The organism is Blautia sp. MSK20_18 (assembly GCF_020553125.1).
Classification (GTDB): Bacteria; Bacillota; Clostridia; order Lachnospirales; family Lachnospiraceae; genus Blautia_A; species Blautia_A fusiformis.
In genome coordinates, this window is sequence record NZ_JAJCGR010000015.1 from 1 (window position 1) to 57,671 (window position 57,671).

Consider the following 57,671-nt stretch of genomic DNA (forward strand, 5'->3'; position numbering starts at 1 on the left):
GCGGATTCGGGACTTGCCCCCGTTAGAAACGTGCGCCGCCGGGCGCACACAAAAAGAAGAAGTGTGCTGACCCATCCAGCACACTTCTTCTTTTTCTGTTTTTTATATCTTTGTTCTTCCTCTGATCAATTTTTATCCTCGATGGCATTCTCCTCTTTCTTTCTGGGATCCCAGTTTGAAAGGAAGATATTCAGACCGAAGCCTACAGCCAGGGCCCATGCGGATGCCCATGCAGTTCCCTGGGTTGCAAGCACAGCTGCCATAACACCTGCGATCATCTTGTCACGGTCTGTTCTGCAGTAATCCATACCGATCCTTGCACAGACAAAGGCCTGGAACATCAGAGTAATGGAGGAACCGACTCCGAAGATCGGACGGAAGAAGCTTACAACCGGAATGATCAGCACACTTAAAAACGTTGCAATACGGAAGGATGCCATACCGCCGATCAGAGACTTCATAGCTTTCTTTCCCTCTTTGTAACGAATGGAAACAGATACTGTCATTCCAACCCATAACGGACCGGAAAGCGGCGGGAACGGGGCAATGACGGAAAGGATCAGGTTCCTGATGCCGCTGACCAGGTTGGAGCGGCTGGAATTGAAATCAATGTACTCATCATCTCTGGACTGGCGTGCCTCTGTAACCAGTGTCTCTGTGGTAACAAAATCACCAAATGCGATAACATAGCATACAAGTGCCAGAGGAAGCGCTTTGACAAACATGGAGACCGGCGGGATTCCCACACCAAAGATACTTACCTGTGAGATGATCTCTTTGAACTGTGGGATCTTGATAAAGGTTCCCAGCTCCAAACCAGGCGCATCCAGTTCTCCTACAAGAAGACCTACCACCATGGCGATCAGATACGGGAAAAGGTTTCCATACCTGGCAACAAGATCCAGGAATTTGTTGTTCTTTCTCTTCTCCTGATATTTATCTGAAAAGCTGATCAGGATCAGAAGGCCTACACCGGCAACGATCGCCAGCGGATACTTATGCATGTTGCCGCCCTCTCCCAGCTGTCCTGCCATAACCGTCACCGGCGCAGCAAGAAGGATACCACCCTTAACAGAATTTGGTACTGCATGGACAAATTTATCCGCAAGCTTGGTGATGCCCATAAATATGAACACGAGACCAACCAGCATCTGCAGGGCGATCATTGCCTGGATACGTTCTTTTCCCATAGGGAAGCCTTCCAGGAATACGATCGTCAGCGGAAGGGTCGGTGTGATCCATCCCGGTACAACCGGATCACCAAGTAAGCTGTGTAGCATATACAGCATGGTCTCTATGATCACACAGCTCCATGCCAGCTCATAAGGCAATCCCAGATATTGTTCCAGATAAGGAACCGCCGCCAGTGCCGTAACCCCGAGGATCAGGCCCTGGATAAACTCTACGGACTCAATTTTATAGTGAATAAACGGAAAACGAATCTGAAATGGCCCAAACGGAATGTAGGGCAGTTCGTTTTCTCTTCGCTGTCTTGCTGCACGTGCCATAACGATTCTCCTTTATCGTTTTTTTTGATAATACATATATAGTATCTTTTATTTTGTAAGTTTGTTAATTAACAAACATTTTCAAAAACGGTAAAGTCCAATCCGGGAATTGTTCCCGAATTGGAACTTTGTTTTGCACAGATTCAGTCATCTTTGTCTGTATCCATACAATGATTCACTTTTTTTACTGTAGTCAAACGGATATTCACCCCAAGGGATTTCCTTGATTCAGTCAAGCCTCTTTTCCACGGTTCATCTTAACGAACAGTGCAAGAAGGATTCCTATGAATGTCACTGCCATATTGAGAAGCAGGATCATTCTCGGAGCACTGGTTCCGGCAGTCTTTGTAATGTAGCCGGCCAGTGTCAGAATGGTGTAGTTCGCAACGCTGGATGCGATCATGACCATGGATGTTGCAGTTCCCTTGTTTTCCGGGAAGAACTCCGCAGTTGTGGAAACAGCCAGCTGAAGCACACCGCCTGCGCCTGCAAAACCGATCACAAATCCACCGATAAGACAGATTGTCGGATTCTGGATAAAGTAGCAAAGTCCCAGCATGATGAAAGAGATCAGTGGATAAATGATCAGGATATTGATCTCCTTCAGTCCTTTTTTGATAAATACAGAGGAACACAGGATTGCTGCAAAGGTTCCTACTGCATAGAATGACTGGATTTTGGAAGGATCACTTAAGTTATAAAGCTTTCCGAGCTCCTGGTTACAGTTCAGCCACAGCATGAATGTAGAAGAGCTTGTAAATCCGATGAGGATTGCTGCAAGAGCTGCAGGAGTGATCTTTAATTTTGCTTTTTCTTTCTTTACTGTACCTGCTGTATTTCTCTCCGGGAATGGCAGGAACAGAATCAGGATTCCATCGATAAAGATCGCAGCACCTGCAACAATAAAAATGGTTCTGTAGGACATATTCGCCGCTGCTACAAATCCGATGAGGAAAGGAAGCAGAAACTGGCTGATACACATGGAGAATTTTGTAAACAGGTTCGCTACAGAAGGATTGTTTACATAAATCTCCATACATGTCGGGCTTACGCAGGTGTCCAGGAAGGAGTTTGCGATACCGCCTACAATGGCAAAGGCGTAGGCAACTCCCATAGACGGAGCAAATGCGATTCCCATAAAGTATGCTGCATAACAGATCACGCCGATGATTCCGCTTAATCTGCGTCCGAATTTGTCGGACAGGGGACCGGAAAACGGAAGAGAGATCAGTCTTCCAAGTCCAAGTGCGGCAATTACAGATACTACCATGCTGACATCCATAGTTCCATCACTTAAAGCCTTTGCTCCCCAGTGAGCCGCAAGCTCCGGCTTGTACTGACCCATGATGGAAGCTCCGATTCCATGGATGAAATATGTAAAATACAGCGCGATAGAAGTAATCACTAAATTTTTCTTACCTGTCTGGCTCATTTTTCTTATTTCCCTTCGTTCTCAGCCTGAAATTTCTGGTACTCATCTGTCGGCATCTCAAGACCTGTGTAAAGCTTGTAAGATGCTGCACCCTGCCACAGAAGCATTCCTTTTCCGCCTACAGCAAGCTTCACGCCTGCTTCTTTTGCTTCTTTTACCATCTTTGTCTCTGCCGGATTGTATACGCAGTCAGCAACAACAAGATCCTTATGGAACATGGATTTATCAACCAGTGTGATGTCATCATGTGGTTTCATTCCTGCAAGTGTTCCGTTCGCGAGGATATCTGCGTTTGCGATCTCTTCTCTCAGTTTGTCCTGGTCGTCAAGGCAATATACGCTTACTTTGCAGTCCGGTACTTCTTTTGCAAGCTTCTCAGCAGTTCCTTTTGCTCTGTCAAGGAATGGATCGTCAGGATTGAAGATCGCGATGGATGCAGCTCCGTCAAGGGCACACTGTACAGTAAGGGCTGTAGCTGCACCGCCTGCTCCGAGGACTACCATCTTTTTACCCTTTACATCAACACCGTGCTCTTTCAGATTGCGGACAAATCCGATACCGTCTGTGATATGTCCAACAAGTTTTCCATCCTCATTTACGATGGTGTTTACAGCGCCGATGATCTTTGCTGCCGGTGAAAGCTCGTCTACACACTGAGCTACTTTGTTCTTGCAAGGCATGGTTACATTGCAGCCTCTCATTTTGAACAGACGCATTGCATCAAGAGCTGCCGGAACCTGATCCTCTTTGATATCAAATGCCATGTAAGCATAGTCCAGGTTATGGTACTGGAAGCTGAAGTTGTACATAGCCGGGGATCCGGAATGTCCTACAGGGCTTCCGATCAGTGCAAGTAAACCAGTTGTTCCTTTAATTCTCTGTTCCATTTCTTTTTACCTCCTGCATTTTCCCCTGTCAGACACCGGATATATTTTTTCCGGTGTCTGACAGGGCATCTTTTTAATTTTTGTACTGTCCGGTTTATTGGATAGATTGGCAGATCAGATCCTGGAAGCTACCTCATAAGCCTCTTTTGTTGCATCCAGTGCACGTCTTGCACGGATAGCATCTCCGATCACATGTGTCTCAGGTACAAGGTCTTTGATCTTCTCTTCCAGAGGATTGTAGTTGCGGAATCCCATGGAAAGGATCACAGAATCATATCCTCTTGACTCGTGACGTACTCCGTCAGCAGTCTCATATTCTACCCCGTCTTCATAGAATTTGCATACCTTTGCTCCGGTGATCTCCTTGATTCCGTAGTCCTCGAAATCCTTCATCAGATATACTCTGTGCTCGTGGATCACGTCTGCACCTACGGTATCACGGAACTCGATAACAGTTACATCATGCTCCTGCTCGCCTAAAAATGCAGCTGTCTCGCATCCAACCATTCCACCGCCGACAACGAGAACCTTTTTGCCTGCTGCTCTCTTGCCATCCAGAAGGTCAGAGCCGTGGATGATAGCCGGATTGTCGATTCCCTCGATCGGAAGGATCAGAGTCTTGGAACCGGTGGCAATGATCACGCTGTCCGGCTTCTCTTCTTTGATAAGCTCCGGAGTTACCTCACAGTTCATCACGATCTTAACGCCATCCTTCTGGCAGCGATGGATGTAGCTGCGGATCATGTTTGTGATGTCACCTTTTCCCGGCGGATATGCAGCAAGTCTCATGTTTCCGCCGAGAACATCTCCTGCCTCATAAAGCGTTACCTCATGTCCTCTCTCTTTTGCGATAAATGCAGCAGAAAGTCCTGCAACACCGCCACCGATAACCATAACCTTCTTCGGCTCTTCCGCTTTCTCAAGCGGCTCTGCCTCATGACCCAGGAATGGGTTTGTCAGACAGCATACCGGATTTCCTGCATACATGTTTGCAACACAGCCCTGAAGACAGGCGATACAAGGAGTCATATCCTCAAGACGCTCTTCCTGTGCTTTCTTCGGCATAGCCGGATCTGCAAGGCTCTGACGTCCGAATGCTACAAGGTCTGCTCTTCCTTCTTTTACCATCAGTTCTGCGAACTGTGGCTCTGTATAACGTCCAACTGTGATCACCGGGATATTTACCGCACGTTTGATCTCCTCAACCTCTGCTGCAGAGAATCCACCGTGGATAACAGTCGGTGCCCACATAAACTCATCCTTGATATGAACGGCACGGGATACATGGAGTCCGTCCAGTCCGCAGCTTTCCAGATATGCTGCGATTGCTGCACTGTCGTGGACATCAAGTCCGCCCGGAACCTCATCTGCACAGTTGATTCTTGCAAGAACTGCAATTTTTCCCTGTGTTGCTTTTTTAACTTCCTCGATGATCAGACGGGAGAAACGCATACGGTTCTCAAAGCATCCGCCAAACTCATCCACTCTCTTGTTTGTTCTCGGAGAAAGGAAGGTACTTACCAGATAACCGTGTGCCATATGGATCTCAACAGCATCTGCTCCTGCTTCCATTGCTCTTCTTGCTGCCTCACCGTAGCCTTTGATCAGCTCATAAACTTCCTCAGTTGTAAGCTGCTTCGGAATATCACGGCCGCACACTGACGGGATACTGGTTGCTGCTGTGATCGGTGCTCCTGCGTTCTTTGCATTTCCTTCCGGACCTGCGTTCTGAAGCTGGATGGACACCTTTGCTCCTTCTGCATGACATCCGTCGATAACCTTGCGGAAGCTCTCGATTGTAGAGTCGTCATAAAGACATGGTTTACGCGGGCCGCCCTTTGCGCCCTTGTGAACTACAGTAGCCTCGATGGTGATCAGACCAAATCCGCCTTTTGCTCTTTCTCTGTAATATGCAGCGGACTGCTCACTCATTGTTCCGTCTGTGTTTGCAAAGTTATTTCCCATTGGCGGAACAACAAAACGATTCTTTACTGTCATAGGACCGATCTCGATCGGCTGAAACATCGCATTGAATTTCATATGCGTTCTCCTTTCCTTTGAAACAATCTTTTTGTTTCTTTCACGGTAACGCCCTGTCACCGGTATGACGTCGGAAACAGGGGCCCGTCTGAAATATTAGTTTCTTATATTAATTACAGTACTTCCGGCCAAGCCTCTTCCAGTACCTTCTTTGTGTTCTCATATGTATGTTTTGCAGCATACTCGATACCTTTTTCAAGGTTTGCATCGCTGATAACCTCTACGCCGATGGCATTTGGTCTGATGCCTTTTTCTTTGATCATTTTTACGAACGGTACTGTTGTTCCGATTCCTGTTCCAGGAGCAAGACGGTCATGCATGGACTCATCTCTTAAGATCGTTGTTGCATATGGTCTTTCCCATACATCGTTGATCTGGATGGATACGATCTTGTCTGCCGGGATTCCCTCAAGTACGGAAAGCTCGATCGGCTGGTTTGCTCTTACCCAGTGCCATGTATCAAGGATCAGTTTCGCATTCTCGCAGTCAGCAGCTTTTACAACAGCCCAGCCCTTTTTCACATCCGGGATTCCGCTGTATGGCATTGGCTCAACACCGATGATGTATTTGCCTGCTCTGTGGCAAAGCTCACGAAGCTTCTGTGCTGTGTACTCTACGGAATAGTTCTCCATCAGTCCGCAGTTGATCTGTTTTACGTTAAATAATTCACACATATGGAAGCAGAGCTGTTCTTTGTATTTCTGCTCATAGGAACGATGCTCCTCTGCCCACTGCACGATGTACTCAACCTCTGTTACCTTCATGTCATATTTATCCAGGATTGCCAGGATATCCTCGTCGAAAAGTCCCTCATTCAGGGCATCTACGTAGGTTTCTGCTCTCAGGCCGATCCCCTCATAGCCAGCCTCTTTGGCAGCTTTTACACGGTCCTCAAATTTGCACTGATCTCCCAGTGTCCAGGAACTGATTGTGATTGGAAATTCTTTTGACATGATAATTCCTCCTGAAAATTTAAATAATTTTATTTGTTTTTTTTAAATTATTTTGTATCTTTTTTCTATAAGCATTATATAACTTTGTTAAATACAAAACAAATTGATTGTACCAGGAGAATCCATAGATTTTATCAATATATCATGTTATACTATATAAAACATATTCAGCCGTATTGCCGCCGTCACTGCATACGGCCCGGCAAATCTCTTATGTCTGTCAGACTTACCGGGGATCTGTTCGAAGTAAAACATTCAGATAAACTTACGAAAGGAGTATTGAAAAATGAATCTGTATCATCTTCGCTATTTCGTGACACTGGCTCATCTGGAACATTATACAAAAGCTGCGGATGTTCTGGCCATCACACAGCCCAGCCTAAGTCACGCGATCTCTTCTCTGGAGGAAGAGCTTGGAGTGAAATTATTTGAAAAAAACGGACGGAATGTTTCTCTCACCAAATATGGCAAGTCTTTTCTGGAGGATGTGGAACAAACCCTGAACCGGCTGGATTCCTCCGTAAACGGTCTCCAGCTTGCAGGAAAGGGAGAAGGACAGATCGATGTGGCTTTTCTCAGAACTCTGGGTGTTGACTTTATGCCAAAGATCATCCGCAGCTTTCTTAATGCCAATAAGGGAAAACAGATCCATTTCAATCTGTTCTGCGATAAGGTGCTTACCGGCGATATCCTCACCGGACTGAAAGAAAAGAAATACGATATCGGCTTCTGTTCCAAATTTGACGACGAACCACTGATCGAATTTATTCCGGTTGCCAAGCAGGATCTGGTCGTCATCGTTCCGCCGGAACATCCTCTTGCTGAGAAATCCGAGATTCATCTGGAGGAAACGCTTCCATACAAGCAGATCATCTTCAAGAAGAGAAGCGGTCTCCGCCAGATCATTGACCAGTTATTTAAGAGCATCGGTCAGTACCCGGATGTGGCTTTTGAAATCGATGAGGATCAGGTTGCCGCAGGATTTGTTGCCAATGATTTCGGCATCTGCATTGCACCGGATATCCCGATCCTTCACTCTCTGAACCTTAAGATCCTGCCCCTTGTCTCTCCAAGCTGGCAGCGGAATTTCTACATGGCCATGCTGAAGGATGTATACCATCCGCCGGTCGTGGAAGCCTTTAAAAAATTTGTGATCGAGGAAACCTCGAGGGAGATTTTTTATAAGACCAATTAAACGATCTGTTCATCTGCAAATATATGGTCCGGATCTTTTATATCATAAAGGACAGCTGCCCGATCTCCGTTCTGTTTCTGTACGGTTTATCGGACAGCTGTCCCTTTTATATGTAAAACTATTCTGTTTTATGATCAGCAGTTATTTATTTGCCTCTGCCTCACGAAGTCTGTGGATCAGCTCCTCGCAGATCTCAAGCTCACTCTTTCCGTCTGTCTCAACAACTATATCTGCTGCTGCCTCATATTTCGCGCGACGTTTTTCCAACAGATCAGCGATAAATGAAACATTTTTGTTGTTCTCAAGTAAAGGACGGTCATGATTATCCTTTACACGTTCCAGAATAGTTTCCGGCTTTGCAGTCAGAAGTACAACACGGCCATTTTTTTTCATCTCGGTAACATTGCGCTCCCGCATCGGAACACCACCGCCACAGGATACTACAACATTAGATCTGGACTGCATCTCGATCAGAAGATTTGTCTCAAGCTCACGGAAATACTCTTCACCGTAAGTCTCAAAGATATCGGAAATGCTCATTCCCTGTCTCTCCACGATACACTGATCCATCTCCACAACATCCATGGCAAGAACATTCTTCAGATAATCGGAGATCGTAGATTTACCAGCTCCCATAAATCCGATCAGGAAGATATTATAATTGAAAAGATTTCTGGACTGGATCCTTTTACTGTTCTGTGTGATGCTTGCAAAAACATCATTGACCTCTTTCTTATGACGTCTGCCTTCCATTCTGGCTTCCAGCCATCCTTTCTGCTTCGCCTCCTGTTCCGGCTGAAGTACCGGAAGATCGTTAGCTTCCTTGTATACCATGATGTCCTCTACGATCCTGTTTCTCATAAGGAGTGCGTCCAGGATGATCTCATCGCACTGTCCAAGGCTTTCTCTTAATACTTCTAACTGGTTCATAATATCTCCTTTACTTCGTTCATTTTATTACGGATTTCCGTCATCACTTTATCACTTTAAATCAAGTATCTGTCCTTATTATACCAACTGGTCATTTTTATCTCAACCCAAATTTTCATTGAATTTACGCATGTGATCTATAGATTATTTTTATAATTTTTAGGCACGGCAAAGATATCCGACGCCGGACTTCACGCTATGATGGACTGAATTGTTTGCAGTAATTTATGGAATTGCTATAGTATTCACGCCAGGATCTGTGTCAAAAAAATCTCCGCCCTTTTACAGAAGCAGAGATTTTTTACAGAAATTTTATCACCAAGATTCTACTGTATCACTTCATAGATCCGGTAATGCTTGTATATATAATCCCGGAACTGCTCCACAAGCGCACTTGGGTACCGGTTTTTCATCATTCCCATGTATATGTAACGACGGCAGTGCAGATTCTCAATATTTAAGATTTTCACAGGAAGTGTATGGATCACCGGTACATCCGGCACAATGCCTACACCAAATTCCTCCGCCACCATACCTGCCAGTGCACCATCCTCTTCTACCTCAAAGGCCGTCTCCGGTGAAAGTCCTTCCTTTTCGAAAAGCTCCCGGATCACAAAATACAGTCCGCTTGCAGGGGTAAAGGTCACCTGCGGATACTGCCCCAGCTCTTTTATGGTCACTGAATTTCGGTCTGCAAGAGCATGGTTCTCAGGCACTACAGCCACCAGCTTTTCTTCTGACACCGGCACAAAGCTGATCTCCTTCTCGCCCTCTGCCCGGGAACAGAAGATCACGTCGAATTTCTCTTCCTTCAGACCCCGGATCAGACTTCCGGTAGCTGCATTCTGAAAACGGAAATCAATCTTCTTCCCCTCCTGTTCATTAAGGAACCCCCGGACAAGCTCCGGGATAAATCTGCGTCCCTGGGTATGGATATACCCGATGGAAATACTTCCTCCCGGAATCCTTGCCGCTTCCTGTATCCTCTCCACACCAAGATTCAGGATATGTAAGGAGTCCTGCACATATTTCAGAAACATTTCCCCGTATTTGGTCATGGTCACATTTCTTCCGTGACGCTCAAAAAGTGGAACCTGCAGTTCCTTTTCAAGGTTGGAGATCGCATGGCTCAGGCTTGGCTGGGTTATATCCAGCCTCTTGGCTGCTCTGGTATAATTTTCGATCTGGGCAAGAGTCACAAAATATGTGAGCTGATTTAAGTTCATATGTCAAAAAATCCTTTCTTTCCTCCGCGCGAGAGACTTTCAGGCAGGTAAGCTCAGACACCTCGCTGCCTGGTCTGTTTCACACTCCAAGGCTCAGGAGTTCTTTTCCCGCCGCAAGTCTCTCATAAAACTGCTCATAAAAATCCCGCTTCTCATCATAAGGCTTCCTGTAAAACTGGTTCACCACATACATGTTCAGGTTTCGGATCAGATCACTGTCCTCGCTCTCATAGAGAACCGCCTGGACATCCAGAAGAAAATAATGCCAGTCACAGACAAATTTTTCGTAATTTTGAAAATCCGGAGTATCTACCCATTTCCGGACCTTGATCTTACTGCGGCTGGTCTTTTTGCACTCGTGGATCTGAAGGATGTATTTAAAACTCCCGTCCTCATAGTATCTTCCCAGCGGGAACAAACGGCAGAAGCCCGGACGAAAGCTGTGGATGGAGCATCTTCCGTTGCTATTCAGAAATACGCATCGTTCCTCTGCCCCTGTCATCCTAAGATGCGGCAGAATATTTCCGTCTGTGACGCCAAGCTCTATTTTTCCGGCAAGCAGCTGGTCCACACTTAAGTGAAGTCCCTGACTTAACCGCCATACATCCAGCGGATCCAGTACAACAGAATCTCCCATTCCCGTACAGCAGTCAAAACAGCCCTTACAGTCCTGACAGTCTGCCTTTACCATGTCATTTGCCTCGTATAAACGACCGTCGGAAATTTCCTCCAGTGTAACCTCCCGCCGCATCAGACAAGTGCCTCCAGTCCTGTAACTCCCCAGTCCTCAGCCAGGCTTTTCAACCCGTCCAGGATCTCCTCCCTGGAATAATCGTGATCATCCAGGTAATCTACGTCCATATCATTGAGATGCAGATAAAAGGTAAGGGCAAGCTCCAGATAATCTGGATCATCTTCCTCCATGTTCATAAGAAGCTCATTTTCCGCTCCGTTGATATCACCCTCATCAGCAAGTCCGATAACCTTCTTAAAAAGCTGGTCTGCCTCTGTATAATCTGCCTCTGCTGCAGGAAGTGTATACTGCGGCATATCTCCCTTAAGAAGAAGTCTTGTGATCAGTCTTGCGATATCCTGAATATTTCCTGACATTCTGTCATCCTGTAATCCCAAATCGTTTTCCTCTCTTTCTGCTGTCCTGTTCTGCCAGACACATTTCTCCGACCGACGTATCTGCATCCGGTCCTCCGCTCATCCGAACCCCGGATATCTGGACAGGCAATTTATTTAATCCAGTTTAATTCCTGACAACGCCTGTGCAAATGCATTGTTCACCGGCTCATTGGCCTCTTTCTGCTGTTTCTTAAGATAACGCTGCACATCACGCTTATTCACACCTGCACCCTCTTTGGCTCGTCTTGCCTGGAAGGATGAAAGCTTTTCTTTATAGCCGCACTGACATACAAAGGTCTCTTCTTTTCCCTTCAGAAGCATCTCCATACGCTTATGGCATTTCGGACAGCGCGCATTGGTGGTCCTGGATACTGTCTCTCTGTATCCGCATTCCCGGTCCTCGCACACCAGCATTTTGGCATTCTTTCCGTTGACTGCCAGAAGATGTTTGCCGCAGTTAGGGCACTTCTTGTTTGTCATATTGTCATGGCGGAATGTTCCCTGTCCGCCTTTGATCTCATCTACGATCTCACAGGCATATTTACGGATCCCTGTGAGGAATTTATCCTGACGGAGCTTTCCGTTTGCAATATCACTGAGCTTCATCTCCCAGTCTGCGGTAAGCTCCGGCTTTTTCAATTCTTCCGGAACCAGCTCCAGAAGCTGTTTCGCCTTGGAGGTAATGTAGATCTCATTGCCTCTTTTTTCCATCATAAAGCTGTTGAAAAGCTTCTCGATGATGTCCGCTCTTGTGGCTACCGTTCCAAGTCCACCGGTCTCACCAAGGGTTTTTGCCGCTTTTTTGTCGTGGCTTTCCATAAAATGAACCGGATTTTCCATGGCACCAAGAAGTGTGGCCTCTGTAAATCTGGCCGGTGGTTTTGTTTTGCCTGCTGTAAGAGCTGCTCCTTCCACAGTAAGTATCTGACCTTCCGTAAGCTCCGGAAGCTTCTGGTCTTTCAGCTTATCACCGGATTCCTCTTCATCCTCATCCTGCCAGCCGCCTTCATAAACCTCTCTCCACCCTGCACTTTTTACAATACGTCCGCTTGCAGCGAAAGTTTCTCCTGCTGCAGTTCCTTCCATGCTTACCAGCTCATATACAGCCGGCGGATACAGCACGCTCAGGAAACGGCGTACTACCATATCGTAAATCTTCCGTTCCTCGTTGGTCATATGATCCAGCTGTACAAACTGTTCTGTAGGAATGATGGCATGATGGTCACTGACTTTTTTGTCATCCACAAAGCCAGCACTGGTCTGGATCGGTTTATTGACCAGCGCACCGGCAAGTTTTCGATAAGGACCTGTCCCGCATGCCTGAAGACGCTCTTTAATGGTAGGAACTACATCTTTTCCTATATATCTGGAATCCGTTCTTGGGTAGGTAAGGACTTTGTGATTCTCGTAGAGCCTCTGCATGATATTCAGAGTTTCCTTTGCAGAAAAGCCGTATTTCTGATTGGCTTCTCTCTGAAGAGTGGTCAGGTCATAAAGCCCCGGCGCATAGGTCTTCTTCGGCTTTCTGGAAACCTTTGTTATGGTAAGGTTGCTTTTTCCTGCCTTTGTCTGGATCTCCTGGGCACGCTCCTTCTTAAAGGTGCGGAGGCTTCCGCTTTTTCCGTCACGCCAGGTCCAGCGTACATTTCCCGCCTGCAGAGTGATCCCGTAATAATCCTCCGGCTTAAATTCCCGGATTTCCTGCTCTCTTCTTGCGATCATGGCAAGGGTGGGGGTCTGCACACGTCCGCAGGAAAGCTGGGCATTATATTTACAGGTCAGCGCTCTGGTCCCGTTCATTCCCACCAGCCAGTCCGCCTCCGCCCTGGCCTGTGCCGCACGGTAAAGATCATCATAATCATGGCCGTTTTTAAGGTGGGCAAAGCCGTCACGGATTGCTTTGTCCGTTACGGATGAGATCCACAGACGCTTAATAGGTTTATGGCAGTCTGCCTTTGCAAGGATCCATCTTGCTACCAGTTCTCCCTCACGTCCAGCATCTGTGGCAATGATGATCTCCCCGATATCCTTCCTGTAAAGCTGGGTTTTCACCGCATTGTACTGCTTGGAGGTCTGGCGTATCACCACCAGTTTCATTTTCTCCGGCATCATGGGAAGCGTGGAAAGCTCCCATTTGGTATATTTTTTATCGTATTCTTCCGGATCTGCCAGTGTTACCAGATGTCCCAGGGCCCAGGTCACTACATAGTCTTTTCCTTCCAGGGTTCCGTTCCCCTTCTGACTGCAGTGGAGGACTCTGGCAATGTCTCTGGCAACGGATGGCTTCTCCGCAATTACTAATGATTTCATATTTTTTTCTTTCACCTCTTACTCTTTGGAGCCTGTTTCCTAATGGCTCCGGGGTTCAACTATTATAGCATGAAAAAAGCACTTCGTCCAGAAAAGGGCCGAAGCCTTTTTCCGTCGAAATGCTCTTTACTTTCATATTACTCTCAGCAGCTGTTCATGCACATTTTCCGCTGATCTTATAGCCCACTCCACGAACTGTTTCCACCAGATCTCCTGCCGGGCCAAGCTTCTGGCGAAGGGTACGGATATGTACATCTACGGTTCTGCTCTCCCCGTCGAATTCATATCCCCAGATCTGATTTAAAAGCTGTGTTCTGGAAAGAACCGTACCACTGTTTTTCAGAAGGAGACAAAGCATCTCGTATTCTTTCAGTGTCAGATTCACAGGCTCCTGATCAACAGTTACCTCATGTCTTCCCGGACATACATAAAGATTTTCCATACGATACTCCTCTGCGCCATTGTCCTCTGATCTCCGAAGAAGGGCACGTACCCTGGAGATCAGTTCCATCATGCGGAACGGCTTCGGAATGTAATCATCTGCACCGCTGTCCAGACCTACCACGGTATCAAACTCACTTCCTTTTGCAGTAAGCATGATCACCGGAAGTTTCCGCACATCCGGACGGATACGGATTTTTTTTAAAATAGACAGTCCGTCTTCCTCCGGAAGCATAATGTCCAGAAGCACCAGTGAAGGCAGTTCTTTTTCTAGCGCTTTCCAGAAAAGTGATGGCCGTTCAAAACCCTGTGCCTCCAGACCCTGACTGTTTAATGTATATACAACAAGTTCACGGATACTTTCATCATCTTCCACAAGATATATCATAATTTTCCTCCAGCTTCATTTTTCATCTGATACGTGCAAGTATAAAGTGCATTCGTAAAATCCAACATAGAAAAAAGGTTAAGTTTATGTAAAATATAGAAATCCTTAAGAAATTTTAATTTGTAAAAGCCGAACGTCAATGTTATGATAAAGCAGAGAGTTGTTTGGAGGTTTTTTATTATGTATTCTTTTATTGTGAATCCCAATTCAAGATCCGGTGAGGGACGTAATGTCTGGAACCGGCTTCGCAGCATCATGGAAAGTCAGGGGATCTCATATCAGTATTTTCTCACAGAATATGTGGGACACGCCACAGTACTGGCACGAAGGATCAGTACTGCCGGAACACCGGAGGACCCGGTAACTCTGGTAACAGTAGGCGGTGACGGCACTATTTACGAAGTACTTACCGGGATCATTGATCTGTCTTCGGTTGTTTTCGGATTTATCCCGGTCGGGTCCGGCAACGATTTCTGCCGCAGTATGGGCCTGCCCTTTGATCCTTTTGAAGCGCTTCGCTCTATTCTTGAGAACAGACGGACCATTTTCATGGATGTTCCTGTTCTCCACCTTGGCAGCCATTCCTACCGTTTCGGCATCAGTGCAGGAATAGGCTACGATGCGGCAATCTGTCAGGAAGTCCTGATCACACCTGGCAAAAAATTTCTCAACCGTCTCCATATGGGTAAACTCATCTACCTTATGGTGGCACTGAAGCAATTTCTCTTCCTTACTCCGTCCCCGGTCACGATAACACTTGACGGGAACAAGCCACAAACCTTCAGCAGGACTTGGTTTGCGGCTGTAATGAACCAGAAATATGAAGGCGGAGGCTTTAAATTCTGTCCAAACGCCAGTCCGGAGGATGGTTTACTGGATGTGATCGTTATTGAAGGAATCTCCAAGCTGAAAATGCTGTTCTGCCTGCCGAGCGCTCTCTGGGGAAAACATACCCGCATTCGCGGTGTACATATTTTACAGTGCAGGAACGTACATATTACAAGTGCCCATTCCCTTCCTGTGCATAAAGACGGAGAATCCGGCGGAATCCAGCGTGAATTTTCTGTGACCATTGAAAAGAAACCTTTAAAAATCATAATGCCTGTGTTATAGTAGCAGGTAGATACTTAACAAAAAAGAAGCTTAAGGCTGACATCAGCCATACCTCAAGAAAAGGAGCGGCAAAATGTTGAGTAAAATAAAAAAATACAGGCACGGTTTTATCATAGCTATCTATTTCGTTGCCTATCTTATCCTGTTTGGATATCTGGAGCAGCGGCCTGTACGAGCCTACCATATTGTACATACTGTTTTTGATGATATGATCCCGTTCTGCGAGATTTTTATTATTCCGTACCTTTTATGGTTTCCATATGTGATAATGACGGTTGTGTATTTCCTGTTTCGCAATAAGAATAAAAAGGAATATTTCCAGCTGATCTTCAACCTGATGATGGGAATGACGGTTTTCCTTGTTGTTTCCTACATCTATCCGAACGTTCAGTATCTCCGCCCTGCGGTATTCCCCAGAAGCAACATCTTTACACGACTGGTGGCTGAGATCTATCGGACAGATACTCCCACCAATATCCTGCCAAGTATCCATGTATTTAATTCCCTGGCTGTTTATTTTGCCATTCATCACTGCCAGGCACTAAAAGACAGGAAATGGCTTCAGCGAGGAGCTCTGATCCTTTCTGTTCTGATCATCCTGTCCACCATGTTTATCAAGCAGCATTCTGTGATCGATGTATGTCTTGGCACCACACTGGCACTGTTCGGACATCTCCTGTTCTATCCACAGAGAGTGGATGATTACGAGGAACAGCGTTCTCTATCCCATATGCGTAAGAAGAAGCCGGAACAGAATTTATAAAAAAAAGCCCCGTTGGGGGCTTTTTTTAATTAAATCCATAAAACTTCTGACAGATCTTATAGGCTGCCACAAACATCTTTCTTCCACCTTTTCCGGGAAGATTGGACACTCTTCCGAAGAGACTTCTCCGAAGCTTCCGGTACAGTCCCATATTCTGGTCTTTGATGTAATCCTGCAGCTCCTGTTTTTTATCCAGGCATTCCTGCGTTGCAGCTCTTACCAGCATGATCGAAGAAACGGTTGTGATGATATCCAGATAGCTGAACATATAAGCACGAAGTCTGCGGTTGCTCACATTAGCCTTCAGATAGGCGTCCACCATCAGTTTGTTTACACGGATCTGCTGATCGATACGCTTGATCATCACTTTCTCATTGACAGACTGATCATCTCTTCCAATAAAATATCGATAGAAATTTACATCCAGATAATAGAGATTTTTTACATAGGGAAGCGGCTCAAACGCAAACAGGTTATCTACGTAGAACGTATGTTTCGGAAGCTCCATTCCACAGTCATGGAGAAGTTTTGTACGGTATATCATGGAATGCATAAGGAGATACTGGCCTTTTTTCATGTGGCGTACCTCATCCCATCCGAAAATCTGGTTTGTCGGAAAACAGTGTCTGTACTGCATGATCTTTTTGCGGGTAGCTCCCTGCTTCTCATAAACGAAATTACTGATGAGAAGATCCACGGTCTCAGCCCCACGTGTCAGTTCATAAAGTGTTTTCAGGACCTCATAGTAGGCGTCCTGATTTACCCAGTCATCACTGTCCACAACCTTGAAATAAAGTCCTGTTGCGTTTTTGATTCCCGTGTTGACTGCCTGTCCATGGCCGCCATTTTCCTGATGTATGGCTTTTACGATAGTTGGATATTTCTCGGCGTAATCATCTGCGATCTCGGCAGTACGGTCACTGGAGCCATCATCTACAATGATAATCTCCACTTCCTCTCCTCCGATCAGCAGGGAATTGATGCATTTTGACATATAAGCCTCTGAATTATAGCATGGTATTGCTACGCTCAAAAGTTTCATGAGTTTTCCTCCTTCATATATCTGGTGTATGCGCGAAACGCAGATGGTATTGCATATTTTTTATCGGATTCTCTCTTATCCACAAACAGGAACTCCCCCTGCGGTGCTTCTTCCAGAGAGGATACAGCGATACGATAAGCACACATCCTCCATTCAATATGGGAAAAAATGTGCTTCGCATCCGGCAGTGCTTCGATCCGCAGTGGTTCCAGTCCCATGGCTTTTACCCGGGCAAGTGCCGCCTTCTCCGTCAGATGTCCTTCCACATTTGGAAGTTCATAAAGGCCTGCCAGAAGTCCTGTATCCGGACGTTTACGGATCGCTGTACCTGCTCCGTCCTGGATCACAAGGACCGTTCGCTGTTCTATGGTGCGGGCTTTCTTCGGTGCTTTTACGGGAAGTTCTTCTACAGTTCCATGCTTTCTGGCAAGGCAAAAATGCCCCAGCGGGCATTCTTCGCACTTTGCTGCTCCGTTTGGAACACAGACTACAGCTCCCAGCTCCATCATAGCCTGGTTGAAATCCCCTGGTCTGTCCTCAGACATCTGCTCTGTAAGATCATTTTCCACCGATTTCCGTACAGACTGTTTCATGATATCTCCACGGTTTTCGGTGAGTCTTGCGTATACCCGCAGCACATTTCCATCTACTGCAGGGACTTTCTTTCCGTAGGCAATGGACGCAATGGCACCTGCCGTATATCTTCCTATTCCTTTTAACGAGAGAAGTGTCTCAAAATCCTCAGGGATCCTGCCTCCATATTCTTCCATGACCTGAACAGCCGCTTTCTGCATGTTGCGGACACGGCTGTAATAGCCAAGGCCTTCCCACAGCTTGATGATCCTCTCTTCCGGTGCCGCCGCAAGGGCTGCTACATCCGGAAGTTCCTGGATAAAGCGCTGAAAATAAGGTTTCACAGCTTCCACTCGGGTCTGCTGGAGCATGATCTCAGATACCCAGGTATAATAGGCATTGTCTTTATCTCTCCAGGGCAGGATCCTTTTGTTTTTATCGTACCATTTCAGAAGGGGTTCTGCAATGTTTTCAGGCATATCGTTTCCTTTCTATAATCTTACCGGTATCGGATCACAGATCTTCATGGAATCTTCCGTGACGGCACAGTCATAGGCCAGGATGTGAACACCGGCATCTGCTGCCGCCTTAAGTGTCTCTCCAAATTCCGGATGTGTCTCCCGATTTGGTTCAAAATACCTTACACCCTTCATCTGGATCACCAGAAGAAGATACGCCTCATAGCCGTCAGCTGCTGCATGCATCAGCTCACAGAGATGCTTGATCCCCCGTTCTGTAGGTGCGTCCGGAAAGCGCACGATATTATTTTCTTCCAGAGTGACGCCTTTTACCTCGATAAAAGCCTTTCGCTTCCCGGATTCCACATACAGGTCAAAACGGGAATTTCCGTATGTCTTTTCTCTCCTGACAGTCACTTTCTCCGGAAAAAGATTTCCGGCCGCCACCCACTCTTCTGCTGCTTTATTCGGGGCCTGGGAATCCATATTGATCCAGCGGCCCTCCTTGTTCACACTGATCAGATCGTATTTCGTTTTCCTGGCAGGATTATCACTCTTTTCCAGGATCACTTCTGCTTCCGGAACAAGAAGTTCCCGGCATCTGCCTGTATTCTTCACATGGACCGTTTCCAGCTGATCCCCGATCTGCACATGAGCGATAAAACGGTTAGGCCTGTCTTTGAATATACCTCTGATCGTATTCTTATAATTCATAGTTTTTCCCTCGTAACCCTTACTATAACATAAAATCTTCAAAAGCGCAGTTGCTTTTTTTTCTTTTCTCATATAGAATTATTTTGATAACTGTTCACTGGTAATATTCCGCGAGGTGTTTTTTGTGAGCGAAGGCCACAGAAAACCCGAGACATACCGCGCGAATTTATGCGATTAACATAAATTCTGTGCATCGCGAAGCGTATTGCTGAGAACGGAGTGAACAGTAACTTGTTTTGTACTATGTCCAGTACAAAGGGTTGCTTTTTTTACATATCATAGTTTTTTGGGGAGGTTTTTCTGATGGACAGTGTTATTTTTGATGTTGACGGTACGCTCTGGGATTCCACCGGGATCGTAGCTGAGGCCTGGAGTGATTACCTTATCCATACGGAGCACATGGATACCGATGTAAGCGCCAAACGACTGATGGGGCTTTTCGGCCAGCTGCTGCCGGATATCGCAAAGGCTCTTTTCCCTGAGCTTCCGGAAGCAGAACAGCTTCGTATCATCGACGGCTGCTGCCAGGCAGAGCACGAGGCACTGCTTCGCAAATGTGCTCCGCTGTATCCGGATCTTGAGGAAACACTGAAGATTCTTTCCAGCCGTTTTCCTCTTTTTATCGTCAGTAACTGCCAGGCCGGATATATTGAAGTGTTCCTGAAATCCACAGGCTTCGGACACTATTTCAAGGGCCATCTCTGTCCCGGTGACACCGGCATGGCCAAAGCGGAAAATATCATGAAGATCCGCGAGAATAATAATCTTTCCGATCCGGTTTATATCGGTGATACTATAGGAGACTTTAATGCCTGCCGGAAAGCAGGAGTTCCTTTTATCTTTGCTGAATACGGTTTCGGTCAGGTGGATAAACCGGATTACCGGATCACCAGGCCTTTTGACCTTACGGAGATATGCAGATGAGTATGAAAAGATCAAAATCCATAGACCTTACTTCCGGTCCGATCCTGAAAACGCTTTCAGAGCTTGCTCTTCCTATCATGGCATCTTCCCTTCTTGGAACTGCCTATAATATCACAGATATGGCCTGGATCGGGCTTCTGGGCTCCAAGGCAGTTGCCGGTGTCGGTGTGGGCGGCATGTATGTGTGGCTTTCCCAGGGACTGGTAGCCCTTCCGAGAATGGGCGGACAGGTAAACACAGCACAGTCCTGCGGCCGGAAGGATTATAAAGAGGCACGTTCCTACGCGGCCAGTGCCCTGCAGATGACCATTCTCTTCGGTCTCTTATTTTCTGCAGCAAGTATTATATTTCTTGATCCTCTGATCGGATTTTTTAATCTGACAGACCCGGAAGCATATTCTTCTGCCAGATCTTATATGCTGATCACCTGCGGACTGATCATTTTTTCCTTCCTGAACCTGACTCTCACCGGACTTTTTACAGCCCAGGGAGATTCCAGATCTCCGCTGATGGCCAATTTTCTTGGACTTGTGGGAAATATGCTCCTGGATCCGCTCCTGATCCTTGGCATTGGACCTTTTCCACGGCTTGAAACGTTAGGTGCTGCCATTGCCACAGTAACTGCACAGTTTCTGGTTTTTGCAGTGCTGGTTTTCCGGATCTTTACTTCCGGGCTGGAAACAAATGTACTTCGTGAACTTCATCTTTTTTCACGTTTTCCGGGAAAATTTTATAAAAATATCTTCCGCATTGGTTTTCCAACCGCTATCCAGAGCATGCTCTACTGTATGATCTCCATGGTACTGACCAGAATGGTTTCCGCCTTCGGTGCTGCTGCCATTGCTGTCCAACGTGTGGGCGGACAGATCGAATCCGTTTCCTGGAACACCGCGGACGGCTTTGCCTCTGCCTTAAATGCTTTTACCGCACAGAATTTCGGTGCAAAAAAATACGACCGCATCCGCCAGGGCTACCGTATTTCCTTTGGTATCCTGACAATCTGGGGCCTTATCATAACTGCAGCCTTTGTGCTGCTCCCACGCCCGATCTCCGGACTGTTTTTCCATGATCCGGAATCCCTTGGGATTTCTGTAAATTACCTGATCATCATCGGCTTCTGTGAGGCTTTCATGGCCATTGAGCTGATGACCATCGGTGCACTGTCCGGCCTTGGTATGACCAAGCTCTGCAGTATCATCAGTATTATCCTGACAGGGGCCAGAATCCCGCTTGCCATGCTGCTGACTCATGCGGGAATGGGACTCAATGGTATCTGGTGGGCACTTTCCCTTACTTCTATCGTAAAGGGAATCATCTTTACTCTGACATTCCGGCAGACCAGCCGAACGAAATTAAACTAAATACAGACAGAAAAACTCCCCGCGGATACCGGAGCCTGATCAGACAGGTTACCGTTTCACGGGGAGTTCTGCTTTTTTACCTAAAGGATAGTTCTGATACTTCTGATCATTTTTTGATACATTTTGTTCTGAGTACAAACAGAAATACCGCAAGTATCACAAACAGAATTACTACATAGGCGATCTTTGCTGCTACACTTGTGGTGAATGCGTCAACTCCTGTAGCCACTCCGATAAGTATCAGACAGATTCCTGAAACTTTTTCCATTTTTTTCTCATCATACTTCTGGGCTCTGGCCTGTGTGTTTCCGCCTTTCATAAAAAAGGAACCGTGTCCGGTAAAAAGCATAAATCCTACTACCAGTGCTGCGATTGTAAGTATAAAGCTGAATGACTGATCAAACATAATGTTTTCCTCCTGCTAAAGAACAGGAGCCACACACCGGATCACCGGCTGGCTCCTGTTTGTTTTTTGACTACAGCTCCGATCAATAGAAACAGACGATCGGAACATTATACTGGATAATGTTGTAAAGCTCTCCCGCTTTATCCGGCGGCATATTGATACAGCCGTGGGAACCTCCGGTTAGATACCGATCGCCTCCAAAATACGGCTGCCAGTCTGCATCATGGAATCCAATGCCTCCGTTAAACGGCATCCAGTAGGTTACCGGCTGTTCATAGGAATAGGTTCCGTCTGGTTTCTTGGTGCCACGTAACACATCCGGGCTCTTCTTATAGTACAAGGTGAAGATTCCAGGAGGTGTTTTTCTCTCCGGATCACTTGCAAGTCCGGATACGATATCTGATTCAAAGATCACATTTCCATCCTGATAATACCACATATACTGTTCTGTAAGGTCCACTTCAATGTAGGTATTTCCCAGATCATTCACACCATAGGAATTGGCTCTCATGGAATAAACCGGCTCTCTGGTCGTCTGAGCTCCGGACTGGATCTCCTGGGTAAGCTGTGCCACCTCTCCGTCCTGATCGATCTTCCAGCCATATGCAGAACCGGAAACCGAAACAGTTCTTCCGCTTGTTGTCTGGAACTGACGCTCTGTACCTACTGTATCATGATCCGCTGCAAGCTGTGCCACATAATCCACGATATGCTGTTTGAAGGATGCATCATCCTGGATCAGCTGGCCCTTTTCGTCAAACTGCAGCCAGTTCTTGATGGTGCTTCCATCAAGTGTTACTGTCTCATCTCCAAATGTGTAGGTGATGCTTGCCCTCGCAAAGTTATTATATGCATCCACCGTTGCCTGCAGATCTGCACTGTCGCTGGTCACATCTGCTTTCACATAAGCATCCGGGTTACTGCCAAGATCTACTTCCCCGTCATCGCTGCTGATAGCATCACTGATCATCTGATAGGCTTCTTTTACCTTCAGTTCACTTCCCACTGTCTCCGGCACGATCGTAAACTCGGAATCATTAAAGCTTACGTACGCATTCTCCGGTGCTACCTGATTCTCTTTCTGGGCACAGTTCAGTGCTTTCACTTCTGACTCCAGCTTTGACTTGTCAAAAGCTGTCTGCTCACTGGCTGTGTAAGTCGTCTTTTCAAAAAATCCTCTCACCCATTCATAGGGCTTCTGCGCTTTCAAAAGCTTCAGAACTTCACCACTGGATATATAACGATAACTGATATCCGTTCCTTCTATCGTCTGCGGTTCCTGATCTCTGGCCTTTACCTGGATGGAATAGCCTTCCATTTTTTTTGCGATCTCCTGCTCAACCTCATATGCAGTCCTGTTGGAGCTGTCGATCCCGTTAATCGTTGTGCCCTCAAAGAAATGACTGGTGTAATAATAAGATACTCCTGCATATGCACAGCCTGCCACTACCAAAACCATGGCGGCGATCATTCCGGTCACCTTCAGTGCCTTATGCTTTTTCTTTTCGGGTATAACGATAGGTTCAAATTCAGATTCATCGATAGGTACGTAGGTGATCTTCCTTGGCCTTGCTGATTTCGAAGGTCTTGCCGACTTGTGAGCAGCTGATCTGTTATTTTTATTTTCAGGCTGAGGCTCTCCTGCAGTATCACTGACGATCTTTGCCATGGCATCATTGATCCTGTCCTCGATATCCCTCTTTTCATCGTTGCTCATATTTATTCACCTCTATGTTCATGTGCCTTCAAAAAAGGCATCTTTCCATTGATACTTTCTGGTCTTACTCACCAGCTTTTTCATTATATCATACTTTCCGGAAATTGCATCTCATTTCACGGTTTTTTTATAACTTATTTGTACCGTACAGCTTCCGCGCCATATCTTTCATAACATAGACGTACATTACCCAAAGGAGCACTGACGCAAAGATCCAGGCCACCGGACTTGCAAGACAGGTACCGATATAGCTACTTTTTCCGGCTGCAATGGTAGCGGTGATCCCTCTTCCTGCAAGCTCAGCTACACCGGCCATCATAGGAAGAAGACCATATCCCATTCCCTGGATCCCGTTTCGCAGTACATTGACAAAATACAGAGGAATAAAAAACAGTGCCACACATTTTACATAGATTGCTACCATAGGAAGCACTTCTTCAATGTTATCTGAGATAAACAGATATGCGAAATATTTTCCCGCAAAGAACAGAAAACTGCCAACAACAACAGAATATACAATTCCTATAAAATGCGAAGCCCGGAAGCCTTCCCGCACTCTCTCAAGCTTTCCGGCTCCGATATTCTGTGCATTGTAGGTAGCGCTGGCAGTTCCCTGTGCCACATATGCCTGGGTGAAGATCTGCTCGATCTTACTTCCTGCTGTAAACGCCGCCACCGCATAAGAGCCAAGCATATTTAAGGCTGACTGTACCATCATGGTTCCGATCGCCGTAATGGAATACTGCAGTCCCATTGGGATTCCCACACCGATCTGCTTGGCTGCGAGGTTACATCTGAAATACCAGTCTTCTTTTTTCATACGGAGCTCCGGCACAAACTTCCAGATATATACCAGACATAAGACTCCTGAAACTCCCTGGGAAATAATGGTAGCCCAGGCTGCTCCAGGCGCTCCCAGCTTAAACACGATGATAAATACAAGGTCAAGCACAATATTCAGCATTGCAGATAAGATCAGAAAATACAGTGGTACCTTACTGTTTCCCAGTGCACGGAGGATACTGGCCAGGATATTATATAATGCCTGGGCAAAAATCCCTCCGCAGATGATCATAACGTAAGCATATGCATCCTTGAAAATATCATCCGGCGTATGCATAAATTTCAGAAGTGCATGCATACCTGTCATGCTGACTGCTGTCATCACTGCCGAGATCAGCGCTGTCAGGATCAGTGCATTTCCCACGGTCTGACGCATCTCATCCATTTTTCCCGCACCGTACTTCTGTGCAGTCAGTACGGTAAAACCGGCAGTAAGTCCCAGAAGAAAGCCTATGATCAAAAAGATGATAGTTCCTGTTGAGCCAACTGCCGCCAGTGCCTTTGTTCCTACAAATTTTCCTACAACCACCGCATCTACCATATTGTAGAACTGCTGAAATACATTACCAATAAATACCGGGATCGTAAATCCCAGGAGCACTTTTATCGGTTTTCCCTGTGTCATGTCTGTTTTCATGAAATCTTTTTTCCCCCCATTTAATTTGATCGTTCCTAAACTTTGTGCTGCTTTTTGTTATTCTTTTTATTATTCTTTCTGTAACTTTACAGTTGCTCAAAAGTTACCTGTTTTTATGTATCAGAGGGATTATAGTTGAAATGGAATGATTTTACAAGATGATTTTGAAAATTTTTTTCATATGTGGAAACAGAAACAATCGGATGAAAAAATCCCGGCAGATCCGTAAAAATCTGCCGGGATTCCGTGAAGCTTATTTATTTCTCAACAAGAAGAGACTCTCCTGTCATTTCCTTCGGCTGCTCCATACCCATAAGCTGGATCAGAGTCGGAACGATATCTGCAAGGCATCCGTTCTCACGAAGTGTGTATTTCGGATCTGCGTTTACCAGGATAAACGGAACCGGGTTGGTTGTATGAGCTGTCCATGGCTCACCTGTCTCATAGTTTACAAGCTGTTCTGCGTTACCGTGGTCAGCACAGATAAGGAGCTGTCCGTCAACCTCTTTGATTGCCTCTACAGCCTTACCTACACACTCATCAACAGTCTCAACAGCCTTGATTGCAGCTGCCTCAACACCTGTGTGGCCAACCATATCCGGGTTTGCGAAGTTGATGATGATCACATCATATTTGTCAGATTTGATCGCCTCTACAAGTTTCTCGCAAACTTCCGGTGCGCTCATCTCCGGCTGCATATCGTAGGTCGGAACCTTCGGGGATTTTACAAGGATTCGATCCTCTCCCTTGTTCGGCTCCTCAACGCCACCGTTGAAGAAGAAGGTAACATGTGCATATTTCTCTGTCTCGGCGATACGTGCCTGTGTCATATCGTGAGCTGCAAGGTACTCACCAAAGGTATTGTGAAGAAGAACCTTGTGGAATGCTACCAGCTTATTCTGGATGGTATCATCATACTCTGTGAAGCATACGAATGTGGTATCCAGTCTCTTTGCTCTCTCAAAGCCCTTAAAATCGTCATCACAGAAAGCTCTTGTGATCTCTCTTGCACGGTCCGGACGGAAGTTGAAGAATACAACGGAATCCTTATCGGAAATAGTTGCAACCGGTTTGCCGTCTTTCTCGATAACAGTCGGAAGCACAAATTCATCTGTCTTGTCATCATCATAGGAAGCCTGAACTGCTGCTGCAGCATCTGTTCCCTTTACGCCTTCGCCCTGTGTAAGAGCTTTATATGCAAGTTCAACACGATCCCAGCGGTTATCACGATCCATTGCATAATAACGTCCGGAGATCACACCGATCTCACCAACGCCGATCTCTTTCATTTTAGCTTCCAGCTGCTCTACAAACTCTTTACCGGATGCAGGCGGTGTGTCACGACCATCCAGGAAGCAGTGTACGTAAACTTTCTTGAGTCCCTCTCTCTTTGCCATCTCAAGAAGTCCGTAGAGATGTGTATTGTGGCTGTGTACGCCACCGTCAGAAAGAAGTCCCATAAAATGGATCGCGGAATCGTTGTCTTTTGCATTCTTCATAGCAGTAAGAAGTGCCTCATTCTTGAAGAAATCGCCGTCCTGGATCTCTTTTGTGATCCTTGTAAGCTCCTGGTATACGATACGGCCTGCGCCCATGTTCATATGACCAACCTCGGAGTTGCCCATCTGTCCGTCTGGAAGACCTACCGCAAGACCGCTGGCATTGCCTTTTACAAACGGATAATCTTTCATGAGTCCGTCCATAACCGGTGTTTTTGCCTCATATACAGCATTTCCGTCATGTCTGTCATTGAGTCCATATCCATCAAGGATCATTAAAACTGTTGGTTTTTTGCTCATAATTTTCCCCTTCTTATCTTTGATCGAAAATCTGTCCGGCACAGCTCTTCACTGATTCTGAAACCCTCTGTACCATTCAGGATTCTTTTGTTTTCCATTTTATATAGTACCAAAATCCAGAAATTTTGCAACGTTTTCTTTGACAAAAATTTGTTTGTTTTCAATTTCCCGACAACTGATACAGCTGATCTGTAAATTTACGCGAAAGATATTATTTCTGGTATACACGGATCATAGAAGAAATCTTTCTTACAGATGCGCTGTTTTCCAGTTCTTCCTTAACCTTAAAGAAAGCGCCCTCGCTTACAAGTTTGGTGATCACAACAACCTCTGCGGTATCCGGTCTCTTGCTTTCTTTCTGCATGATCTGTGCCACGCTTGCCTGATATTTTGCAAAATGCTCCAGGATTTCAGCCAGCACACCGCAGCGGTCCTCTACCTGCAGGCGGAGGAAATAACGGTTATGGGTATCTGCCATATTTTTTACCGGAAGTGTCTTATAGCAGGTGCAACCTACTCTTCCGCAGCAATCTGCCTTCATATTACGGACTACCTCAAATACATCTCCAACAACCGCACTTGCTGTTGGAAGTTCTCCTGCTCCACGTCCGTAGAACATAGTATCACCTACAGCATCTCCATGTACAAATACTGCATTGTAGGAATCATTGACAGATGCAAGAGGATGCTCTGCAGGGATCAGCATTGGGCATACATAGGCCTCAACGCCATCCTCCTGGCAGCGGGCAACACCCAGAAGTTTGATCTCACAGCCCATTTCCTTGGCGTAACGGATATCTTTCGCTGTGATCTTGGTGATTCCCTCGATATGAACATTGTCAAGGGTAACTCTGGAATTAAAAGCAACAGAAGCAAGGATCGCTACCTTTCTTCCTGCATCAATTCCTTCTATATCTGCAGTCGGATCTGCCTCTGCATATCCAAGCTCTGTGGCAAGGGCAAGGGCATCGGAAAATTCCATTCCTTCCTGGGACATCTTGGTAAGGATAAAGTTCGTAGTTCCGTTTACGATTCCCATAACTTCCGTTACATGGTTGGCCTCGAGGCTATTCTTAAGCGGGCTGATAATCGGAATTCCTCCGGCAACAGCAGCCTCAAACAGGAAATCTTTCTGTGCAGCCTTGGCAGTTTCCAGAATCTCTTTTCCGTGAACTGCGATCAGGTCTTTATTTGCAGTTACTACATTCTTTCCGGCTTTCAGTGCTGCAAGAATGTAAGTACGGGCCGGCTCAATTCCACCGATCAGCTCGATCACAATATCAATAGAAGGATCTCCTTCGATATCTGCCCAGTCTGTTGTAAGAACAGATGGATCTTCTACTTTTTTAGATGCTTTTTCGAGGTTACGCACCAGGATCTTTGTGATCTTTACCTGACATCCAAGCTTGGCTGTCATTTCCTGCTCCTGATTTTTGATAACTTTATAGACTCCGGTTCCTACTGTTCCAAGACCAAGAAGGGCCGCATTTACGACTTTTTCGCTCATTTTCTGATGTCCCCTTTCCGTTTTTTCCAATTTTTATCAGAGTTAACTCCTATGTTATGGCAGAAAACGCTTTTTGTCAAGCTCCGGCAGCGGAAGGAGTTCCAGCCAGCTGCCAAAAATTCCGACAATCAATTCCTGTACCATAGCTTTGGAGTGAGGCTCCATTTTATCCAGCTGTCGTACCATGGCAGCCAGACTTTTCAGGCCTCCATCCTGAATCTGGGAAATCGTATCCGCGCCGGTGGCCTCAAGCACAGAAAAAAGTTCTCCTATCAGATGTGCCCTTTCCTCTTCATTCATAGTATCAATCCATTTGTGAAGACTCCGGTCTGATGCCGCCGCCCTCCTTGTCAGTGTTTCTTTCTGAATAAAAGACGGCCCCATCACCTCCCAGGTAAAAGCATCGTGCTGCAGGATGCCTTTCTGACTGCTTGCCACGATCAGCGGTTCTTTCTGATGCGTAAGAAGCATACCGATCACAGATGCCTCCGGTATAATACGGGTGACTTTTGGCAAAACCTTCTCCACTCTCTCAGGGCTGAAAAATTCCTCCGGAAATCCTGGTCCGTCGTTATCGTAAACAGAAAGAATCTTCTCCTGAAGTATTTCATTACACTGCATGGCAGCATACATAGCCAGATTACCACCTTTGGAATGTCCTCCGATACGCAACATGGATTGCAGATAGGTTCCGTGTTCTTCCAGATATTCCAGAGCTTTTCTGTGGGATGGAACAACTCCGTTGCTCAAATTAAAATCCTCTTTCCATCCCACAATCGTATCATCGGTTCCCCGGAAAGATATATAGGATGTTCCATCTCCCAGCCCGATCATCACTGCCGCAAACTGCTGTGCCTGTCTGGACAGAATTTCATTCACAAATCCTCCCACTATGCATTCCCGGAATCGTTTCGAACGGGCCATCTTTTCAAGAAGAACCGGCGTATTCTGCAAAAACGCACTTTCTGCTTTCATATCCTGTTCTTTTTTTTCTGTGGAAAATCTCTCTGAGAGATCCTTTATGCAAAGAGTATCTCCATTTTTCAGCTCGGTTATCTCATCCAGATCCAGATAGGAAAAGCATGACAGTATCAGATTGTCAACTTCATTAAACGGTGACTGTTCAAAAGTAAGGTCCCCTCTCCAGTCAAGATAATCCAGAATATTTCCCATAAAACCCTCCACAAATAATCACATAAGCGTCTTCCGCACAGTTACAGTCTTTCTTTCTATTATAATACATAACTGTCCGGTTTCATCCATCCTCTGTTTTTCTTTATCATACCATAAAACCTGATTATTTGCCCTGTTTATCCAGTTTTTTCCTGAGATAGATAATGTAATGAATACAGCCACAGGTAAAAGCCGGAAACAGAATTGACAGGCCTGCTGCTGACACTACATAAATTACAGCTCCTTTTCCATTCTGCGGTGCTCCGGCCACAAAACAATAGAACATGGTAGTCGAAAAATATATGGTAACCGCCAATGAAAAAAATGCCTTCAAAAATTTCCTCATTGTTTCTCCTTTCCATAGTGTCTCTATAAGGACACTGTTGTGATTCCAATTTTACATTCATAATAAGATTAATTCAAGGACGAATCGGACAGGATAAACATATGATAAAGTATGACAGATTTTGGGTCACAATGAAAGAACGAGGTATTACTCAGTATGATCTTTATGAACACTATGAAATTACCCGTTCTCTTCTGGACAGGCTTAGAAAAAACAAAAACATTGAAATTTTTACAATAGACAGGTTGTGTTCCATTCTTCACTGTGATATTGAAGATATCGTAGAACATATTCCTGATCCGGATGAAATGAATAATAATCCAAAAGAAATTTCGGAGAAAAACAGTTCTTCCTCCGAAAATAAGAAAAACTCTCTCTGAGCATAAACAGCCGCATTTTTATTCCTGCGTATTTATGTCAGAGAGAGTTTTTTTGACAAATAGATTTTCCATTATTCCATAAAAAAAGGGGCCGAAGCCCCTTTCTTTATTTATTCTTATTTGTAGTTTACGATCTTTCCGAAATCTGGTTTCAGGGAAGCGCCGCCTACAAGACCGCCGTCGATGTCAGCCTGAGCGAATAAGTCAGGAGCTGTTGCAGCGTTTACAGATCCGCCGTACTGGATACGGATCTCTGCTGCTGTAGCGTCATCATAGATCTCAGCGATGCATTTACGGATATCAGCGCAAACCTCCTGAGCCTGCTCTGTTGTAGCTGTCTTACCTGTTCCGATAGCCCAGATCGGCTCGTAAGCGATAACTGCTGTCTTAGCCTGATCAGCTGTAACACCCTGGAATCCAACCTTAACCTGCTGACGGATGAAGTCCATTGTTACGCCCTGCTCTCTCTGAGTAAGTGTCTCACCACAGCACATGATCGGTGTGATGCCATGCTCGAAAGCTTTGAGCATTTTTTTGTTAACGTCCTCGTTTGTCTCACCGAAGTACTCTCTTCTCTCGGAGTGTCCAAGTACAACGTACTTAACGCCTGCATCTACGAGCATAGCAGGAGCGATCTCGCCTGTATAAGCACCTTTCTCCTCGAAGTACATGTTCTCAGCACCAACCTGGATGTTTGTTCCTTTAGCTGCCTCAACAACAGGAATGATGTCGATAGCCGGTACGCAGAATACTACATCAACTTCGTCGTTAACAACAAGCGGTTTTAAAGTCTCAACCAGCTTTACAGCCTCGCTTGGTGTCATGTTCATTTTCCAGTTTCCAGCAATGATTTTCTTTCTTGCCATGGTTTTATCTCCTTTTTTGTGTCCTTGGAACACTTTATTTTTTATCAGTCTTTATCGTTAGCTGCTGCTACACCTGGGAGCTCTTTGCCCTCAAGGAACTCAAGAGAAGCACCGCCACCTGTGGAGATGTGTGTCATCTTGTCGCCATATCCGAGGATATTTACAGCTGCTGCGGAATCGCCGCCACCGATGATTGTTGTTGCGTCTGTCTCAGCAAGAGCTTTTGCAACTGCCTCTGTACCATGTGCGAAGTTCGGCATCTCGAAGCATCCCATCGGTCCGTTCCATACAACAGTCTTGGCATCTTTTACAGCGTCTGCAAAAAGCTTTTCAGTCTCCGGTCCGATATCCATTCCTTCCCATCCGTCCGGGATCTCACCACGTTTTACAACCTGGATGTTGCAGTCATTGGAGAAGTTATCACCGATTCTGTTATCTACAGGAAGAAGAAGCTTCACGCCCTTCTCCTCTGCTTTCTTCATCATGTCGAGAGCATACTGAAGGTAATCATCCTCGCAGAGGGATGTTCCGATATGTCCGCCCATAGCCTTGGAGAATGTATAAGACATACCACCACCGATGATCAGTGTATCTACCTTGTCAAGAAGGTTGTTGATAACAGAGATCTTGCTGGAAACCTTAGCGCCGCCAAGAATTGCTACGAATGGTCTCTCCGGATTGTTTACAGCGTTTCCAAGGAAATCGATCTCTTTCTGCATCAGATATCCTACAACTGCTGTTTTTACATATTTGGTAACACCTACGTTAGAGCAGTGAGCTCTGTGAGCAGTTCCGAATGCATCATTTACAAATACATCACAAAGAGAAGCAAGATCTTCGCTGAACTTGTCTTCGTTCTTTGTCTCTTCTGCACGATAACGTGTGTTCTCAAGAAGAACTACATCGCCATCCTTCATCTCAGCTACAGCAGCTTTTGCGTTCGGTCCTACTACCTCAGGATCTGCTGCAAATTTTACTTCCTGGCCAAGAAGCTCAGAAAGACGAACTGCTACAGGTGCAAGAGAAAGCTCCGGTTTCGGCTCTCCCTTCGGTTTTCCAAGGTGGGAGCAAAGGATAACTTTTCCGCCGTCTGCGATCAGTTTCTTGATTGTAGGAAGAGCAGCTACAAGACGGTTCTCATCTGTGATCTTTCCATCCTGAAGCGGAACATTGAAGTCGCATCTTACAAGTACTTTCTGTCCTTTTACATTGATATCGTCAACACTTTTTTTGTTCAGCATCTCTATATCTCCTTAACTTTTATTTCTGCAAAAGCAGATGAATAAGGGCGAGCGGTATTGTTGTCCGCTCTGTTAACAGTCATTTCCTCAGACATTTTTTTGTTTGGTCTTTTGGAAAAAAAGGGCCCGGTCCTCTTCAGACCGGACCCTTTCTGAGTCTATTCTTCTACACCCGTTCGCAGAAAATTAAGCGTTCAGAAGTTTTCCGAAGTGCTTGATTGTACGAACCATCTGGCTTGTGTAGGAGTTCTCGTTGTCATACCAGGAAACTACCTGAACCTCTGTTGTGCCATTCTCAAGTGGAAGTACCATTGTCTGAGTAGCATCGAAGAGGGAACCAAATCTCATACCAACGATATCGCTGGATACGATCTCATCCTCGTTGTATCCGAAGGACTCATTGGAAGCTGCTTTCATAGCTGCGTTGATCTGCTCTTTAGTAACGTTTCCTTCAACTACTGCTGTAAGGATTGTTGTAGAACCTGTTGGGGTAGGTACACGCTGTGCAGAACCGATAAGTTTGCCGTTAAGCTCTGGGATAACAAGTCCGATAGCTTTAGCAGCACCTGTGCTGTTCGGAACGATGTTAACTGCAGCTGCACGGGATCTTCTCAGATCGCCTTTTCTCTGCGGTCCGTCAAGTGTCATCTGATCGCCTGTGTAAGCGTGGATTGTGCACATGATACCGGATTTGATCGGTGCAAGATCGTTAAGAGCCTTAGCCATTGGTGCAAGGCAGTTTGTTGTACAGGAAGCTGCGGAGATGATCTTGTCCTCGTTTGTAAGACCCTGATGGTTTACGTTGTAAACGATTGTCTTAAGGTCGTTTCCAGCCGGAGCGGAAATAACTACGTGCTTAGCACCTGCATCGATATGAGCCTGAGCTTTGTCTTTGGATGTGTAGAAACCTGTGCACTCAAGAACTACGTCTACACCGATCTCTCCCCATGGAAGCTCTGCAGCGTTAGCCTTAGCATAGATTTTGATCTCTTTTCCGTCTACTGTGATGGAATCCTCGCCTGCTGTTACTTTATCAGCAAGAGCATATCTTCCCTGTGTAGAATCATATTTTAATAAGTGAGCAAGCATCTTAGGAGATGTAAGATCGTTGATTGCTACGATCTCAAATCCTTCTGCTCCAAACATCTGACGGAATGCAAGACGACCGATACGTCCAAAACCATTAATTGCAACTTTTACTGCCATGATAAATTCCTCCTATGAATTGAATGGTGATTTAAATCGTTCCTTTGTTAAAGAAACATCAACCTGTTTCATATTGTACCTAATTCCAAACAAAAATTCAAGAGCTATTTATAAAAAAGAACATTAAAATAAATATTAAGAAAATTTCTGAAAAATGTGCTATAATTCTCTGATAGAAAGTTCTGTCCTGCTGATTCCCAAAACGGATATCTATATTCCCGCTGGAAGTTTGACTTTCCCGGATTCATAACAGGCAGATACGATCATTGTCACAGAATATAAAGGCTTGAATATGGAGGTACAAAATGGACCAGAAAATTTTATGGGACTGCCATATGCACTCCTCTTTTTCCGCAGATTCCGATACACCGATGGAAGAAATGATCCAGACTGCCGCAGACCAGGGTCTCACGGGAATCTGTTTTACTGAACATTTTGATCCGGATTATCCCGATACTCCGGAAAATCTTGATTTTTCCCTGAACATCCCTGCATACCGCCAGAAACTTGAGAGTCTTGCGGATGCTTTTAAAGACCAGATTCAGGTTAACTTCGGGATCGAGCTTGGACTTCAGCCTCAGCTTGCAGAATCTTTTTCCGATCTTCTGAAAGAAGTTCCCTTTGATTTCGTTATTGGTTCCTCCCATGTGGTGCACGGATACGATCCTTATTATCCTTCTTATTTTGAGGGCCGTAAGGAATCCGCATGCTACATGGAATATTTTGAATCCATCCTGGAAAATATCGCTGCTTTTGACGAGATGGATGTGTACGGACATATCGACTATGTAGTACGTTATGGTCCAAATCAGAACCGTCAGTATTCTTACGGACGATATAAGGAGATCCTGGACGAGATCCTGCGGACATTGATCCGCAAAAATGTGGGAATCGAGCTGAACACAGGCGGTTATCACTACGGGCTTGGTGAACCGAATCCCTGTGTCAATATTATCCGACGTTACCGTGAGCTTGGCGGTGAGATCATCACCATCGGTGCAGATGCCCATACTCCGGATAAGATCGGCTATGCTTTTGACAAGGCGGCTGATGTTCTCCGTGAATGTGGTTTTTCCTATTATGCTGTATTTAAAAACCGCCGTCCTGTTTTTCATAAGCTGTAGCTCTGTTTCTCTCTCCGGTGAGAGAGTTTACATTTTTATACCGAAAATATCATTTTATCTAAGGAGGAACTCTATATGTCAACAAAAAGACTCCAGAAAAAGAAAGCTGCCATGCAGGCAAAAAAAGAAAAGCAACTGAAAAAAAATACCTCTGCTGCCGGCACCAGTTCCAGTGCTGCCAAATCTGTTGAAAATGCTAAAGCCGAAGTGAAAAAACTTGAAACCGTAAAGAAGGAAACGCTTAAAGTCGAAACTTCCAAAACTGAACCGATCAAAGTCGAGACTTCCAAGACCGAACCGATCAAGGTCGAGACTTCCAAGATTGAACCGATCAAAGTCGAGACTTCCAAGACCGAACCGATCAAGGTCGAGACTTCCAAGATTGAACCGATCAAAGTCGAGACTTCCAAGACCGAACCGATCAAGGTCGAGACTTCCAAGATTGAACCGATCAAAGTCGAGACTTCCAAGACCGAACCGATCAAGGTCGAGACTTCCAAGACCGAACCGATCAAGGTCGAGACTTCCAAGACCGAGCCGATCAAGGTTGAGACTTCCAAGACCGAACCGATCAAGGTCGAGACTTCCAAGACCGAGCCGATCAAGGTTGAGACTTCCAAGACCGAACCGATCAAGGTCGAGACTTCCAAGACTGAGCCGGCGAAAGTTACTACTTCCAAGACCGAGCCTCTGAAAGTCGAAACTTCCAAGGAGGACACAGCTTACGATGCCCTCTACGAGAAACGTCTGAAACACTACTACAATGATCTGAAATGGCTTTACTGCGAACTGTTCCGCGATCACCCGGAAGTTACCGGCACATTCTCAAGCCTCACAAAAAAGATGAAAGAAATCTACCGTGAGCGTTCTCTTTCCATGAAGGAAGCTGACCAGAACTGCGCTGCAGATCCTGACTGGTTCCGTAAGACTACTTTCACCGGAATGGCTGTAAATCCTGCTGACTTCGCAGATACTCTTTCCGGTCTATCTAATAAACTGGACTATATCAGCGAATGTAATGCAGACACTCTGTACCTGACAGATCTTTTCCAGGCAACCTCCAACTGCTCTCTTCGCATTATCCCGGAGATCGGAACCTCCGAAGATCTGCATACACTTGCAGCTAACTGTAGGAAAGCAGGTATCCGCCTGGCTCTTGAGATCCCGTTAAGTCTTTCTGTGGATGACCCACAGTCCGGTGCGCCATGTGTGCTCCAGACTCCGGCTTATTTCAATGCAATGCTTCTTCAGATCCTGGAGCTTGCAAATGAAGGTGCTTCTGTATTCAGCCTTGGTATCCTTCCGATGATGCCGGAAGAAAATCTCTGGAAGCTTCACTCTCTGCTGCGTATGACCCGAATGGTGTGTGAGATCGTATGCCCCGGAATTCTTCTCCTTGGCGAAACAGACCGCCCACCTGCAGAGGCTGCTGCATTTGGCGGAACTTCCGATATGCCGGAACTTCACATTGTAAACAGCACCCAGCTGATGTCCGATCTCTGGCATACCGTTGCCACAAAGGACACTGCCCTTCTCCGCCGGGGAATCGACAGAGCTGCAGACCTTCCGCAGGCACCGGTATTCCAGAATTACCTTCGTAACCGCAACACGGTACGCTGGAATCTGGACTATGATTTCCTGAAAGGAAGCTTTATCACAGAAGGGCCTCACAGAGATTATCTGAATGAATTCCTGGCAGGTATTTTCCCTGATTCCTTTGCCCGGGGTGAAATTTATGTGAATCCGGAAACCGAGGAATCGGAGCTCTGCGGAACAACCGCATCTCTTGCAGGAATCGAGCGTTTTGATTATGAAGGAAATATGGAGGGTGTCAGCCGGGGAATCCGCTATGACGTAGCACTTCATGCATTGCTTCTTTCCCTCCCCGGAATTCCGGTACTTCGAAGCGGTGACGAGGTCGGACAGCTGAATGACTACACCTATAAAACAGACATTTCCAAAGCTGCTGATCCCCGCTGGCTCCACAATGGACGTTTCAACTGGGCACTTGCCCGGAACAGAGCCGATGCCGAAACGATCCAGGGACGCATTTTCAACAGCCTTGAGCAGCTGGAATCCATCCGTGCCAGCCATCCGGTATTTGCTCCTGAAGTTTCTGCACATACGCTGGAAACCTGGGAAAAAGCTCTCCTTGCCCTGGTAAGAGAAACTTCTGAAGAAAAACTGATCTGCATCTACAACTTCAGCGACCAGGATAAGGTAGCCTGGATCAACGAACAGGACGGTACCTACACAGATCTTCTCACAGGAGTTCAGAGAGACGCACAGGCTGTAGAGATCCCGGCCTTCGGATTTATCTGGCTTATGCACACGAAATAATAGCTTTGTCAGGCGGATATCCACAATCTGCATTCTCTACACAGCTCTGCACCGGATAACTGGATAACTGCTTCACAGTTTATTTGCAAAAAAGGACACTGCCATTTTCAACGGGCAGTGTCCTTTTTTATTTCTCATATTATTATTTTCTCAGCTTATCAATAAATGCAGCAAATTTCCCCTGTTCCCCACTATCCAGCGAACGGCTGTAAATATTTCTGAGCCAGGCCGTGATCACATCGATCAGGATCGGAGAAAATGTCATCAGAAGGAACACCAGAATGATCATTCCGAATTCCAGCGATCCCAGTGTCAGAAGATTCTGCAAAACCACCGCCGCACCGAAAAAGATCACCTGCATACTGTAAATGATCACCTTTCGATACTTATTCAGAGGTGCATAAACTGTCTTAAGTGCCGCCATATAATTCCATCCTGTTACAAGCACACAGGCTGTATTCAGCATAGCATTGGAATGGTATACATTCTGGCATACCAGCATCACACTGAACACACAGCCCGTGATGGTCACAGCAGCCGGAAATGCATTCATAAATACATGACGCAAAAATGTATGGTCGATCTTCTCATAATTATTCTCCTGTGCCAGAAGGAATGTAGGAATACCAACAGCGCAGGCACTGATCAGAGACATCTGGATCGGCTCAAAGGGATAGGAATCCCCGAAGAAGATCGTGATCAGTGACAGCAGCACGGAAAAAATCGTTTTGATCAGAAACATAGATGCCGCAGTGCGGATATTATTTACAACCCGGCGTCCCTGATTCACAATTTCCGGCATTGCTGCAAAATTAGAATCCAGCAATACCACATTGGCAATATTCTTGGCAGCATCACTGCCCTCAGCCATGGCAATACTGCAGTCCGCCTCTTTAAGCGCCAGAACATCATTGACACCATCACCGGTCATGGCAACCGTATGCTTCTGAGCCTGCAAAGATTTCACCATTGCCTGCTTCTGCTGAGGTGTTACACGCCCGAACACACTATATTCTGCAACTGCCTCGTCCATCTGTTCCTGGGTTGTGATCGTTGTCGCATCGATATAATGCTCTGCATTTTTAAGGCCTGCACGTCTGGCAATTGCAGAAACCGTCACCGGATCATCACCGGAGATCACTTTCAGATCAACACCCTGACTTTCGAAATATGCCAGCGTATCCGGTGCCTCTGCACGGATCACATCGGTAATAAGCAAAAGTCCGACAGGTTCCAGTCCCTCCGGAAGCTCCGCTCCCTCACTCACATTTACACTATGGGCAAGAACCAACACACGAAGACCTTCCTCTGCAAATCTGCCACAATACTCCATCAGCTCCGGGTTCCCTTCCGGAAAAAGAAACTGCGCTGCACCCATCAGATAAGTACCTGTATCTGTAAATGCAGCTCCGCTGTACTTCCTGTCAGAAGAAAACGGGATCACATGATCCAGCTCCATATCCTGAGATACTTTAAATCTTGCCCTGAGTGCATCGGCAGTGGCATTCTGATCCTTCAGCACAGAAAGCAGATTTCCCATGATATGCTCGATCTCCCGGATCTTCTCCGGATCTTCCTGACTATGTTTCTCCGGGTCAGCTTCTGACTTTTCCTGTAATACGAGATTCGCACTTCCATCCTCCTTTGCGATCGCATCTGTTGCTGAAACTGCAGAAGTCGCAGAACTCTCAGTTCCATTGCTGTCACCTTCGCCGGATTCAGGCTCTTTCCCGGATATTTTCTCTGAAATCTCATCATACACCGGCGGATAGCTCTCCACCGCCTCCACACACATGGTACCCTCTGTGATAGTTCCTGTCTTATCCAGGCAGAGCGTATCCACGCGTGCAAGAGTTTCTATACAGTACAACTCCTGCACCAGCGTCTTCTTCTGGGCAAGCTTCAGCGCACCCAGAGTCAGTGCCACACTGGTAAGAAGGACCAGCCCCTCCGGGATCATTCCCAGGACCGCTGCAACCATATTGACAACAGAATCCCGGATATTGTCTCCCACAAAATAATACTGTTTATAAAAAAGCATCGCACCCATTGGTACGATAATGATACTGATCACCTTCAGAATGGCATTCAGGGAATTTCTAAGCTCTGAATTATGGCGTTTGAATTCCTTGGCCTCGCTGGTGATCCTTGACGCATAGTTGTCACTTCCCACATGGATGATCTGGCAACAGGCCTGTCCCGCCGTCACAAAGCTTCCGGAAAAAAGCTCATCTCCCGGATTCTTCGGAAGATTGTCTGCCTCACCGGTAAGCAGAGATTCATTGACCTCAAGACTTCCCTCCAGGATCTTCGCATCTGCCGGAACCTGTTCTCCGGCCTTCAGGAATATCAGATCATCGACAACCAGCTTCTCTGTAGAAATTTTCCATTTTTTTCCTTCACGCAGAACAACCGTCTTGGATTCTGTCAGGATGGCCAGCTTGTCAATCGTCTTCTTGGCACGGACCTCCTGAATGATCCCGATCACGGTATTAATAAAAATGATTCCTACAAACATGGAGTTTTTGTAGGAACCAACCAGCAGTACGAGAACCAGCAGCACCAGGTTCAGAAAATTGAAGAATGTCAACGTATTCTCCAGAATGATCTGCTTATATGTCCTGGTGTTGGGGTTTTCGTTATTATTTACCTGGCCCTGCGCAATTCTTTCCTGAACTTCTTCGTTCGTAAGTCCTGTCATGCTTCTTACTTACCTGTCCTTTCAATGGCTTACGGTTCTGTTCGACTGAAGCTTGCTCATGCCCCGGTTATGATCGTAAATAAAAGGAATCAATACTCCTCTTCTGTATCCTCTTCACCCTCGTGGATATCAGACTTCGGTTTGGAAAGACCCTCGATCTTAATGTGATGTTTCTCTGCATAATCCCAGAGAGCTGCATGAATTGCTTCCTCAGCAAGCAGGGAACAGTGGATCTTTACCGGCGGAAGTCCGTCCAGAGCCTCCATAACGGCCTTGTTGGTTACTTCCATAGCTTCCTCAATGGTCTTGCCCATTACAAGTTCTGTTGCCATGCTGCTTGTTGCAACTGCTGCACCGCATCCAAATGTTTTAAATTTGCAGTCTTTGATAATATGAGTTTCGTCATCGATATCAAGGAATATTCTCATAATATCACCGCATTTTGCATTTCCTACAGTACCCACGCCACTTGCGTTCTCGATCTCACCGACATTACGTGGATGCTGAAAATGATCCATTACTTTTTCACTATACATTATTTTTTCCTCCTGGCAAGTATTTTTATTATTTTTTCTGCTTTTTAATAAAATCTTCATATAATGGAGACATGCTTCTTAAGTTTGCAGTAATATCTTTCAGCTTATCTACTACAAAATCAACATCCTCCATTGTCGTCTCCTCGCTTAAGGTCATACGGAGAGATCCGTGTGCGATCTCATGAGGAAGACCGATAGCTAACAGAACGTGTGACGGATCCAGAGAACCGGATGTACATGCGGAACCGCTGGATGCACAGATTCCGAAATTATCAAGCATCAGAAGAAGTGACTCTCCCTCGATGAACTGGATGCTTACATTTACGTTGTTCGGAAGACGTTTTACTTTATCTCCATTGAGACGTACGTACGGGATCTCTGTGAGGATCCTGTTGATCATATGATCTCTGATCTCGATTTCTTTTGCAGTACGCTCTTTCATGGACTTGTTTGCACGCTCTGCTGCAAGACCGTATCCTACGATACCAGGAACGTTCTCTGTACCTGCACGACGTTTTCTCTCCTGTGCTCCGCCATGTACGAAGGAGCGGATCTTAACACCCTTACGGATATAGAGGAAGCCGATTCCCTTCGGTCCGTTGATCTTATGTCCGCTGGAGCTGAGCATATCGATATTGAACTCATCTACATTGATCGGGATCTGGCCGAATGCCTGAACAGCATCTGTATGGAACAGGATTCCATGCTCATGTGCGATCTGTCCGATCTCTTTCAGCGGCTCAAGAGTACCAATCTCATTGTTTGCAGCCATAACAGAGATCAGGATGGTCTCCGGTGTGATGGCTTTCTGAAGCTCATCCAGGTCAATGAAACCATTCTCATCTACATCCAGGTATGTGACCTTGGCACCACGCTCTTTTTCAAGGTACTCGCAGGTATGAAGGATGGCATGATGCTCGATCTTTGTTGTGATGATATGGTTTCCTTTATTTTTATATGCCTCAAAGGTCGCTTTCAGAGCCCAGTTATCAGACTCGGAACCACCTGCAGTAAAATAGATCTCCTCTTTTTTGGCTCCGATCACATCTGCGATCTGCTGTCTTGCCTTTGCGATGGCAGCCTTGCTGTTTGCCGCAAAATCATAAACGGTTGAAGCATTTCCATAAAACTCTGTAAAATACGGCAGCATAGCCTCCACAACTTCCGGTGCGGTCTTTGTGGTAGCCGCATTGTCCAGATATATCATTTTTCCCATTTTCTTTTCCTCCTGTTCAGGATAATTATTTTTCGTGTATTCTCCGGCTTTCTTCGATCAGCTCACTGAGCATCAGGGTATCCACTGCATCTGTGATGCTGTCGTTGATCCTCTTCCACACTAATTTAGCCACGCAGAGATCAGAACCCTGGCAGCCACCGTCACCTTCTGTTCCCGGACATGTTGCAGCCTCCAGGCCACCCTCCAGGACACGAAGGATATCTCCCACTGAAATCTCTTCTGCCGGTCTTCCAAGAAAGTATCCTCCGGCTGCGCCGCGGACACTCTTCACAAGGCCCGCTTTCTTCAAAAGTGCCATCAGCTGCTCCAGATAGCTGACTGATATATTCTGACGGCCCGCAATACTCTGAAGCGAGACCGCTTCTTTTTCACTGTAAAGACCAAGGTCTATCAAAGCCTTAAGTCCGTATTTTGCTCTTGTTGACAGTTTCATCCGCTCACCTCTTTTTCAATTCCCAGTGTTTTCCTCGGATTTCATGTTTACTCTATCAGAAACATATGGTTCTGTCAAGACTAACTTCTTCATATACTGACAAAAAAGACTCAAGGTTATCCATGTCAAAAAAAATATTTCTCAAAGGGACCCTGATTCTTGCCTGCACAGGCCTTATCAGCCGTATCGCAGGTTTCTTTTATAGAATATTCCTCTCCCATGCCATTGGTGCGGAAGGTCTTGGTTTGTATCAGCTGGTTCTTCCTCTCCAGGGACTTATGGCCGCTTTATCCTATACAGGGATCCAGTCTGCCCTTTCACGCCTGATCGCGTCCAGACTTGCCCTTCAAGAGAAAAAGGAGGCACGTTTTTCGCTGGTCACAGGAACACTTATGGCTGTCTTTTTTTCTGCTGCAGCCGGTTTTCTGCTTTTTCAGCACGCATATTTTTTTGCTTCCGCAATTCTGAAAACACCGCAGACTGCCGGTCTTCTTCGCATAACAGCTGTCAGTATTCCTCTCTGTGCCATTCATTCCTGCATTGACAGCTATTATTATGCCCGGAAAAAAGCCTCTGTTCCGGCAGTCGTGCAGCTTTCGGAGCAGTCTGCACGGATCGGTACTACCTATATCCTGTATCTGATCTTTCTTTCCGAAGGACGTCCGATCACTGCATTGATCGCAGCGGGAGGTTCCCTTGCCGGAGAGACTGCCGCTTCGCTGGTGTCGCTGCTGGTAGTTTCCTTTCATTTCGGAAATCACCCTGTACACGAAAAGACTCCCGTCAGGATCTTTCCGCTGATAAAGGACCTTTTCACACTGTCTTTTCCCATTTCCCTGAACAGGATCCTTCTGACACTTCTCGGCAGCATAGAAGCGGTCCTGATCCCACAGATGCTTCTGCGTTCCGGCATGACAGCCTCAGACTCACTGAAGATCTATGGGATCTTTACAGGAATGGCACTGCCCCTGCTCCTGTTTCCTTCCACACTTACCTCTTCCGCCGCTGTGATGCTGATGCCTTCCATCGCACAGCTTGATGCACTGGGAGAGCAGAAGCAGATCCGCCGTGTCACAGATCAGACCTTTTTTCTGTGCATGTTCCTGGGATTTCTATGCGGAAGCGGATTCTTTCTTTTTGGCCCATTCCTCGGAACATTGCTTTTTCACAGCCAGACTGCCGGAACCTACATACGGTATCTGTCTTTTATCTGTCCTTTTCTTTATACAAACACCATGCTCACCAGCATCCTGCAGGGACTTGGAAAACCGGGGCTCTGTCTGATCCACAGTATTGCCGGCATTCTCATCCGTATTTTCTCCGTTGTTTTTATAATTCCGGCAACAGGGATCCGAGGCTATTTTTACGGAATTTTTCTGGGTGAGCTGCTGCTTACTCTTCTACACGTGAAAGCGCTAAAATTTCCCTATCGACAATCGGCCAATAATCGTTTATAATAAATAATCGAAATGTCTATAGTTATGGAGGAATAAAGTACTATGAGTTTTGAATTCATAAAAAAACTGCCAACTCCTGAGGAAATCCGCAATCAGTATCCGCTCGATGCTGAACTTCAGGCGCTCAAGGAGAAACGCGATGCTGAGATTCGCGACGTTTTCACCGGAAAATCCGATAAATTCCTCGCTATCATCGGACCATGTTCTGCAGATAACGAAGATGCCGTATGCGATTATCTTTTAAGACTTCGCAAAGTTCAGGAAAAGATCGAGGATAAAGTCCTGATCATCCCGCGTGTTTACACAAACAAACCACGTACGACCGGTGAAGGATACAAGGGAATGGTCCATCAGCCGGATCCTGAGAAAAAACCGAACCTTCTTGCCGGACTGATCGCGATCCGCAAGATGCACATGCGTGCTATCCGCGAAAGTGGCTTCACCTGTGCAGATGAGATGCTTTACCCGGAGAACTACCGTTATCTCTCTGATCTGCTTTCCTACGTTGCTGTAGGCGCACGTTCTGTTGAAGATCAGCAGCACAGACTGACTGTCAGCGGCATGGATGTTCCGGCTGGTATGAAGAACCCTACCAGTGGTGACTACAGCGTTATGCTGAACTCCATTGTTGCAGCACAGGGCGCTCATCGTTTTATTTACAGAAGCTGGGAGGTTGAGACCACCGGCAACCCACTCTCTCACGCAATCCTTCGCGGTGCGGTAAACAAGCATGGGGAAGCAATCCCAAACTACCATTACGAGGATCTTCGTCTTCTCTATGACAAATACCATGCAAAGAACCTTGCCAACCCGGCAGTGATCGTGGATACCAACCACTCCAACTCCAACAAGCATTACGAGCAGCAGGTTCGTATCGCAAGTGAGGTTCTTCACAGCCGTCAGGTAGATCCTGAGCTTCACTCCATGGTAAAGGGTCTCATGATCGAGAGCTATATCGAGCCAGGCAACCAGAAGATCGGTGGAGATCACATCTACGGAAAATCCATCACAGATGCCTGCCTTGGTTGGGATGAGTCTGAGAAGCTGCTTTACACGATTGCTGAAAATTGCTAAGATCTGTCTGATCTGCAGTTCAGGAAACGGATATTTGTGATCCTTTTACACTTTATGTTCAAAAAAAAGAACCGGCATTCTTCCATTTTGGAAGCTGCCGGTTCTTTTTTGAACGCGTTTTTTATATTATTTCTTACAGATCAATGCCTCGGATGTGCTTTCATATATACGTCTCGCATTTTCGCAACGCCAAAATTCAGATAGACCTGTGTGGTGGAAATATCCGAATGTCCAAGCATTTCCTGCACACTCTTCACGTCCGCTCCATTCTGCAGCATATGTGCGGCAAAAGAATGTCTCAGTGTATGCGGCGTGATATCATGCTGGATCCCGGCTTCCTCTGCATATCCCTTGAGAACCTTCCAGAATCCCTGTCTGCTCATGGATTTTCCTGAACAGTTGGTAAAAAGACTCTCCGTCTCATTTTCTTTCACAAATTTTCCACGGGCTTCCTTCAGATATTTCTCCATGGCTGTTTTGCATACATTTCCTATCGGGATCACCCGTTCCTTATCCTCATCGTGACAGACTACATAACCAAGCCGCAGATTGAGATCCTCCAGGTTCAGCCGCAAAAGTTCACTGACGCGCATTCCTGTAGCATACAAAAGCTCCAGCATGGCACTATCCCGGATTCCCTTCGGTGTATTCAGATCCGGCTGTTTCAAAAGGCGGTCTACCTCATCCACAGTAAGGATCTCCGGCATCCGCTTCTCAACCTTGGGCGGCTTCAGTTCCAGAGACGGATCCCTCTCGATCCTGTTCTCCTGATAAAGATACTGAAACAAGGCACGGATAGATGCTACATTTCTGGAGATCGTTGAGGAAGCGAACTGTCCTCTCTCCATATAGCTGAGATAGCCTTCCAGCTCCAGTTCTCCTACATCTCGGATATCATAGATCCCACGATCTGCAAAATACACTGCCATCTTCTTCAGGTCTCTCTGGTAAGATACTTCTGTATTATGTGACGTCCTTTTTCTATTATGTAAATATGTAATAAATTCCCGTATCTCTATGTCCATTTCTCTGCATCCCGTTTCTCTAAAATCATACTCGTTTATGACTGAATTATACTGTGAATTTTACATAAAATCAAACAGTTTTTCATCGTAAAACCGCACAATTTCAACACTTTCCGGCGCAAACCACCAAATATCGCAGATTTTATGGAAACCATTACTAGATATTGTGGAAATTTTCCTCAAAAAAATTTCAGGCCCTTTATAACTTTTTCTACGATCCAGGGATTCAGAAAACTTTCTGCGAGGATTCCTCCTGTATACAGCAGAAAAACTGTGATTCCCTGCCGAAAATAAGCCCCTGTTTTCTGCGGCACAAGTCCATAATTTTTCCAGATCCCATACGATTGTCTGTATACGATACCTGCAAGATAAAAATACGCCGGAATATAGACCAGATACTGCGGCATCAGAAGTCCGGCGCCGGCCACACCGCCATAAATACCAAATTCCAGAACCGATAATGCCAGGATCATTCCTGTCTCCATTCCCAAAAACAGCATATATGCGACCGTCAAAGGCACTCCGAATATTGTAAATCCGCATAAAAACAACAGAAGAAAAAAACCTCCTCTTCGTCGCAGCACTTCCAGGAAATAAGCTCCGCCGGAAATATCTTTTCCTGCAAAGCTGCGGATCAGATAAAAAGAAGCCAGGGTTTTCTGTTTCCACTCCATTTTCCAGATCAGATTTGGCAACACATTTCCCGCAAAAAATCCGGTCATAAAAAGAAGCTCCGCCGGAAAACGTCCGGCATTTTTCCACTTCCGGTTCTCTGTCTTACTCTCCATTTACTCACCCTGTACCAGTTTACGCCTGTTTTTCCGGTAATATGACCGTTTTTCCACATGACAAAAAAAGGCCAGCCAGCTAAAAAGCTGTCCGGCCTTTGATATTTCCAGAACTTTCTTCCATTGAAAGCTTATTTTGCGTAGTCAACCGCTCTGCTTTCACGGATCACATTAACTTTGATCTGTCCAGGATACTCAAGCTCTGCCTCGATCTGCTTTGCAATATCTCTTGCAAGGAGAACCATATCTGCATCACTTACATGATCCGGCACGACCATAACACGAATTTCTCTTCCTGCCTGAATAGCAAAAGATTTCTCTACACCCTTGAATTCATTGGTGATATCCTCAAGCTGTTTCAGACGATTGGTATAGGTTTCCAGGGTCTCACGTCTTGCTCCAGGTCTTGCTGCGGAAATTGCATCAGCAGCCTGTACAATACACGCGATCAGAGATTCCGGCTCCACATCACCATGATGAGACGCAACCGTGTTGATAACGATCGGGGACTCCTTGTATTTCTTGCAGAGATCTACACCGATCTGAATATGAGAACCTTCTACCTCATGGTCAATGGATTTACCAATGTCATGAAGAAGTCCGGCACGCTTGGCCATACGCACATCCACACCAACTTCTCCTGCAAGAAGTCCGGAAAGCTGTGCAACCTCAATTGAATGTCTCAGAGCATTCTGTCCATAGCTTGAACGGAATTTCATACGTCCAAGAAGCTTCAGAAGTTCCGGATGGATTCCATGTACCCCTACATCCATGGCAGCATTCTCACCGTCTTCCCGGATCTGTGCTTCCACTTCTTTCTGGGCTTTCTCTACCATCTCTTCAATTCTTGCCGGATGGATACGTCCATCCACGATCAGTTTCTCAAGAGCCACTCTGGCGATCTCTCTCCTGATCGGATCAAATGCGGAGAGTACCACTGCCTCCGGTGTATCATCAATGATCAGATCCACACCGGTAAGTGTCTCAAGTGTACGGATGTTACGGCCTTCACGACCGATGATCCTTCCCTTCATTTCATCACTTGGAAGCTGTACCACAGAAATCGTTGTCTCGGAAACATGATCCACTGCACATTTCTGAATGGCATTGACTACATATTCCCTGGCTTTCTTATTGGCATCTTCCTTTGCTCTGTTCTCAAGCTCTTTATAGAGTCTTGCAACATCCACCTTTACGTCATCTTCTACAGATTTCAGTAATTCTTCTTTTGCCTGTTCGGAGGTAAGACCTGAAACTCGTTCCAGTTCCTGTACTCCTTTTTCCTCAAGTTCATTTACTCGTTTTTCTTTTTCTTGTAACTCGTTAAATTTCGCTGTACATTCCAGCTCACGCTTCTCCACTGCATTGGCTTTTTTGTCAACAGATTCCTCTTTTGACAAAACTCGCTTCTCGTATCTCTGCAGCTCGTTTCTCCGTTCCTTGGTTTCCCTTTCCAGTTCATTTTTAGTTCGCAGAGATTCTTCCTTTACTTCAAGTAAAGTTTCACGTTTCTTGGTCTCTGCTGCTTTCAATGCTTCATCAAGAATATTCCTTGCCTTATCCTCTGCTGTACCTATGATTTCCGCATCCTTGCGTACTTTCTTGTCAACAGCAACCTTGCAAGTAACAGGAACTGCAATAAGTAGCGTGACTACCACAGCGACAATAACACCGATAATTGTGCCTGCCACAGGAGCACCTCCTTATTTAGTTTTCATTGTACAAATACAACAATACAAGTTTAGCTGTTTTTCACATTTATGTCAAGTTTTTCTCATGAAAAAGCAGATTTTGGTTAGCATATATAAACTGGCTCTTTTTCTCCGCAGAGTCATTCCATATCACGGTTCACCCGGATGTTCATTTCTTCCAGGGTATGGGAAATATCCTCATACCGGAACGCTCGTCTGGCCAGATATCCATACAACCTTCGCATCTGTCCTTCATCAAGCTCTGTGTCCGGCGCATATTTCTTTTCGATCGTCCTGCGTAATACCTCCCGCTCGTCCGGTTCCATAAGCTCTTCCATCTCATTCCAGGCATCCAGGGCAATCTGACGGTCCACACCCTTTAACTGAAGTTCCGAGAGGATCTTCTGACGGCTCCTGGTTTCCATGCGGAAGGAGATATAGGTTCTGGCATAACGGGCATCGTTGATATACCCATAGGACTTCACATAAGCAATGGCATCTTCTACTGCCTCCGGTGAAAATTCAGCCTGACGGAGTTTATCCGTCAGGCCTTTCTCTGTGCGGTCCATATGTTCCAGAAGCCGCATGGCTTTCTTTCTTGCACGGTTTCGTTCTTCCAGATCCAGCATGGATTACTCTTCCTTCTCTGTATCTTCTGCCTGTACTGCTGCTTCTGCTGTCTCATCTGCCGGATCCAGATGATAATGTACACGAACCTTCTTCTCGATCTCATCGCGGATCTCCGGATGCTCTCTCAGGAATAATTTGGCATTCTCACGTCCCTGTCCGATCTTATCCCCCTCATATGCATACCAGGCTCCGCTCTTGTTTACGATGGAGCATTCTGCAGCCAGATCCAGGATATCTCCCTCTCTGGAAATACCGGTTCCGAACATGATATCAAACTCTGCCTGCTTAAATGGCGGAGCGACCTTGTTCTTAACTACTTTCACACGGGTGTGGTTTCCGACCATCTCACCACCCTGCTTCAATGTTTCCACACGGCGTACATCCATACGGACAGATGCATAGAATTTCAGCGCACGTCCACCGGTTGTAGTTTCCGGATTGCCAAACATCACTCCAACCTTTTCACGAAGCTGGTTGATAAAGATCACCACGCAGTTGGACTTGCTGATAACAGCTGTCAGTTTACGGAGTGCCTGTGACATCAGACGGGCCTGCAGACCTACATGGCTGTCTCCCATATCTCCTTCGATCTCAGCCTTGGGGACTAGGGCTGCAACAGAGTCCACGATCACGATATCCACAGCACCGGAACGTACCATAGTCTCTGTGATCTCCAGCGCCTGCTCTCCGTTATCCGGCTGTGAAATATAAAGGTTGTCGATATCAACACCTATACTCTTGGCATAAACAGGATCAAGAGCATGCTCCGCATCGATAAATCCTGCGATTCCGCCTCTCTTCTGCACTTCAGCGACCATATGTAAGGCTACCGTTGTCTTACCACTGGACTCCGGTCCGTAGATCTCCACGATACGTCCCTTGGGAACACCACCTACACCAAGGGCGATATCCAGGCTTAAGCATCCTGTGGGAACTGCCTCCACCTGCATATGGGAACTGGAATCTCCAAGCTTCATGACAGAGCCTTTACCGAACTGTTTCTCAATATTTCCAAGAGCCGCTTCCAGCGCCTTCTGCTTCTCTTCACTGATCATTATGTAATCTCCTATTCTTTATTCTCTTTCTAATCAGGTTTCCTTTAATCCGAACCTTTGTTCGTGTTTTCTGTATTACATAGTATTATAAAACGGAATGATTGTCAATAAGATACTTGAAAATCCCTCTGTTTTTTTGTTGACAGGATCTCTGAAAATCCGACAAAAGGCTTCCCATACATGATTTCTTTTTCCTCTCTGAATGCCAAAAAGCAGATAAAAAGATTTCCCTCTTCATCTGCTTTTTATGCAATATATTTCCTGTCACTGATCGTTGGTCAGCTTCAGTTTGTCCAGAATATAGAATACAAGGCTTAATGCCATGGCAACCACACATGCCAGCACCATACCGGTAAGTTCAACATTTCCAAGCTTCAGGGCAATTCCGGAAAGACCTACAACAAAGACAACGCTTGTCAGCGTCAGATTTCTGGACTTGCTGTAATCCACGTGATTGTCAACCAGCATACGAAGGCCGGAGGTTCCGATCATTCCGTAAAGAAGGAAGGAAATCCCACCGATCACCGGACCGGGAATGGTACTGATCAGGGCTGCCAGTTTACCGAGGAAGGAACAGCAGATAGAAAGCACTGCCGCACCACCGATCACCTGTACACTGTAAACCTTTGTCACTGCCATGACACCGATGTTCTCACCGTAAGTAGTTGTCGGTACAGAACCAAGGCATCCGGAAACTGTGGTAGAGAAGAAATCTGCAAACAGGGATCTGTGGAGACCCGGATCTTTCAGAAGATTTCTTCCAACGATCTTTCCGGTTACGATCTGATGGCCGATATGCTCGGAGGTTACCAGAAGCAATGCCGGAAAGATCGTCATAATGGCCTCAAAATTAAATTTCGGAGATGTAAAGTTGGGAAGAGCCAAAAATGCCGCTTCCCTTACCTGTGTAAAATCCAGAAGCCCGCATGCACCTGCTGCCACATATCCCGCAATGATCGCGATCAGGATCGGAATAACAGAAAGGAAGCCCCGGAACAGGATCTGCCCGAATACCGCAACTCCAAGTGTGACCAGAAATACGATCACATTCTTCGGATCTACCTTCTCGTCCAGAAGTCCTGCCGTACTTGCTGCATTTCCCGCAAGTTCCAGACCGATCAGTGCCACTACCGGTCCCATTGCCGCTGTGGGAAGCACGATATCGATCCAGTCTGTTCCGCACTGGCGGACGATCAATGCCACGCACATACCAGCAATACCCAGAACAACGAAACCACCAAGGGCATACTCATATCCATACTTGCTGATCACCAGAAGAGCCGGTGAAAGGAAGGCAAAACTGGAGCCCAAATAAGCCGGTGCCTTTCCTTTTGTGATGAAAATAAAAAGGAGTGTTCCCACACCATTCATCAGAAGCACAATAGCCGGACTGATACCAAAAAGGAATGGCACCAGTACGGATGCTCCGAACATGGCGAACATGTGCTGGATACTTAACGGTATCAGCATCTTTGCAGGTACTTTTTCTTCGACCTGTATGATTCTTTTTTCCACTCTCAAATCCTCCTGTTTTTTATTATCCCACAGATTATAGCACAGGTTTTCATATCGTGGGAAATTTTTTCTGAAAATATACGGATAATGTGTGGTATACTGTTATTATCTCCGGAAAAACAGGCGGATTCCATAAATACAGCTGCCGTCTGTTCCGGAAGGAATTTTTCAGAAAGGAATATTCTTCTATGAAAGCATACCAACGACTTCTATCCTATGTAAAAATATCCACACCCAGCAATGAAGAAAGCTCTTCTTCCCCCTCTTCCCAGTGCCAGTTTGACCTGGCCCGGCTTCTTGTGGAGGAACTGAAAGGCCTTGGGATCTCTGATGTGTCTCTGGATGAACACTGTTACGTTTATGCACATCTTCCTGCTACAGAAGGTCTGGAGCACTGCAAAGCACTGGGCTTTATCGCTCATATGGATACGGTTTCCGATTTCTGCGACCATGCAGTCACACCGATGATCACAGAAGATTACGATGGAAAAGAGCTCCCTCTCGGCACAAGCGGCAGAACTCTTTCCCCGGAAATGTTCCCCCATCTTGCTTCACTTGCCGGACGTACCCTGATCACCTCAGACGGAACCACGATCCTGGGCGCAGACGACAAGGCCGGCATTGCAGAGATCCTCACTGCGCTGGAGCATATCCTTACGGAAAAAATACCTCACGGACCTCTCTGCGTTGCTTTTACTCCGGATGAAGAGATCGGCATGGGACCGGCCCACTTTGATGTAAAAAAATTCGGTGCGGATTATGCATATACCCTGGACGGTGATACGGAAGGCGAGATCCAGTACGAAAACTTTAACGCCTGCAGTGCAAAAGTAACCTTCCAGGGTGTTAATGTACATCCCGGTTCTTCCAAAAATACTATGATCAACGCAGCCCTCATTGCCATGGAATTTAACTCCATGCTTCCGGCAGCGGACACTCCCAGGAATACAGAAGACTACGAAGGATTTTTCCATCTGTGTTCCATGAAAGGAGATGTTTCCCAGGCTGAGCTTCAGTATATTGTCCGGGATCACGATGCCGCTTCTTTTGAGATCCGTCAGAAAACGCTCACCCATATCACAGAGATCCTCAATGAAAAATGGGGGGAAGGTACCGTAACTCTTACCATCACCCAGCAGTACCGCAATATGAAAGAGATCATCGATACCTGCCCATGGCTGATATCTCTGGCAGAGGAAGCCTGCCACAGCTGCGGTGTCACACCGCTGATCCTGCCTATCCGCGGCGGCACAGACGGTGCACAGTTAAGCTTTATGGGACTGCCCTGCCCGAATCTCGGAACCGGCGGACATGCCTATCACGGGCCTTATGAGCATATTACAGCAGAAGGAATGGATGCCGCTGTGAACGTTACTCTGGAGATCATAAGACTGTTTTCACAGAAAAAAGTCTAAAAGGAATCCATTCTTCAAAAGCCTGCATTTCCAGAGACCTGATACAATAAAAAATACTCACAGATCCTCCGGCTGGAAATCTGCCGGAACAAATCTGTGAGTATTTTTTCCTGTGCTAGCTGTGTTCACTTTGAGTTCTGCACCGAATAACTGTATTGCCGTTTACTGATCGGACTTACAGATCAGATGATCTTCATCATTCTCGCCAGCTTCTTCATATATCTTCCACCAGGCATCATACCCAGCTCTTCTTCACCGGGCTTGCTTACAAACAGATATACAATAAAGTATACACCTGCTGCCAGGATCACGGAAATACCTAGGCAGATCACATTGGAATGGATCAGTGCATACAGACCGTAATACACCACTCCCGCAACAACCCCCATCGGGATAGATGCAAGGAACGGGCTTAAATAAGCACTTCTCCATGGATTCTTATAGCCCATATATTTCTTGATGGAACGGTCATTGAGAAGACACATCACAACTGCATAAACGATCTGGGCGATGACAATGGTATAAACGCCAAGATTGGTAAATACCAGAAGCAGGGCCATGGCTATCACATCTGCCACCAGTGCAATGGCTGCATGGATCATCGGGAGCTTCGGCTTGCCGATTCCCTGAAGTACACCGTTGGTGATATTGGAGTTGCCATTCAGGATAATGGTGATTCCTCCCAGGATCAGAAGCTGTCCGCCTACGCCATTGGTTCCCGGGAAGATCAGTCTCGTGATCGGTCCGGAAAGAACTGCAAGACCTACTGCCGCCGGAATGGATATCAGCATACTGATCCATGTGGCACGGTCTGTCTTCATATTTGCACCTTCAATATCGTGCATTGCATAATGCGCGGAAACCTCAGGGATCATAGATGTCGGTGCTGTACTTGCCAGGGTAAGCGGGATATTGATCAGCGTCATATAATATCCGTACTCGGAATACAAGGTCTGGATCACGTCCTTGGCAGCACCCTTGATATCCATGATACCGGAATACATATAGCTGTTGATATATCCGTTTACATTATAAATAAAAGCACTGAGAATGATCGGCATGATGATGAGCACGATATTACTCATTACATGACCCATACTCTCATTTACAGAATGGCGGTCATTGACGATCCTTTTCCGGATGATCTTACGGTTTACCCCATAAACGATCAGCATAAAGATCAGCGCGGAAGCCACACCTGCTCCGGTACCCATGGTAGCACCTGCCGCACCCCAGCGATGGACCAGATCCATATCTCCTGTTGCGAAAAAATGCTGGATAAATACATGTGACATCAGAAGCGCAAAGGTTGCCACAAAGATCTGCTCAATGATCTGCGAGATCGATGTAGGCATCATATTGCGGTATGCCTGGAAATATCCACGGAATACACCACAGAGACCGGACATGAAAATTGTGGGTGCAAGCATCTGCAGTGCCAGACGGGCGTTAGCCATACTGTCCGGAACCAGGATTCCTGCACCAAATACACAGATCAGCGCCACGATACCGCCGGCAACTGCCGCATAGATCAGTGCACCGTAAAATACTTTCTGTGCATCTTTATATCTGTGAAAAGCGATCTTTTCCGCCATGATCTTGGATACCGCCTGTGGAATACTGAAAGACGCGATCATCAGCAGAATGAAATATACATTCTGTGCAAACTGGAAAAGTGCAAAACTCTGGCTTCCCAGTGTGGTTGAAAGCGGGCTCTTGTACAGCATTCCGATGATCTTGGAGATCAGCGCCGCAACCATAAGAAAAGAGGCGTTTTTCACAAGTGTGTTATCATTTTTTTTACCCATTTTACTTTCCCTAACTTAAATATTCTCAATCTGCCAGTCAACAGGTTCTACCCCATTGGCTTTCAAAAATTCATTAGCCTTGCTGAAATGCTTGCATCCGAAAAATCCCCGGTAGGCAGAAAGGGGACTTGGATGTGGTGCTTCCAGGATCAGATGCTTCGGATTATGAAGCATGGATGCCTTCATCTGAGCAGGCCGCCCCCAGAGAAGAAACACGATCGGGCGATCCTCCTGGTCCAGGATCCGGATGGCCGCATCAGTAAACTGTTCCCAGCCGATCCCTCTGTGGGAATTGGCCTGATGTGCACGTACAGTCAGCACTGTGTTCAAAAGAAGCACGCCCTGCTTTGCCCATTTTTCCAGATTACCGTTGTTTGGGATATAACATCCCATATCATCCTCAAGTTCCTTATAAATATTCACCAGAGATGGCGGTGTTTCCACACCTTTTTTTACGGAAAAGCAAAGCCCATGAGCCTGTCCGTCATTGTGATAGGGGTCCTGTCCCAGGATCACAACCTTTACCTGATGCAGAGGCGTAAAATGAAACGCATTGAACATATCTTCCGGCGGCGGAAAAATCTTTCTTGTTCTGTATTCTGTCATCACGGTTTTATAAAGTTTGGCATAGTAGGGCTGATGAAACTCACCTTTCAGTGCCTCCTGCCAGTCTCCTGCTATAGGAGCCATATCTCTCACCTCTCATCCAACTTATCTTCTCACGGAAATTCCTTTTTCCGCAAGGTAATCCTTCACTTCCCGGATCTCCAGCTCTTTGTAGTGGAACAGAGATGCTGCCAGTGCCGCATCTGCTCCGCCTTCTGTCAGTGCATCATAAAAATGCTCCAGGGTTCCGGCACCACCGGAGGCGATCACCGGGATGGAAACCGCATTTGCAACGGCTCTTGTAAGTTCAATATCATACCCGGCCTTGGTTCCGTCACAGTCCATGCTGGTAAGAAGGATCTCACCTGCGCCAAGTTCTTCCACCTTCTTTGCCCATTCAAGAGCATCAATACCGGTATCCAGTCTTCCGCCATGTTTGTAGATATTCCAGCCGCCCTCCTGTCTTCTCTTGGCATCAATGGCAACTACTACACACTGGCTTCCGAATTTCTGTGCAGCCTCATGGATCAGCTCCGGACGGTCGATAGCTGCGGAATTTACAGAAATCTTATCTGCACCTTCACGGAGAAGCTTCCGGAAATCATCTACGGTACGGATTCCTCCGCCTACGGTAAACGGGATAAATACGTTGGCTGCAACAGCTCTTACCATATCCACCACGGTATCACGCTCCTCGCAGGAGGCAGTGATATCAAGAAAAACAAGCTCGTCCGCACCGGCTGCATCGTAAGCTTTGGCAATTTCCACCGGATCTCCGGCATCCTTAAGATCAACAAAATTCACGCCTTTTACTACACGTCCTTTATTTACATCCAGACATGGAATGATTCTTTTTGTAAACATGATTATGCCTCCTTTCCGGTGCCTGACTCAAGAGCCGCAAAATTCTCAAGGATCTTCAAGCCCCACCGGCTGCTTTTTTCCGGATGGAACTGACACGCAAATACATTTCCCTTCTCCACAGACGCATGGATGCATGTGCTGTACTGAGTGGTCGCTTTCACGATCTCTTCCTCCTCTGCCTGAAGATAATAGGAATGTACAAAGTAAACGTATGTGTTTTCCGGAATACCTTTAAATAATCTTCCGCTGTTCTGAATATGCAGGGAATTCCAGCCCATATGCGGGATCTTCAATCCCGGACTTGGCGGGATGCGCAGGATTTTCCCCTTCAGGATTCCAAGACCTTCCACTCCCGGTGTCTCATCACTGCTCTCAAAAAGCAGCTGCAGTCCCAGGCATATCCCAAGAAAGGGCGTTCCCTTTTCCACGATCTCATGTATTACCGGAACAAGTCCGTATTTTTTGAGATTTTCCATAGCATCACCAAAGCTTCCAACCCCCGGAAGGATTACTTTATCTGCTTTCAGAAGCACCTGGGGATCTCTTGAGACGACAGTCTCCTGTCCCAGATACTGAAGTGCTTTTTCCACACTTTTGATGTTTCCTGCATCATAGTCAATGATTCCTATCATAATAATGCTTCCTCCTGCTCTTTTGTATCTCGATATTCCTCTCTCACCTTCGATTTACATTGCTTTAGTATAACGCAAAAACAGGCGGTTGCAAAGACTTTTCTCTGCTGCCGCCCATTTTTTCACATTATCACGGTAAAGTTTTATTATTTCCGGTCCAGTGTAAACCAGAATTCCACGCCATTATCAAAGTTCTGCACGCCATATTCCTGGTTCATGCTTTCCATAATGGCCTTTACAATGGATAAACCGATACCGCTTCCGCCGTATTCCCTGGTTCTCGCTTTATCAACTTTATAAAATTTATTCCAGAGATTCGGTACATCTGCCTCAGGGATCGGAGTCCCTGTGTTAAACACACTGATCTTCACACGGTTACCCTCATCCTGCAGCTTGATCTCGATTTCTTTCTCTCCCTCCAGATGGTTCAGGGCATTGCTTACATAGTTTGTCACAACCTCTTCGATCTTAAACTCATCGGCCCATACATAAACCGGCTTCTCCGCCTCAAAGATCACTTTTGCATTCTTCTGCCCGATCATGATATTCATGGTCTGAAGCACGCCGCGGATCAGGGATACGATATCAAACCGCTCCATTACAACTGCATCTTTGCCGGATTCCAGCTGATTCAGTGTGAGAAGATTTTTTACCAGTTTATTCATCTTGGAGGCTTCATCCATAATGACATCGCAATAGAACTCTCTGCTCTCAGGATCATCAGAAATATTTTCTTTTAATCCTTCTGCATAGCCCTGGATCAGGGCTATGGGAGTTTTCAGTTCATGGGATACGTTATCCAGAAATTCCTTTCGCATCTTGTCGATCTTGATCTTGTCCTCAATGTCGCGCTGCAGTTCATTATTTGCAGATTTCAGTTCACTGATGGTAGTCTCCAGCTGTGAGGACATCCGGTTGAAATTATCTCCCAGAACATCGATCTCATTGCCGACCTTGCTCTCGTATTTTGCCTCAAAATCCAGATCTGACATTTTTCTGGAAAGTTCCGTAAGCTCACTGATGGGACGGGTGATCCTCCTGGTCACGACCATAATGACCAGACCACTTAAGATTATGATCATCAGACCTACCGCAAAGTAAAACTTATTGGAAATATCAGCGCTCTCCCGGATGCTCTCAAGGGGTGTCCTTATGATAAAATAATGTTCCTCATCCAGCTGTCCCCAGCATTCCACATAATCCATTCCCGCAAACCGGTCATGCGACTGC

The 57,671-nt window shown here is 46.1% G+C and carries 50 protein-coding genes (1 of these 50 running past the window's edge); 11 read left to right on the plus strand and 39 right to left on the minus strand.

Going from position 1 to position 57,671, the window contains the following annotated elements; translation table 11 throughout:
* Nucleotides 1-125: 125 nt before the first annotated feature.
* The 5 genes from LI091_RS09765 to LI091_RS09785 form a co-directional block, all read right to left on the minus strand.
* The gene (locus LI091_RS09765; RefSeq protein ID WP_015527029.1) at nucleotides 126-1,508 is read right to left on the minus strand and encodes a hypothetical protein; all 1,383 of its coding nucleotides are present in this window, start codon (nucleotides 1,506-1,508) and stop codon (nucleotides 126-128) included.
* A gap of 232 nt (nucleotides 1,509-1,740) precedes the next feature.
* Nucleotides 1,741-2,940 carry an MFS transporter gene (locus LI091_RS09770; protein ID WP_021652301.1) on the minus strand — a complete coding sequence of 400 codons (1,200 nt, stop codon included), beginning with the start codon at nucleotides 2,938-2,940 and terminating at the stop codon, nucleotides 1,741-1,743.
* A gap of 5 nt (nucleotides 2,941-2,945) precedes the next feature.
* Complete coding sequence (aroE, locus tag LI091_RS09775) at nucleotides 2,946-3,827, minus strand: shikimate dehydrogenase (RefSeq protein ID WP_015527027.1); 882 nt, start codon at nucleotides 3,825-3,827, stop codon at nucleotides 2,946-2,948.
* Nucleotides 3,828-3,941: 114 nt separating this feature from the next.
* The gene (locus LI091_RS09780; protein WP_015527026.1) at nucleotides 3,942-5,867 is read right to left on the minus strand and encodes an FAD-dependent oxidoreductase; all 1,926 of its coding nucleotides are present in this window, start codon (nucleotides 5,865-5,867) and stop codon (nucleotides 3,942-3,944) included.
* A gap of 113 nt (nucleotides 5,868-5,980) precedes the next feature.
* Nucleotides 5,981-6,820, minus strand: coding sequence for a sugar phosphate isomerase/epimerase family protein (locus tag LI091_RS09785; protein WP_022426446.1), 840 nt, complete (start codon nucleotides 6,818-6,820; stop codon nucleotides 5,981-5,983).
* A gap of 286 nt (nucleotides 6,821-7,106) precedes the next feature.
* Here LI091_RS09785 and LI091_RS09790 point away from each other — a divergent pair, with 286 nt between their 5' ends.
* Entirely contained in the window at nucleotides 7,107-8,015 is a 909-nt protein-coding gene (locus LI091_RS09790; protein WP_021652297.1) for a LysR family transcriptional regulator, read from the plus strand.
* 141 nt (nucleotides 8,016-8,156) lie between these two features.
* On the opposite strand, the gene LI091_RS09795 is transcribed toward LI091_RS09790, so the two are convergent.
* From LI091_RS09795 to LI091_RS09820, 6 genes are all read right to left on the minus strand, one after another.
* Nucleotides 8,157-8,945 carry a shikimate kinase gene (locus LI091_RS09795; protein WP_021652296.1) on the minus strand — a complete coding sequence of 263 codons (789 nt, stop codon included), beginning with the start codon at nucleotides 8,943-8,945 and terminating at the stop codon, nucleotides 8,157-8,159.
* A 326-nt stretch (nucleotides 8,946-9,271) separates the two neighbouring features.
* Nucleotides 9,272-10,171, minus strand: coding sequence for a LysR family transcriptional regulator (locus LI091_RS09800; RefSeq protein ID WP_015527022.1), 900 nt, complete (start codon nucleotides 10,169-10,171; stop codon nucleotides 9,272-9,274).
* Between the two features lie 79 nt (nucleotides 10,172-10,250).
* The gene (locus tag LI091_RS09805) at nucleotides 10,251-10,922 is read right to left on the minus strand and encodes a YkgJ family cysteine cluster protein (protein WP_021652295.1); all 672 of its coding nucleotides are present in this window, start codon (nucleotides 10,920-10,922) and stop codon (nucleotides 10,251-10,253) included.
* Nucleotides 10,922-11,302: a DUF6483 family protein gene (locus LI091_RS09810; RefSeq protein WP_022426444.1), complete on the minus strand. Its 381-nt coding sequence runs from the start codon at nucleotides 11,300-11,302 to the stop codon at nucleotides 10,922-10,924. Before LI091_RS09810 ends, LI091_RS09805 begins: the two co-directional genes overlap by 1 nt.
* Nucleotides 11,303-11,416: 114 nt before the next feature.
* Nucleotides 11,417-13,612, minus strand: a complete 2,196-nt coding sequence (locus LI091_RS09815) for a DNA topoisomerase III (RefSeq protein WP_021652294.1) — start codon at nucleotides 13,610-13,612, stop codon at nucleotides 11,417-11,419.
* Nucleotides 13,613-13,766: 154 nt separating this feature from the next.
* Nucleotides 13,767-14,441 carry a response regulator transcription factor gene (locus LI091_RS09820; protein ID WP_021652293.1) on the minus strand — a complete coding sequence of 225 codons (675 nt, stop codon included), beginning with the start codon at nucleotides 14,439-14,441 and terminating at the stop codon, nucleotides 13,767-13,769.
* A 180-nt stretch (nucleotides 14,442-14,621) separates the two neighbouring features.
* On the opposite strand from LI091_RS09820, the gene LI091_RS09825 reads away from it, so the two are divergent.
* Entirely contained in the window at nucleotides 14,622-15,554 is a 933-nt protein-coding gene (locus tag LI091_RS09825) for a diacylglycerol/lipid kinase family protein (RefSeq protein ID WP_059085371.1), read from the plus strand.
* Between the two features lie 73 nt (nucleotides 15,555-15,627).
* Complete coding sequence (locus LI091_RS09830) at nucleotides 15,628-16,317, plus strand: phosphatase PAP2 family protein (protein ID WP_059085370.1); 690 nt, start codon at nucleotides 15,628-15,630, stop codon at nucleotides 16,315-16,317.
* 25 nt (nucleotides 16,318-16,342) lie between these two features.
* On the opposite strand, the gene LI091_RS09835 is transcribed toward LI091_RS09830, so the two are convergent.
* Genes LI091_RS09835 through sfsA form a run of 3 tightly spaced genes read right to left on the minus strand, consistent with a single transcriptional unit; the run spans nucleotide 16,343 to nucleotide 19,104 of the window.
* A complete protein-coding gene (locus LI091_RS09835; RefSeq protein WP_059085369.1) occupies nucleotides 16,343-17,359 on the minus strand; it encodes a glycosyltransferase family 2 protein in 1,017 nt (338 codons plus the stop codon).
* Nucleotides 17,356-18,411, minus strand: coding sequence for an A/G-specific adenine glycosylase (gene mutY / locus LI091_RS09840; protein ID WP_059085368.1), 1,056 nt, complete (start codon nucleotides 18,409-18,411; stop codon nucleotides 17,356-17,358). The genes LI091_RS09835 and mutY overlap by 4 nt, the downstream gene beginning before the upstream one ends.
* Before the next feature lie 12 nt (nucleotides 18,412-18,423).
* Complete coding sequence (gene sfsA / locus LI091_RS09845) at nucleotides 18,424-19,104, minus strand: DNA/RNA nuclease SfsA (RefSeq protein ID WP_044961964.1); 681 nt, start codon at nucleotides 19,102-19,104, stop codon at nucleotides 18,424-18,426.
* Between the two features lie 303 nt (nucleotides 19,105-19,407).
* On the opposite strand from sfsA, the gene LI091_RS09850 reads away from it, so the two are divergent.
* A complete protein-coding gene (locus LI091_RS09850; RefSeq protein ID WP_265191122.1) occupies nucleotides 19,408-20,028 on the plus strand; it encodes an HAD family hydrolase in 621 nt (206 codons plus the stop codon).
* A gap of 2 nt (nucleotides 20,029-20,030) precedes the next feature.
* Nucleotides 20,031-21,389: an MATE family efflux transporter gene (locus tag LI091_RS09855; protein WP_044962002.1), complete on the plus strand. Its 1,359-nt coding sequence runs from the start codon at nucleotides 20,031-20,033 to the stop codon at nucleotides 21,387-21,389.
* Nucleotides 21,390-21,495: 106 nt separating this feature from the next.
* Here LI091_RS09855 and LI091_RS09860 read toward each other — a convergent pair whose 3' ends face one another.
* The 7 genes from LI091_RS09860 to LI091_RS09890 all read right to left on the minus strand — a co-directional run bounded on the left by LI091_RS09860 (nucleotide 21,496) and on the right by LI091_RS09890 (nucleotide 29,817).
* Entirely contained in the window at nucleotides 21,496-21,795 is a 300-nt protein-coding gene (locus tag LI091_RS09860) for a DUF3784 domain-containing protein (RefSeq protein WP_015527011.1), read from the minus strand.
* Nucleotides 21,796-21,877: 82 nt separating this feature from the next.
* Nucleotides 21,878-23,512, minus strand: coding sequence for a L,D-transpeptidase family protein (locus tag LI091_RS09865; protein ID WP_265191123.1), 1,635 nt, complete (start codon nucleotides 23,510-23,512; stop codon nucleotides 21,878-21,880).
* A 127-nt stretch (nucleotides 23,513-23,639) separates the two neighbouring features.
* Nucleotides 23,640-24,992: an MATE family efflux transporter gene (locus LI091_RS09870; RefSeq protein WP_265191124.1), complete on the minus strand. Its 1,353-nt coding sequence runs from the start codon at nucleotides 24,990-24,992 to the stop codon at nucleotides 23,640-23,642.
* A 257-nt stretch (nucleotides 24,993-25,249) separates the two neighbouring features.
* Nucleotides 25,250-26,791 carry a 2,3-bisphosphoglycerate-independent phosphoglycerate mutase gene (gene gpmI, locus LI091_RS09875; RefSeq protein ID WP_265191125.1) on the minus strand — a complete coding sequence of 514 codons (1,542 nt, stop codon included), beginning with the start codon at nucleotides 26,789-26,791 and terminating at the stop codon, nucleotides 25,250-25,252.
* 211 nt (nucleotides 26,792-27,002) lie between these two features.
* The gene (locus LI091_RS09880) at nucleotides 27,003-28,298 is read right to left on the minus strand and encodes a homoserine dehydrogenase (protein WP_265191126.1); all 1,296 of its coding nucleotides are present in this window, start codon (nucleotides 28,296-28,298) and stop codon (nucleotides 27,003-27,005) included.
* A gap of 54 nt (nucleotides 28,299-28,352) precedes the next feature.
* On the minus strand, nucleotides 28,353-29,471 hold the full coding sequence (locus LI091_RS09885; RefSeq protein WP_148447424.1) for an Mbeg1-like protein: 1,119 nt from the start codon (nucleotides 29,469-29,471) through the stop codon (nucleotides 28,353-28,355).
* Between the two features lie 124 nt (nucleotides 29,472-29,595).
* Nucleotides 29,596-29,817 (minus strand): hypothetical protein, encoded by a 222-nt coding sequence (locus LI091_RS09890; protein ID WP_148447426.1) that lies wholly within the window; start codon nucleotides 29,815-29,817, stop codon nucleotides 29,596-29,598.
* Nucleotides 29,818-29,918: 101 nt separating this feature from the next.
* On the opposite strand from LI091_RS09890, the gene LI091_RS09895 reads away from it, so the two are divergent.
* On the plus strand, nucleotides 29,919-30,197 hold the full coding sequence (locus LI091_RS09895) for a helix-turn-helix domain-containing protein (RefSeq protein ID WP_148447428.1): 279 nt from the start codon (nucleotides 29,919-29,921) through the stop codon (nucleotides 30,195-30,197).
* 116 nt (nucleotides 30,198-30,313) lie between these two features.
* Here LI091_RS09895 and tpiA read toward each other — a convergent pair whose 3' ends face one another.
* The 3 genes from tpiA to gap all read right to left on the minus strand — a co-directional run bounded on the left by tpiA (nucleotide 30,314) and on the right by gap (nucleotide 33,510).
* A complete protein-coding gene (gene tpiA / locus LI091_RS09900; protein WP_015527001.1) occupies nucleotides 30,314-31,063 on the minus strand; it encodes a triose-phosphate isomerase in 750 nt (249 codons plus the stop codon).
* A gap of 44 nt (nucleotides 31,064-31,107) precedes the next feature.
* Nucleotides 31,108-32,304, minus strand: coding sequence for a phosphoglycerate kinase (locus LI091_RS09905; RefSeq protein WP_015527000.1), 1,197 nt, complete (start codon nucleotides 32,302-32,304; stop codon nucleotides 31,108-31,110).
* Between the two features lie 186 nt (nucleotides 32,305-32,490).
* Entirely contained in the window at nucleotides 32,491-33,510 is a 1,020-nt protein-coding gene (gap, locus tag LI091_RS09910; RefSeq protein ID WP_021652276.1) for a type I glyceraldehyde-3-phosphate dehydrogenase, read from the minus strand.
* 305 nt (nucleotides 33,511-33,815) lie between these two features.
* On the opposite strand from gap, the gene LI091_RS09915 reads away from it, so the two are divergent.
* The gene (locus LI091_RS09915; RefSeq protein WP_022426901.1) at nucleotides 33,816-34,634 is read left to right on the plus strand and encodes a histidinol-phosphatase HisJ family protein; all 819 of its coding nucleotides are present in this window, start codon (nucleotides 33,816-33,818) and stop codon (nucleotides 34,632-34,634) included.
* A gap of 75 nt (nucleotides 34,635-34,709) precedes the next feature.
* A complete protein-coding gene (locus LI091_RS09920) occupies nucleotides 34,710-36,974 on the plus strand; it encodes an alpha-amylase family glycosyl hydrolase (protein ID WP_265191127.1) in 2,265 nt (754 codons plus the stop codon).
* A 142-nt stretch (nucleotides 36,975-37,116) separates the two neighbouring features.
* On the opposite strand, the gene LI091_RS09925 is transcribed toward LI091_RS09920, so the two are convergent.
* From LI091_RS09925 to LI091_RS09940, 4 genes are all read right to left on the minus strand, one after another.
* Nucleotides 37,117-39,675 (minus strand): HAD-IC family P-type ATPase, encoded by a 2,559-nt coding sequence (locus tag LI091_RS09925; RefSeq protein WP_265191128.1) that lies wholly within the window; start codon nucleotides 39,673-39,675, stop codon nucleotides 37,117-37,119.
* Between the two features lie 89 nt (nucleotides 39,676-39,764).
* On the minus strand, nucleotides 39,765-40,211 hold the full coding sequence (gene nifU, locus LI091_RS09930) for a Fe-S cluster assembly scaffold protein NifU (protein WP_015526995.1): 447 nt from the start codon (nucleotides 40,209-40,211) through the stop codon (nucleotides 39,765-39,767).
* Between the two features lie 28 nt (nucleotides 40,212-40,239).
* On the minus strand, nucleotides 40,240-41,427 hold the full coding sequence (nifS, locus tag LI091_RS09935; RefSeq protein ID WP_015526994.1) for a cysteine desulfurase NifS: 1,188 nt from the start codon (nucleotides 41,425-41,427) through the stop codon (nucleotides 40,240-40,242).
* 25 nt (nucleotides 41,428-41,452) lie between these two features.
* Nucleotides 41,453-41,881 (minus strand): RrF2 family transcriptional regulator, encoded by a 429-nt coding sequence (locus tag LI091_RS09940; protein WP_015526993.1) that lies wholly within the window; start codon nucleotides 41,879-41,881, stop codon nucleotides 41,453-41,455.
* 122 nt (nucleotides 41,882-42,003) lie between these two features.
* Between LI091_RS09940 and LI091_RS09945 the strand changes: the two genes are divergently transcribed.
* Both LI091_RS09945 and LI091_RS09950 read left to right on the plus strand, forming a co-directional pair.
* Entirely contained in the window at nucleotides 42,004-43,338 is a 1,335-nt protein-coding gene (locus tag LI091_RS09945; protein WP_265191129.1) for a polysaccharide biosynthesis protein, read from the plus strand.
* A gap of 42 nt (nucleotides 43,339-43,380) precedes the next feature.
* Nucleotides 43,381-44,412, plus strand: a complete 1,032-nt coding sequence (locus LI091_RS09950) for a 3-deoxy-7-phosphoheptulonate synthase (RefSeq protein WP_015526991.1) — start codon at nucleotides 43,381-43,383, stop codon at nucleotides 44,410-44,412.
* Nucleotides 44,413-44,552: 140 nt separating this feature from the next.
* Here the strand turns inward: LI091_RS09950 and xerD are convergent, their stop codons facing one another.
* The 6 genes from xerD to uraA all read right to left on the minus strand — a co-directional run bounded on the left by xerD (nucleotide 44,553) and on the right by uraA (nucleotide 51,116).
* Nucleotides 44,553-45,437 carry a site-specific tyrosine recombinase XerD gene (gene xerD, locus LI091_RS09955; protein WP_015526990.1) on the minus strand — a complete coding sequence of 295 codons (885 nt, stop codon included), beginning with the start codon at nucleotides 45,435-45,437 and terminating at the stop codon, nucleotides 44,553-44,555.
* A 179-nt stretch (nucleotides 45,438-45,616) separates the two neighbouring features.
* Nucleotides 45,617-46,225, minus strand: a complete 609-nt coding sequence (locus LI091_RS09960) for a stage II sporulation protein M (protein ID WP_092069579.1) — start codon at nucleotides 46,223-46,225, stop codon at nucleotides 45,617-45,619.
* A 131-nt stretch (nucleotides 46,226-46,356) separates the two neighbouring features.
* Entirely contained in the window at nucleotides 46,357-47,916 is a 1,560-nt protein-coding gene (rny, locus tag LI091_RS09965; RefSeq protein WP_021650814.1) for a ribonuclease Y, read from the minus strand.
* A 140-nt stretch (nucleotides 47,917-48,056) separates the two neighbouring features.
* Nucleotides 48,057-48,545 (minus strand): regulatory protein RecX, encoded by a 489-nt coding sequence (locus tag LI091_RS09970; protein WP_173722591.1) that lies wholly within the window; start codon nucleotides 48,543-48,545, stop codon nucleotides 48,057-48,059.
* 3 nt (nucleotides 48,546-48,548) lie between these two features.
* Nucleotides 48,549-49,601, minus strand: a complete 1,053-nt coding sequence (gene recA / locus LI091_RS09975) for a recombinase RecA (protein ID WP_015526986.1) — start codon at nucleotides 49,599-49,601, stop codon at nucleotides 48,549-48,551.
* Between the two features lie 264 nt (nucleotides 49,602-49,865).
* Complete coding sequence (gene uraA / locus LI091_RS09980) at nucleotides 49,866-51,116, minus strand: uracil permease (RefSeq protein ID WP_021650809.1); 1,251 nt, start codon at nucleotides 51,114-51,116, stop codon at nucleotides 49,866-49,868.
* Nucleotides 51,117-51,304: 188 nt separating this feature from the next.
* Here uraA and pepT point away from each other — a divergent pair, with 188 nt between their 5' ends.
* A complete protein-coding gene (gene pepT / locus LI091_RS09985) occupies nucleotides 51,305-52,531 on the plus strand; it encodes a peptidase T (RefSeq protein WP_021650807.1) in 1,227 nt (408 codons plus the stop codon).
* Between the two features lie 182 nt (nucleotides 52,532-52,713).
* Here pepT and LI091_RS09990 read toward each other — a convergent pair whose 3' ends face one another.
* The 5 genes from LI091_RS09990 to LI091_RS10010 all read right to left on the minus strand — a co-directional run.
* The gene (locus LI091_RS09990; protein WP_265191130.1) at nucleotides 52,714-54,339 is read right to left on the minus strand and encodes a putative polysaccharide biosynthesis protein; all 1,626 of its coding nucleotides are present in this window, start codon (nucleotides 54,337-54,339) and stop codon (nucleotides 52,714-52,716) included.
* A gap of 15 nt (nucleotides 54,340-54,354) precedes the next feature.
* Nucleotides 54,355-55,029, minus strand: a complete 675-nt coding sequence (ung, locus tag LI091_RS09995) for a uracil-DNA glycosylase (protein ID WP_021650805.1) — start codon at nucleotides 55,027-55,029, stop codon at nucleotides 54,355-54,357.
* 21 nt (nucleotides 55,030-55,050) lie between these two features.
* Nucleotides 55,051-55,809: an imidazole glycerol phosphate synthase subunit HisF gene (hisF, locus tag LI091_RS10000; protein ID WP_021650804.1), complete on the minus strand. Its 759-nt coding sequence runs from the start codon at nucleotides 55,807-55,809 to the stop codon at nucleotides 55,051-55,053.
* A gap of 2 nt (nucleotides 55,810-55,811) precedes the next feature.
* Nucleotides 55,812-56,441 carry an imidazole glycerol phosphate synthase subunit HisH gene (gene hisH / locus LI091_RS10005; protein ID WP_021650803.1) on the minus strand — a complete coding sequence of 210 codons (630 nt, stop codon included), beginning with the start codon at nucleotides 56,439-56,441 and terminating at the stop codon, nucleotides 55,812-55,814.
* Nucleotides 56,442-56,587: 146 nt separating this feature from the next.
* On the minus strand, nucleotides 56,588-57,671 hold the 3' portion of the coding sequence (locus LI091_RS10010) for a sensor histidine kinase (RefSeq protein WP_022426553.1). Its footprint extends 434 nt past the window's final position; the window shows 1,084 of its 1,518 coding nt (coding positions 435-1,518); its start codon lies off the right edge, out of view; it ends in the stop codon at nucleotides 56,588-56,590.

What these genes read in the sequence shown, in the direction of transcription:
- LI091_RS09765 (WP_015527029.1), bottom strand. Translation starts at nt 1,508, where the DNA reads ATGGCACGTGCAGCAAGACAGCGAAGAGAAAACGAACTGCCCTACATT.
- LI091_RS09770 (WP_021652301.1), bottom strand. Translation starts at nt 2,940, where the DNA reads ATGAGCCAGACAGGTAAGAAAAATTTAGTGATTACTTCTATCGCGCTG.
- aroE (WP_015527027.1), bottom strand. Translation starts at nt 3,827, where the DNA reads ATGGAACAGAGAATTAAAGGAACAACTGGTTTACTTGCACTGATCGGA.
- LI091_RS09780 (WP_015527026.1), bottom strand. Translation starts at nt 5,867, where the DNA reads ATGAAATTCAATGCGATGTTTCAGCCGATCGAGATCGGTCCTATGACA.
- LI091_RS09785 (WP_022426446.1), bottom strand. Translation starts at nt 6,820, where the DNA reads ATGTCAAAAGAATTTCCAATCACAATCAGTTCCTGGACACTGGGAGAT.
- LI091_RS09790 (WP_021652297.1), top strand. Translation starts at nt 7,107, where the DNA reads ATGAATCTGTATCATCTTCGCTATTTCGTGACACTGGCTCATCTGGAA.
- LI091_RS09795 (WP_021652296.1), bottom strand. Translation starts at nt 8,945, where the DNA reads ATGAACCAGTTAGAAGTATTAAGAGAAAGCCTTGGACAGTGCGATGAG.
- LI091_RS09800 (WP_015527022.1), bottom strand. Translation starts at nt 10,171, where the DNA reads ATGAACTTAAATCAGCTCACATATTTTGTGACTCTTGCCCAGATCGAA.
- LI091_RS09805 (WP_021652295.1), bottom strand. Translation starts at nt 10,922, where the DNA reads ATGCGGCGGGAGGTTACACTGGAGGAAATTTCCGACGGTCGTTTATAC.
- LI091_RS09815 (WP_021652294.1), bottom strand. Translation starts at nt 13,612, where the DNA reads ATGAAATCATTAGTAATTGCGGAGAAGCCATCCGTTGCCAGAGACATT.
- LI091_RS09820 (WP_021652293.1), bottom strand. Translation starts at nt 14,441, where the DNA reads ATGATATATCTTGTGGAAGATGATGAAAGTATCCGTGAACTTGTTGTA.
- LI091_RS09825 (WP_059085371.1), top strand. Translation starts at nt 14,622, where the DNA reads ATGTATTCTTTTATTGTGAATCCCAATTCAAGATCCGGTGAGGGACGT.
- LI091_RS09830 (WP_059085370.1), top strand. Translation starts at nt 15,628, where the DNA reads ATGTTGAGTAAAATAAAAAAATACAGGCACGGTTTTATCATAGCTATC.
- LI091_RS09835 (WP_059085369.1), bottom strand. Translation starts at nt 17,359, where the DNA reads ATGAAACTTTTGAGCGTAGCAATACCATGCTATAATTCAGAGGCTTAT.
- mutY (WP_059085368.1), bottom strand. Translation starts at nt 18,411, where the DNA reads ATGCCTGAAAACATTGCAGAACCCCTTCTGAAATGGTACGATAAAAAC.
- sfsA (WP_044961964.1), bottom strand. Translation starts at nt 19,104, where the DNA reads ATGAATTATAAGAATACGATCAGAGGTATATTCAAAGACAGGCCTAAC.
- LI091_RS09850 (WP_265191122.1), top strand. Translation starts at nt 19,408, where the DNA reads ATGGACAGTGTTATTTTTGATGTTGACGGTACGCTCTGGGATTCCACC.
- LI091_RS09855 (WP_044962002.1), top strand. Translation starts at nt 20,031, where the DNA reads ATGAAAAGATCAAAATCCATAGACCTTACTTCCGGTCCGATCCTGAAA.
- LI091_RS09860 (WP_015527011.1), bottom strand. Translation starts at nt 21,795, where the DNA reads ATGTTTGATCAGTCATTCAGCTTTATACTTACAATCGCAGCACTGGTA.
- LI091_RS09865 (WP_265191123.1), bottom strand. Translation starts at nt 23,512, where the DNA reads ATGAGCAACGATGAAAAGAGGGATATCGAGGACAGGATCAATGATGCC.
- LI091_RS09870 (WP_265191124.1), bottom strand. Translation starts at nt 24,992, where the DNA reads ATGAAAACAGACATGACACAGGGAAAACCGATAAAAGTGCTCCTGGGA.
- gpmI (WP_265191125.1), bottom strand. Translation starts at nt 26,791, where the DNA reads ATGAGCAAAAAACCAACAGTTTTAATGATCCTTGATGGATATGGACTC.
- LI091_RS09880 (WP_265191126.1), bottom strand. Translation starts at nt 28,298, where the DNA reads ATGAGCGAAAAAGTCGTAAATGCGGCCCTTCTTGGTCTTGGAACAGTA.
- LI091_RS09885 (WP_148447424.1), bottom strand. Translation starts at nt 29,471, where the DNA reads ATGGGAAATATTCTGGATTATCTTGACTGGAGAGGGGACCTTACTTTT.
- LI091_RS09890 (WP_148447426.1), bottom strand. Translation starts at nt 29,817, where the DNA reads ATGAGGAAATTTTTGAAGGCATTTTTTTCATTGGCGGTTACCATATAT.
- LI091_RS09895 (WP_148447428.1), top strand. Translation starts at nt 29,919, where the DNA reads ATGATAAAGTATGACAGATTTTGGGTCACAATGAAAGAACGAGGTATT.
- tpiA (WP_015527001.1), bottom strand. Translation starts at nt 31,063, where the DNA reads ATGGCAAGAAAGAAAATCATTGCTGGAAACTGGAAAATGAACATGACA.
- LI091_RS09905 (WP_015527000.1), bottom strand. Translation starts at nt 32,304, where the DNA reads ATGCTGAACAAAAAAAGTGTTGACGATATCAATGTAAAAGGACAGAAA.
- gap (WP_021652276.1), bottom strand. Translation starts at nt 33,510, where the DNA reads ATGGCAGTAAAAGTTGCAATTAATGGTTTTGGACGTATCGGTCGTCTT.
- LI091_RS09915 (WP_022426901.1), top strand. Translation starts at nt 33,816, where the DNA reads ATGGACCAGAAAATTTTATGGGACTGCCATATGCACTCCTCTTTTTCC.
- LI091_RS09920 (WP_265191127.1), top strand. Translation starts at nt 34,710, where the DNA reads ATGTCAACAAAAAGACTCCAGAAAAAGAAAGCTGCCATGCAGGCAAAA.
- LI091_RS09925 (WP_265191128.1), bottom strand. Translation starts at nt 39,675, where the DNA reads ATGACAGGACTTACGAACGAAGAAGTTCAGGAAAGAATTGCGCAGGGC.
- nifU (WP_015526995.1), bottom strand. Translation starts at nt 40,211, where the DNA reads ATGTATAGTGAAAAAGTAATGGATCATTTTCAGCATCCACGTAATGTC.
- nifS (WP_015526994.1), bottom strand. Translation starts at nt 41,427, where the DNA reads ATGGGAAAAATGATATATCTGGACAATGCGGCTACCACAAAGACCGCA.
- LI091_RS09940 (WP_015526993.1), bottom strand. Translation starts at nt 41,881, where the DNA reads ATGAAACTGTCAACAAGAGCAAAATACGGACTTAAGGCTTTGATAGAC.
- LI091_RS09945 (WP_265191129.1), top strand. Translation starts at nt 42,004, where the DNA reads ATGTCAAAAAAAATATTTCTCAAAGGGACCCTGATTCTTGCCTGCACA.
- LI091_RS09950 (WP_015526991.1), top strand. Translation starts at nt 43,381, where the DNA reads ATGAGTTTTGAATTCATAAAAAAACTGCCAACTCCTGAGGAAATCCGC.
- xerD (WP_015526990.1), bottom strand. Translation starts at nt 45,437, where the DNA reads ATGGACATAGAGATACGGGAATTTATTACATATTTACATAATAGAAAA.
- LI091_RS09960 (WP_092069579.1), bottom strand. Translation starts at nt 46,225, where the DNA reads ATGGAGAGTAAGACAGAGAACCGGAAGTGGAAAAATGCCGGACGTTTT.
- LI091_RS09970 (WP_173722591.1), bottom strand. Translation starts at nt 48,545, where the DNA reads ATGCTGGATCTGGAAGAACGAAACCGTGCAAGAAAGAAAGCCATGCGG.
- recA (WP_015526986.1), bottom strand. Translation starts at nt 49,601, where the DNA reads ATGATCAGTGAAGAGAAGCAGAAGGCGCTGGAAGCGGCTCTTGGAAAT.
- pepT (WP_021650807.1), top strand. Translation starts at nt 51,305, where the DNA reads ATGAAAGCATACCAACGACTTCTATCCTATGTAAAAATATCCACACCC.
- LI091_RS09990 (WP_265191130.1), bottom strand. Translation starts at nt 54,339, where the DNA reads ATGGGTAAAAAAAATGATAACACACTTGTGAAAAACGCCTCTTTTCTT.
- ung (WP_021650805.1), bottom strand. Translation starts at nt 55,029, where the DNA reads ATGGCTCCTATAGCAGGAGACTGGCAGGAGGCACTGAAAGGTGAGTTT.
- hisF (WP_021650804.1), bottom strand. Translation starts at nt 55,809, where the DNA reads ATGTTTACAAAAAGAATCATTCCATGTCTGGATGTAAATAAAGGACGT.
- hisH (WP_021650803.1), bottom strand. Translation starts at nt 56,441, where the DNA reads ATGATAGGAATCATTGACTATGATGCAGGAAACATCAAAAGTGTGGAA.